The sequence below is a fragment of the Pseudomonas sp. NPDC078416 genome, from assembly GCF_050268485.1.
GTDB lineage: Bacteria > Pseudomonadota > Gammaproteobacteria > Pseudomonadales > Pseudomonadaceae > Aquipseudomonas.
In genome coordinates this window covers 1-49,197 of record NZ_JBNNGV010000033.1, presented here as the reverse complement: position 1 = coordinate 49,197, position 49,197 = coordinate 1, and the positions used below count along the sequence as shown (strand labels likewise).

45 protein-coding genes and 1 riboswitch are annotated in these 49,197 nt (G+C 62.0%); of the genes, 32 read left to right on the top strand and 13 right to left on the bottom strand.

Annotated features, from left to right (window positions below; translation table 11 throughout):
• The first annotated feature begins 521 nt into the window (after positions 1–521).
• Positions 522–746, top strand: a riboswitch (cobalamin riboswitch).
• A 107-nt stretch (positions 747–853) separates the two neighbouring features.
• The 12 genes from cobO (at position 854) to ACQKEN_RS21945 (ending at position 11,525) form a co-directional block, all read left to right on the top strand.
• Positions 854–1,465, top strand: a complete 612-nt coding sequence (gene cobO / locus ACQKEN_RS22000) for a cob(I)yrinic acid a,c-diamide adenosyltransferase (protein ID WP_133776348.1) — start codon at positions 854–856, stop codon at positions 1,463–1,465.
• Positions 1,462–2,763, top strand: a complete 1,302-nt coding sequence (locus ACQKEN_RS21995; protein WP_427688730.1) for a cobyrinate a,c-diamide synthase — start codon at positions 1,462–1,464, stop codon at positions 2,761–2,763. Before cobO ends, ACQKEN_RS21995 begins: the two co-directional genes overlap by 4 nt.
• 10 nt (positions 2,764–2,773) lie before the next feature.
• Positions 2,774–3,424, top strand: coding sequence for a 5,6-dimethylbenzimidazole synthase (gene bluB, locus ACQKEN_RS21990; protein ID WP_427688728.1), 651 nt, complete (start codon positions 2,774–2,776; stop codon positions 3,422–3,424).
• A complete protein-coding gene (gene cbiB, locus ACQKEN_RS21985) occupies positions 3,421–4,329 on the top strand; it encodes an adenosylcobinamide-phosphate synthase CbiB (RefSeq protein WP_427688726.1) in 909 nt (302 codons plus the stop codon). Before bluB ends, cbiB begins: the two co-directional genes overlap by 4 nt.
• Entirely contained in the window at positions 4,322–5,314 is a 993-nt protein-coding gene (gene cobD, locus ACQKEN_RS21980) for a threonine-phosphate decarboxylase CobD (RefSeq protein WP_427688724.1), read from the top strand. Before cbiB ends, cobD begins: the two co-directional genes overlap by 8 nt.
• A complete protein-coding gene (locus ACQKEN_RS21975; RefSeq protein WP_427688722.1) occupies positions 5,311–6,780 on the top strand; it encodes a cobyric acid synthase in 1,470 nt (489 codons plus the stop codon). The genes cobD and ACQKEN_RS21975 overlap by 4 nt, the downstream gene beginning before the upstream one ends.
• Positions 6,780–7,301, top strand: coding sequence for a bifunctional adenosylcobinamide kinase/adenosylcobinamide-phosphate guanylyltransferase (gene cobU / locus ACQKEN_RS21970; RefSeq protein WP_427688720.1), 522 nt, complete (start codon positions 6,780–6,782; stop codon positions 7,299–7,301). Before ACQKEN_RS21975 ends, cobU begins: the two co-directional genes overlap by 1 nt.
• Positions 7,298–8,350, top strand: a complete 1,053-nt coding sequence (gene cobT / locus ACQKEN_RS21965; RefSeq protein WP_427688718.1) for a nicotinate-nucleotide--dimethylbenzimidazole phosphoribosyltransferase — start codon at positions 7,298–7,300, stop codon at positions 8,348–8,350. Before cobU ends, cobT begins: the two co-directional genes overlap by 4 nt.
• Entirely contained in the window at positions 8,347–8,919 is a 573-nt protein-coding gene (gene cobC, locus ACQKEN_RS21960) for an alpha-ribazole phosphatase family protein (RefSeq protein WP_427688716.1), read from the top strand. Before cobT ends, cobC begins: the two co-directional genes overlap by 4 nt.
• The gene (locus tag ACQKEN_RS21955; RefSeq protein ID WP_427688714.1) at positions 8,920–9,657 is read left to right on the top strand and encodes an adenosylcobinamide-GDP ribazoletransferase; all 738 of its coding nucleotides are present in this window, start codon (positions 8,920–8,922) and stop codon (positions 9,655–9,657) included.
• Positions 9,658–9,923: 266 nt separating this feature from the next.
• Positions 9,924–10,871, top strand: a complete 948-nt coding sequence (locus tag ACQKEN_RS21950; RefSeq protein WP_427688712.1) for a GlxA family transcriptional regulator — start codon at positions 9,924–9,926, stop codon at positions 10,869–10,871.
• Between the two features lie 102 nt (positions 10,872–10,973).
• Positions 10,974–11,525 (top strand): glutathione peroxidase, encoded by a 552-nt coding sequence (locus tag ACQKEN_RS21945; protein WP_427688710.1) that lies wholly within the window; start codon positions 10,974–10,976, stop codon positions 11,523–11,525.
• 110 nt (positions 11,526–11,635) lie between these two features.
• Here the strand turns inward: ACQKEN_RS21945 and ACQKEN_RS21940 are convergent, their stop codons facing one another.
• The 3 genes from ACQKEN_RS21940 to ACQKEN_RS21930 form a co-directional block, all read right to left on the bottom strand.
• Positions 11,636–12,928, bottom strand: coding sequence for an OmpP1/FadL family transporter (locus ACQKEN_RS21940; RefSeq protein WP_427688708.1), 1,293 nt, complete (start codon positions 12,926–12,928; stop codon positions 11,636–11,638).
• A 138-nt stretch (positions 12,929–13,066) separates the two neighbouring features.
• Complete coding sequence (locus ACQKEN_RS21935; protein WP_427688706.1) at positions 13,067–13,558, bottom strand: hypothetical protein; 492 nt, start codon at positions 13,556–13,558, stop codon at positions 13,067–13,069.
• A 290-nt stretch (positions 13,559–13,848) separates the two neighbouring features.
• Entirely contained in the window at positions 13,849–14,073 is a 225-nt protein-coding gene (locus ACQKEN_RS21930) for a hypothetical protein (protein WP_133776362.1), read from the bottom strand.
• Between the two features lie 1,080 nt (positions 14,074–15,153).
• Here ACQKEN_RS21930 and rmuC point away from each other — a divergent pair.
• From rmuC to ACQKEN_RS21915, 3 genes are all read left to right on the top strand, one after another.
• The gene (gene rmuC / locus ACQKEN_RS21925; RefSeq protein ID WP_427688738.1) at positions 15,154–16,518 is read left to right on the top strand and encodes a DNA recombination protein RmuC; all 1,365 of its coding nucleotides are present in this window, start codon (positions 15,154–15,156) and stop codon (positions 16,516–16,518) included.
• A 364-nt stretch (positions 16,519–16,882) separates the two neighbouring features.
• Positions 16,883–18,334, top strand: a complete 1,452-nt coding sequence (locus tag ACQKEN_RS21920; RefSeq protein WP_427688704.1) for an NCS1 family nucleobase:cation symporter-1 — start codon at positions 16,883–16,885, stop codon at positions 18,332–18,334.
• A gap of 182 nt (positions 18,335–18,516) precedes the next feature.
• Entirely contained in the window at positions 18,517–18,642 is a 126-nt protein-coding gene (locus ACQKEN_RS21915; protein ID WP_122535674.1) for a PA1414 family protein, read from the top strand.
• A 123-nt stretch (positions 18,643–18,765) separates the two neighbouring features.
• Here the strand turns inward: ACQKEN_RS21915 and ACQKEN_RS21910 are convergent, their stop codons facing one another.
• Positions 18,766–19,056 (bottom strand): hypothetical protein, encoded by a 291-nt coding sequence (locus ACQKEN_RS21910; RefSeq protein ID WP_427688702.1) that lies wholly within the window; start codon positions 19,054–19,056, stop codon positions 18,766–18,768.
• 352 nt (positions 19,057–19,408) lie between these two features.
• Complete coding sequence (gene speB / locus ACQKEN_RS21905; RefSeq protein ID WP_427688700.1) at positions 19,409–20,359, bottom strand: agmatinase; 951 nt, start codon at positions 20,357–20,359, stop codon at positions 19,409–19,411.
• A 166-nt stretch (positions 20,360–20,525) separates the two neighbouring features.
• Between speB and ACQKEN_RS21900 the strand changes: the two genes are divergently transcribed.
• Positions 20,526–21,419 carry a LysR family transcriptional regulator gene (locus ACQKEN_RS21900; protein WP_065992937.1) on the top strand — a complete coding sequence of 298 codons (894 nt, stop codon included), beginning with the start codon at positions 20,526–20,528 and terminating at the stop codon, positions 21,417–21,419.
• Positions 21,420–21,429: 10 nt separating this feature from the next.
• Positions 21,430–22,020: a tRNA-uridine aminocarboxypropyltransferase gene (locus ACQKEN_RS21895; RefSeq protein WP_427688697.1), complete on the top strand. Its 591-nt coding sequence runs from the start codon at positions 21,430–21,432 to the stop codon at positions 22,018–22,020.
• A 12-nt stretch (positions 22,021–22,032) separates the two neighbouring features.
• Here ACQKEN_RS21895 and ACQKEN_RS21890 read toward each other — a convergent pair whose 3' ends face one another.
• The 3 genes from ACQKEN_RS21890 to ACQKEN_RS21880 all read right to left on the bottom strand — a co-directional run bounded on the left by ACQKEN_RS21890 (position 22,033) and on the right by ACQKEN_RS21880 (position 24,545).
• A complete protein-coding gene (locus tag ACQKEN_RS21890) occupies positions 22,033–22,254 on the bottom strand; it encodes a DUF6316 family protein (RefSeq protein ID WP_427688695.1) in 222 nt (73 codons plus the stop codon).
• 289 nt (positions 22,255–22,543) lie between these two features.
• Positions 22,544–23,158, bottom strand: a complete 615-nt coding sequence (locus ACQKEN_RS21885) for an NAD(P)H-dependent oxidoreductase (RefSeq protein ID WP_427688693.1) — start codon at positions 23,156–23,158, stop codon at positions 22,544–22,546.
• A complete protein-coding gene (locus ACQKEN_RS21880) occupies positions 23,151–24,545 on the bottom strand; it encodes a class II fumarate hydratase (RefSeq protein ID WP_427688692.1) in 1,395 nt (464 codons plus the stop codon). The genes ACQKEN_RS21885 and ACQKEN_RS21880 overlap by 8 nt, the downstream gene beginning before the upstream one ends.
• A 261-nt stretch (positions 24,546–24,806) precedes the next feature.
• Between ACQKEN_RS21880 and ACQKEN_RS21875 the strand changes: the two genes are divergently transcribed.
• The 7 genes from ACQKEN_RS21875 to ACQKEN_RS21845 all read left to right on the top strand — a co-directional run bounded on the left by ACQKEN_RS21875 (position 24,807) and on the right by ACQKEN_RS21845 (position 32,945).
• The gene (locus ACQKEN_RS21875; protein WP_065992947.1) at positions 24,807–25,343 is read left to right on the top strand and encodes a DUF2059 domain-containing protein; all 537 of its coding nucleotides are present in this window, start codon (positions 24,807–24,809) and stop codon (positions 25,341–25,343) included.
• A 12-nt stretch (positions 25,344–25,355) separates the two neighbouring features.
• Complete coding sequence (locus ACQKEN_RS21870) at positions 25,356–25,652, top strand: BolA family protein (protein WP_427688690.1); 297 nt, start codon at positions 25,356–25,358, stop codon at positions 25,650–25,652.
• 276 nt (positions 25,653–25,928) lie between these two features.
• Positions 25,929–26,900: a rhodanese-related sulfurtransferase gene (locus tag ACQKEN_RS21865; protein WP_427688688.1), complete on the top strand. Its 972-nt coding sequence runs from the start codon at positions 25,929–25,931 to the stop codon at positions 26,898–26,900.
• 36 nt (positions 26,901–26,936) lie between these two features.
• Positions 26,937–27,539, top strand: a complete 603-nt coding sequence (locus ACQKEN_RS21860; RefSeq protein WP_427688736.1) for a DsbA family protein — start codon at positions 26,937–26,939, stop codon at positions 27,537–27,539.
• A 10-nt stretch (positions 27,540–27,549) separates the two neighbouring features.
• Positions 27,550–29,373, top strand: a complete 1,824-nt coding sequence (locus ACQKEN_RS21855; protein WP_427688734.1) for an ABC transporter ATP-binding protein — start codon at positions 27,550–27,552, stop codon at positions 29,371–29,373.
• A 273-nt stretch (positions 29,374–29,646) separates the two neighbouring features.
• Positions 29,647–32,112, top strand: coding sequence for an EAL domain-containing protein (locus ACQKEN_RS21850; protein WP_427688686.1), 2,466 nt, complete (start codon positions 29,647–29,649; stop codon positions 32,110–32,112).
• A gap of 35 nt (positions 32,113–32,147) precedes the next feature.
• Positions 32,148–32,945, top strand: coding sequence for a TenA family transcriptional regulator (locus ACQKEN_RS21845; RefSeq protein WP_427688684.1), 798 nt, complete (start codon positions 32,148–32,150; stop codon positions 32,943–32,945).
• Positions 32,946–32,949: 4 nt separating this feature from the next.
• On the opposite strand, the gene ACQKEN_RS21840 is transcribed toward ACQKEN_RS21845, so the two are convergent.
• The 5 genes from ACQKEN_RS21840 to ACQKEN_RS21820 form a co-directional block, all read right to left on the bottom strand.
• Positions 32,950–33,876, bottom strand: a complete 927-nt coding sequence (locus ACQKEN_RS21840; protein WP_427688682.1) for a GGDEF domain-containing protein — start codon at positions 33,874–33,876, stop codon at positions 32,950–32,952.
• Between the two features lie 293 nt (positions 33,877–34,169).
• On the bottom strand, positions 34,170–34,916 hold the full coding sequence (locus tag ACQKEN_RS21835) for a YciK family oxidoreductase (RefSeq protein ID WP_427688680.1): 747 nt from the start codon (positions 34,914–34,916) through the stop codon (positions 34,170–34,172).
• Between the two features lie 57 nt (positions 34,917–34,973).
• A complete protein-coding gene (gene mupP / locus ACQKEN_RS21830; RefSeq protein WP_427688678.1) occupies positions 34,974–35,645 on the bottom strand; it encodes an N-acetylmuramic acid 6-phosphate phosphatase MupP in 672 nt (223 codons plus the stop codon).
• Positions 35,646–35,648: 3 nt separating this feature from the next.
• Complete coding sequence (gene ubiG, locus ACQKEN_RS21825; RefSeq protein WP_133776382.1) at positions 35,649–36,347, bottom strand: bifunctional 2-polyprenyl-6-hydroxyphenol methylase/3-demethylubiquinol 3-O-methyltransferase UbiG; 699 nt, start codon at positions 36,345–36,347, stop codon at positions 35,649–35,651.
• Between the two features lie 67 nt (positions 36,348–36,414).
• Complete coding sequence (locus ACQKEN_RS21820; RefSeq protein WP_427688675.1) at positions 36,415–37,746, bottom strand: TRZ/ATZ family hydrolase; 1,332 nt, start codon at positions 37,744–37,746, stop codon at positions 36,415–36,417.
• A 163-nt stretch (positions 37,747–37,909) separates the two neighbouring features.
• On the opposite strand from ACQKEN_RS21820, the gene mtnA reads away from it, so the two are divergent.
• The 8 genes from mtnA to ACQKEN_RS21780 all read left to right on the top strand — a co-directional run.
• On the top strand, positions 37,910–38,986 hold the full coding sequence (mtnA, locus tag ACQKEN_RS21815; protein WP_427688673.1) for an S-methyl-5-thioribose-1-phosphate isomerase: 1,077 nt from the start codon (positions 37,910–37,912) through the stop codon (positions 38,984–38,986).
• A gap of 305 nt (positions 38,987–39,291) precedes the next feature.
• On the top strand, positions 39,292–42,102 hold the full coding sequence (gene gyrA, locus ACQKEN_RS21810) for a DNA gyrase subunit A (protein ID WP_427688671.1): 2,811 nt from the start codon (positions 39,292–39,294) through the stop codon (positions 42,100–42,102).
• A 258-nt stretch (positions 42,103–42,360) separates the two neighbouring features.
• On the top strand, positions 42,361–43,446 hold the full coding sequence (gene serC / locus ACQKEN_RS21805) for a 3-phosphoserine/phosphohydroxythreonine transaminase (RefSeq protein WP_427688669.1): 1,086 nt from the start codon (positions 42,361–42,363) through the stop codon (positions 43,444–43,446).
• Positions 43,446–44,540 carry a prephenate dehydratase gene (pheA, locus tag ACQKEN_RS21800; RefSeq protein ID WP_427688667.1) on the top strand — a complete coding sequence of 365 codons (1,095 nt, stop codon included), beginning with the start codon at positions 43,446–43,448 and terminating at the stop codon, positions 44,538–44,540. The genes serC and pheA overlap by 1 nt, the downstream gene beginning before the upstream one ends.
• A 54-nt stretch (positions 44,541–44,594) precedes the next feature.
• The gene (gene hisC / locus ACQKEN_RS21795; RefSeq protein WP_427688665.1) at positions 44,595–45,707 is read left to right on the top strand and encodes a histidinol-phosphate transaminase; all 1,113 of its coding nucleotides are present in this window, start codon (positions 44,595–44,597) and stop codon (positions 45,705–45,707) included.
• Positions 45,708–45,735: 28 nt separating this feature from the next.
• Complete coding sequence (locus tag ACQKEN_RS21790; RefSeq protein WP_427688733.1) at positions 45,736–47,943, top strand: bifunctional prephenate dehydrogenase/3-phosphoshikimate 1-carboxyvinyltransferase; 2,208 nt, start codon at positions 45,736–45,738, stop codon at positions 47,941–47,943.
• Complete coding sequence (gene cmk, locus ACQKEN_RS21785) at positions 47,940–48,629, top strand: (d)CMP kinase (protein ID WP_427688663.1); 690 nt, start codon at positions 47,940–47,942, stop codon at positions 48,627–48,629. Before ACQKEN_RS21790 ends, cmk begins: the two co-directional genes overlap by 4 nt.
• A 121-nt stretch (positions 48,630–48,750) precedes the next feature.
• Positions 48,751–49,197 (top strand): S1 RNA-binding domain-containing protein (locus ACQKEN_RS21780; protein WP_427688661.1); only part of this gene is annotated, 447 nt, incomplete at its 3' end.

The following is a 49,197-nucleotide window of genomic DNA, read 5'->3' as shown; positions in this document are numbered from 1 at the left end:
GAACCACCGCCTTCGCGGGCAAGCGCGCTCCTACAATGGCGCGTGGCTTACCGACGTCCGTATTGGCCGCAAAACCTGCGGGAGCAAGCTTGCTGGCGAACCCGATTGATCCCTCACCACTAATGTGACTGCCCTGACGCCTTCGCCAGCAAGCGGATATCTACGTATCGTGTTTACGCCACAGATTGTCGGCGTTACCGAGATCATTGTAGGAGCGCGCTTGCCCGCGAAAGATTTTGCCTGTGACGCATCGGTCGCCTGAACCACCGCCTTCGCGGGCAAGCGCGCTCCTACAATGGCGCGTGGCTTACCGACGTCCGTATTGGCCGCAAAACCTGCGGGAGCAAGCTTGCTGACGAATGCATTCCTACAGGCACTGCAATGTCGTGTGCCCCGACGCCTTCGCCAGCAAGCCGGCTCCGGTTTCGCGTTTCAGGCAGTGGCCAGGTGTGATCGGATCTGCGCCGTGCCCGTCCGCCATGTGCGATCCCTTGATTGACGCTCTGGGGTCAACCCTCTAACCTTCGCGCCATGTTTCAGGTGCCCGGGACTTCGTTGGTCCACAGGGTGAAACAGGGAAGCCGGTGCGATTGCTCGTGCGATCAATCCCGGCGCTGCCTCCGCAACGGTAAATGAGTCAAGGCCACGCACGATGCCACTGTGTTCGCTGAACATGGGAAGGCGCCTGGCCTGCCACGGTGTGGCAACTCATGAGTCCGGAGACCGGCCTGATCCATCGAACAGCATCACGGAGGGCGATGCTCTGCTGCAGGCCGGGCCATGTCCGGTGCCTGCTGACAGTCTTTGCCTGTGCCCTCCGTTTGCCACACCTGCCCTCAAGCGGAGAGCTGAGATGAGCGAATCCCCCGAACGTGACGAACGCCACCTGGCGCGCATGCTGCGCAAAAAGGCGGTGATGGACGAGCGCATTTCCAGCGCGCCCAATGAATGCGGACTGCTGCTGGTCTTGACCGGCAACGGCAAGGGCAAAAGCAGCTCGGCGTTCGGCATGCTCGCCCGCGCCATGGGCCATGGCATGCAGTGTGGCGTCGTGCAGTTCATCAAAGGCCGCCACAGCACCGGCGAAGAGCTGTTCTTCCGCCGCTTCCCCGAACAAGTGCGGTACCACGTAATGGGCGAGGGTTTCACCTGGGAAACCCAGGACCGCCAGCGTGACATTGCTGCCGCCGAAGCCGCCTGGGCCGTGACCCGGGAAATGCTCAAGGACCCGTCCATCGGGATGGTGGTGCTCGATGAGCTGAACATCGCCCTCAAGCACGGTTATCTGGACCTGGAGCAGGTGCTGATCGACCTGCAGGCACGCCCGCCCATGCAGCATGTGATCGTCACCGGTCGCGGGGCGAAACAGGAACTGATCGACCTCTCCGACACGGTTTCCGAAATCGGCGTGGTCAAGCATGCCTTTCAGTCCGGCATCAAGGCGCAGAAAGGCATCGAACTGTGAGTGAGCGCCAACCCCGGCACTGCCCGGCAGTATTGATCGCCGCGCCTGCGTCCGGTCAGGGTAAAACCACCGTCACCGCTGCACTCGCCCGTTTGCACCGCAATCAGGGCCGCAAGGTCCGCGTGTTCAAATGCGGGCCGGACTTTCTCGACCCGATGATTCTCGAACGCGCCAGCGGCCATCCGGTGTACCAACTGGACATGTGGATGATCGGCGAGGACGAAAGCCGGCGCCTGTTGTGGGAAGCCGCCGCCGATGCCGACCTGATCCTCATCGAAGGCGTCATGGGCTTGTTCGACGGCACGCCCTCCAGCGCAGATCTGGCTCGGCGTTTCGGTGTGCCGGTGCTCGGTGTGATCGACGGCACGGCCATGGCCCAGACCTTTGGCGCACTGGCGCTGGGGTTGGCGCGGTATCAGCCGGACCTGCCGTTTGCTGGCGTGCTGGCCAATCGCGTCGGCACGGTGCGCCACGCGCAGTTGCTGGAAGGCAGCCTGACCGAAGGCCTGCGCTGGTACGGCGCGCTGTCCCGTGAGACGGGCATTGAGCTGCCGAGTCGGCACCTCGGTCTGGTTCAGGCCAGCGAGCTGAATGATCTGGACATGCGCCTCGACACGGCTGCCACCGCGCTGGCCAGCACCTGCGACGCCACGTTGCCGCCGGCCGTGACCTTCACCGCGCCCGACTTCGTTCCTGCCGAACCGCTGCTGGCCGGCGTGCGCATCGCCATCGCCCATGACGAGGCGTTCGCGTTTTTCTACGGCGCCAGCCTGGACCTGCTACGGGAGATGGGCGCCGAACTGTCGTTCTTCTCGCCGATCCGCGACCGGGAATTGCCGGACGCCGACAGCCTGTATCTGCCAGGCGGTTATCCGGAACTGCATCACACGGCGCTGGCCGAAAACCACAGCATGCGCGCCGCGATTCGCGCGCACCACGCCGCCGGCAAACCCTTGCTAGCGGAATGCGGCGGCATGTTGTATCTGCTCGATGCCCTGACCGACGTCGACGGCCAGCGCGCCGAAGGGGTGGGCTTGCTCAAGGGCGAAGCCGTGATGCAAAAGCGTCTGGCCGCTTTGGCCCTGCAATCGGTCGAGCTGCCGGAAGGCACCCTGCGTGGCCACACCTATCATCACTCCCTGACCAGTACCGAGCTGACGCCCATCGCCCGCGGCCTCAGCCCCAATGGCGGGCGCGGCGCCGAGGCGGTGTACCGCGAAGGGCGCATGACCGCGTCGTACGTGCACTTTTACTTTCCCTCGAATCCCCAGGCGGTGGCGGCGCTGTTTTTGCCATGAGCTCGCTTGCATGACTGACCACACCTTCACCGACCCGGAACGCGCCGCCGTCTACCGTGCCATCGCCGAGCGTCGCGACATGCGCCACTTCTGCGGCGGCACCGTCGCGCCGGAGTTGCTGGCCCGCCTGCTCGAAGCCGCCCACCATGCGCCGAGCGTTGGCCTGATGCAGCCGTGGCGGTTTCTGCGCATCACCGACCCGGCGTTGCGTGCCCGGATTCAGGCGCAGGTGGAGGAGGAACGCATCCGCACCGCCGAAGCGCTGGGCGAGCGCTCCGACGATTTCATGAAGCTGAAAGTCGAGGGCATCAGCGACTGCGCCGAGGTGTTGGTCGCCGCCTTGATGGACGACCGCGAGAAACACATCTTTGGCCGCCGCACCTTGCCGGAAATGGACATGGCGTCGCTGTCGTGCGCCATTCAGAACCTCTGGCTGGCGGCGCGGGCCGAAGGCCTCGGCATGGGCTGGGTGTCGCTGTTCGATCCCCAGGCCCTGGCCGATCTTCTGAAGATGCCAACCGGCTCAAAACCCCTGGCGATTCTGTGCCTGGGCCCGGTCAAGGAGTTCTACCCGGCGCCGATGCTGGTGCTGGAAGGCTGGGCGCAGCCGCGCACGCTGCAAGAGCTGGTCTACGAGAACACATGGGGAGTGATTGCATGAGTGTGGCGTTATTGAGCGTCGCCGGGGTCGCGCTGGACGCGTTGCTCGGCGAGCCAAAACGGAACCACCCGCTGGTGGCGTTCGGCCGTTTTGCCGAGCGCATCGAACAACGCCTGAATGCCGCCGGCCGGGGCTGGCGCAGCCATGGCGTGAGCGCATGGTTCATCGCCGTGATTCCGCTGACCCTGATCGCCACGTTGCTCAGTTGGCTACCGTTGATTGGCTGGCTGGTGGACGTGCTGGCGCTCTACTGCGCGTTGGGCCTGCGCAGTCTGGGCGAGCATGTCGAGCCGGTGGCCCAGGCGCTGCGCAGCGACGATCTGCCTGAGGCACGTCGACGTGTCGGCTATCTGGTCAGCCGCCAGACGTCCGAGCTGGACAGCACCGAAGTGGCCCGCGCTGCCACCGAATCGGTGCTGGAAAACGGCAGCGATGCGGTGTTCGCGGCGATCTTCTGGTTCGTGGTGCTGGGCGCACCGGGCGCCGTGCTCTACCGCCTGAGCAACACCCTCGACGCCATGTGGGGCTATCGTAATGAGCGCTTCGAACGCTTCGGCTGGGCGGCGGCGAAAATCGACGACCTGCTGAACTATATTCCGGCCCGGCTGGTGGCGTTGACCTACGCGCTGCTGGGCAAAACCCGACTGGCCCTGCGCTGCTGGCGCACCCAGGCACCGAAGTGGGACAGTCCCAACGCCGGACCGGTAATGGCGGCTGGCGCCGGTGCTTTGGGCGTCGAACTGGGTGGTCCGGCGATTTATCACGGCGAACTGCACGAGCGCGCGACGCTGGGCGAAGGCGTGCCGGCGGACGCGGACTCTATTGATCGCGGTTGGCAACTGGTGCAGCGCGGCGTATGGCTGTGGTTGCTGATCTTGTGTCTGGGGACAGAATTCTATGCTTGAACACGGCGGCCGATTGCGTGGTGCAGTCCTGAAATACGGCATTGATGAGGCGGACTGGCTCGACCTGTCCAGCGGGATTTCGCCGTGGTCGTGGCCGATCCCCGCGATTCCTGAGGCGGCGTGGGCGCGCCTGCCGGAAACCGATGACGGCCTGGAAGCCGCGGCCCGCCGCTATTACGGCGCCACGGACGTGCTGCCGGTGGCCGGGTCGCAAGCGGCGATCCAGGCGCTGCCGCGTCTGCGTCAGGCGGGCAAGGTCGGCGTGTTGTCGCCGTGTTACGCCGAACACGCAGAAGCCTGGCGCAACACCGGTTTTCTCGTGCGCGAGGTGCTGGAGCACGAGGTGGAGCGTTTCATCGACACCCTTGATGTGCTCGTCGTGGTCAACCCGAACAACCCCACCGGACTGAGCCTGCCGCCCGAACGCCTGCTGGAATGGCACACGCGTCTGGCCCAGCGCGGCGCTTGGCTGGTGGTGGACGAAGCGTTCATGGACAACACGCCCGAGTTGAGCTTGGCGGCTTATACCCAACGCGCGGGCCTGATCGTGCTGCGCTCGTTCGGCAAGTTCTTCGGGCTGGCCGGTGTGCGCCTGGGTTTTGTGCTGGCGGAGCCGCGCTTTCTGAAAGTCATGGCGCGGCAGATCGGGCCCTGGTCGGTCAGCGGGCCGACGCGCATCATCGGTCAGGCCTGTTTCAACGACGTGGCCGGGCATCAACGTCAGCGTCAGCGCACCGAGCAGGCCAGTCAGCGTCTGGTGGACGTGCTCAATCGCTGCGGCTTCGCGCCCAAGGGCGGCTGTGCGCTGTTCCAGTGGCTGATCACGCCCCTGGCGGAAGCGCTTTACGAGTTCTGCGCACAGCGGGGCATCCTCCTGCGGATCTTTACTCACAACAGCAGCCTGCGGTTCGGCCTGCCCCGCGAAGAAGCCGACTGGCAGCGTCTGGAGCAGGCACTGAGTGAATTTGCCCGGGAGCGCGTATGACCCTCGGCAAAACCCTGATGGTGCAGGGCACCACGTCCGACGCCGGCAAAAGCACGCTGGTGACGGCGCTGTGCCGCTGGCTGACCCGCCAGGGCGTGCGCACCGTGCCGTTCAAGCCGCAGAACATGGCGCTGAACAGTGCAGTGACCGCCGACGGCGGCGAGATCGGCCGCGCCCAGGCCGTGCAAGCCCAGGCCTGCGGCCTCGAACCCCACACCGACATGAACCCGGTGCTGCTCAAACCCAACAGTGACACCGGCGCGCAAGTGATCATTCACGGTCGCGCCGTCACTACCATGAACGCCGTGGCCTACCACGACTACAAAGCCATCGCCATGCAAGCCGTACTCGCTTCCCACCGCCGCCTCAGCGAAGGCTGGCCGGTTGTCATGGTCGAAGGCGCCGGGTCGCCGGCCGAGATCAACTTGCGCGCCGGCGACATTGCCAACATGGGCTTTGCCGAAGCGGTGGATTGCCCGGTGCTGCTGGTGGCGGACATCAACCGCGGCGGGGTTTTCGCACACTTGGTCGGCACGCTGGAGTTGCTCTCGCCCAGCGAGCAGGCGCGGGTCAAAGGCTTCATCATCAATCGCTTTCGCGGCGATATCGCCCTGTTGCAGCCCGGCCTCGACTGGCTCGAACAGCGCACCGGCAAACCGGTGGTCGGCGTATTGCCCTATGTGATGGACCTGCATCTGGAGGCCGAAGACGGCCTCGATCAGCGTCAGACCGACAAGGCCGAGCAGGTGCTCAACGTCATCGTGCCGGTCCTGCCGCGGATCAGTAATCACACCGACTTCGATCCGCTGCGCCTGCACCCTCAGGTCAATCTTCAGTTCATCGGTCCTGGTCAGGCGATTCCGTCTGCCGATCTGATCATCCTGCCGGGCTCGAAAAGCGTGCGCAGCGATCTCGCCTACCTGCGCGCCAATGGCTGGGACACGGCCATCAACCGCCACCTGCGTTACGGCGGCAAAGTGCTGGGCATCTGCGGTGGCCTGCAAATGCTGGGCGAAGAATTGCACGACCCGCTGGGCCTCGAAGGTGCGGCCGGTTCAAGCCCCGGTTTGGGGCTCTTGGCCCTGAACACGGTGCTGGAAGAAGAGAAGCAGCTGCGCAATGTGAGCGGTCGTCTGACCCTCGAAGATGCTCACGTCAGCGGTTATGAGATTCATGCGGGCGTGACCACCGGCGCCGCGCTGGAGCGTCCACTGGTCCAGCTTGTGGACGGTCGCTGTGATGGCGCGCGCAGCCCTGACGACCAAGTGCTCGGCACGTACCTGCACGGCCTGTTCGAGAACCCCGCGTCGAGCAGCGCCTTGCTGCGATGGGCCGGGCTGCAGAACGCGCAGTCGGTGGATTACCACGCGCTGCGCGAGCGCGACATCGAACGCCTGGCCGATCTGGTGGAAACCCACCTGGACGGCACACTGCTGCGTGAACTCTGCGGCCTGGAGCAACCCTGATGCTGCAACTGATCCTCGGCGGGGCGCGGTCCGGCAAAAGCCGACTGGCGGAAAAGCTCGCCAGCGAAAGCGGCCTGAACGTCATCTATGTCGCCACCAGTCAGCCGCTGGACGGCGAAATGAATCAGCGCGTCGCCTTGCACCGCGAGCGTCGTCCGGCGGAATGGGGGCTGATCGAAGAGCCCGTCGAGTTGGCCCGCGTGCTCCGGGAGAACGCCGGGGAGGGCCGCTGCCTGCTGGTGGATTGCCTGACCCTGTGGCTGACCAATCTGCTGATGCTGGACGACCCACAACGCCTGGCCCAAGAGCGCGACGCCTTGCTCGCTGGCCTGGCGGAACTGCCGGGCGAAATTATTTTTGTCAGCAACGAAACCGGGCTGGGCGTCGTGCCCCTCGGTGAGCTGACCCGTCGTTATGTCGATGAAGCCGGCTGGCTGCATCAGGCGCTGGCCGAACGCTGCCATCGCGTGGTGTTCACCGTCGCCGGACTGCCCATGATTCTGAAAGGACCCGCACTATGAGTAACGCCTGGTGGCTCGCCCCTGCCCGAGAAGTCGATCACGCCAGCCGCGAAGAAGCGTTGGCCCGTCAGCAGCAGTTGACCAAACCCACCGGCTCGCTGGGCCGGCTGGAAGACGTGGCGGTGCAACTGGCCGGTCTGCAGGGTCGCCTGAAACCCAAGGTGGACGAGGTCTGGATCGCGATTTTTGCCGGTGACCACGGCGTCGTGGCGGAAGGCGTTTCGGCGTACCCGCAGGCTGTCACCGGACAGATGCTGCACAACTTCATCATGGGCGGCGCGGCCATCAGCGTGTTGGCCCGACAACTGTCCGCGCAGCTGGACGTGGTCGATCTGGGCACGGTTGCGCCGCTGGACCTGCCGGGCGTGCGTCACCTCAATCTCGGCCTCGGCACCGCGAATTTTGCCCACGGCCCGGCCATGACCGAGGCGCAGCTGCAGGCTGCACTCGATGGCGGTCGCGACAGCGTGTTGCGCGCCAAGGCCGCAGGATCCGAGTTGTTCATCGGCGGCGAAATGGGCATCGGCAACACCACCGTCGCCAGTGCGCTGGCGTGCGCGTTGCTCGACTGCCCGGCCGCCTCGCTGGTCGGCCCCGGCACCGGTCTGGATGCCGAGGGCGTGAGCCACAAGGCGCAGGTGATCGAGCAAGCACTGAGGTTGCATGCTGACGCTGTCGGTGATGCTCTGGCCAGTCTGCGTGCCCTCGGTGGTTTTGAAGTGGCGGCGCTGGTCGGTGCGTACCTGGCCTGCGCCCAAGAGGGCATTGCTGCGTTGGTCGATGGCTTTATCTGTTCCGTGGCGGCGTTGGTAGCCGTGCGCATCAATCCGTCGTGCCGGGAGTGGCTGTTCTTCGGCCATCGTGGCGCCGAGCCGGGCCATCGTCTGGTGCTGGACACGTTGCAGGCCGAGCCGTTGCTGGAACTGGGATTGCGTCTGGGCGAAGGCAGCGGCGCGGCGCTCGCGGTGCCGTTGTTGCGTCTGGCTTGCGAGCTGCATAACGGCATGGCGACCTTCGCCGAAGCCGCCGTGGCGGACCGCCCGGCATGACCTTGCATATTGACCTGCTGCGTCACGGTGAAACCGAATTCGGCGGCGGCCTGCGCGGCAGCATCGACGACGCGCTGACCGACATCGGCTGGCAGCAGATGCGCGCGGCGGTGGTTGATCGTGGGCCCTGGGACCGGATCGTCAGCTCGCCGCTGCAACGCTGCGCGCGTTTCTCCGACGAACTGGCCGAGCGACTGGGCTTGCCCGTCGAGCTGGAAGCCGGTCTTCAGGAATTGCACTTCGGTGACTGGGAAGGCCAGAGCCCCGCGCAATTGATGGAAACTGACGCCGTCGGGCTGGGGCACTTTTGGGAGGATCCGTACGGGTTTACGCCACCCAACGGCGAGCCGGTCCAGGCATTTGCCACCCGCGTGCTGGGCGCCGTTGAGCGGTTGCAGCGGGCCTATGACGGTCAGCGCCTGCTGCTGATCAGTCACGGCGGGGTGATGCGTCTGTTGTTGGCCCGCGCCCGCGGTCTGCCCCGCGAGCAATTGCTGCAGGTCACCGTGGCCCACGGCGGTCTGTTCGGCCTCGCTGTGCAGGCCGACGGCGAGTTGACGGAGGTTTAAATGCTGCCGTTCTGGATCGCCTTGCAGTTCCTCAGCAGCCTGCCGATTCGTCTGCCCGGCATGCCGACGCCCCAGGAGTCGGGGCGTTCGCTGCTGTTTTACCCGCTGGTGGGATTGCTGTTTGGCGTACTGTTGGTGGCGATGGATCATCTGCTCGATGGCGCGCCGTCGCTGTTGCATGCCGCCCTGCTGCTGGGGGCGTGGGTGATGCTCAGCGGAGGGCTGCACCTGGACGGCTTGGCCGACAGCGCTGACGCCTGGCTCGGTGGATTCGGCGACCGCGAGCGCACCCTGCTCATTATGAAAGACCCACGCAGCGGCCCGATCGCGGTGGTCACGCTGGTGGTGGTGTTGCTGTTGAAGTTCAGCGCCGTGCTGGCGTTGATTGAAGCGCACACCGGCGTCGGCCTGCTGCTGGCCCCGGTGATCGGCCGCGCGGCGATGCTGGCGCTGTTTCTGAACACACCGTATGTGCGCGCTGGCGGGCTGGGCCAGGCGCTTGCCGATCACCTGCCGTGCAAGGCCGGGATGCGGGTGCTGGCGGCGGTGGCGGTGGGCTGCGTGCTCATCGGGGGCGGCGCGGCGGCGTGGGTGCTGGTCATTGCGACAGGCGGTTTCTTCGGGCTGCGCCGGGTGATGATGCAACGGCTGGGCGGCAGCACCGGCGACACCGCCGGCGCGATGCTCGAACTGCTGGAAACCCTGGTGCTGGTGACGTTGGCGCTGATGTGCGATTGATGTGGTCTGTGCCCCCTGTCAAATGACGCGCCGCCAGATCATCATTCACCGCATCACTGTAGGAGCCGGCTTGCTGGCGAACCCGTTATGTCAGCCAATATTGATGGCACTGGCCCAACGCGTTCGCCAGCAAGCCGGCTCCTAGGGCCTGCGGCAAGAATCAATAAATGCGGCGACGCGGAAATCCTGAAGCAACACAACAAAACCACAGCCTCTCCTCAATAGAGGCAGTATCCATCATGTTCCGGATCAACCGGAGAGGTGTCATGCATAGCGTTGCGCTGGTGGTGTACCCGCAATTTCAGTCCCTCAGCCTGTCGGTCGGGTCCGTGCTGACCTGCGCGAACCTGATGCAGGGCGAGGCGGCGTACTCCTTTCATCTGGTGTCCGAAAGCGGCGGGGCGGTCATGTCGTCCGAAGGCTTTTCGGTCAACACCACGCCATTGCAGCCAGACGGTTATGACACGATTATCGTCAGCGGCTACATGGACCTGCAATTGCCGACGCCCAGCCTGCTTGAGTTCGTGCGCGCCGCGTCGGCTCAGTCGCGGCGGGTGGCGTCGCTGTGCACGGGCGGGTTTGTGCTGGCCGAAGCGGGCCTGCTCGACGGCAAGCGCGCGACCATGCACTGGATTCATGCCCCGGAGTTTCGCAAGCGCTACCCCAACGTTCGCGTCGAGGACGACAAACTCTTTACCGTGGACGGTCACATCTGGACCGGCGCGGGCATGAGCGCTGGCCTTGATCTCGCGCTGGCGATGGTCGAGAACGATCTCGGCGCCGATGTCGCCCGGCAGGTCGCGCGCAAGCTGGTGATCTATCAACGTCGCGGCAGCGAGCACTCCCAGTTGTCGACGCTGCTGGAGCTGGACCCCAAGTCCGATCGTGTACAACTGGCGCTGGCCTATGCCCGCGAGAACCTCAAAAGCGATCTCTCCATCGATGCACTCGCAGCCATCGCCCGCTTGAGCCCTCGCCAGTTCAGCCGGGTGTTTCGCGAGGAAACAGGGCAGACCCCGGCGAAAGCCATCGAATGCCTGCGGGTGGAAGTGGCGCGGGCCATGATGGAAACCAGTCGGCATCCCGTCGAGGTGGTTGCCCGGGAAACCGGCTTCGGCGATCGGGAAAGAATGCGCCAGGCGTTTCTGCGCAACTTCGGCGAACCGCCCCAGGCGATCCAGCGGGCCTTCACGGCGACCGAGAAAGCCGGATAACGGTATGCGTCCCTTTACCGTGGCGCCCTAGGCATTCGTCGCGCGGCGGAGTAGCGTAGCGATAGCTCCTTATTTCCTGCCCGCTCATGAATGGACGTCGCCATGGCCCTTCGCTGGATTTACGCGCCTCTGCTATTGCTTGCCCTCAGTGGTGCCGCCGCGGCCGCCGACTGCCCGCCACTGCTGCAGGGGGACCTGCCCAAGCTGCGGGCCAAGCAGGATATCGACCTGTGCAAACAGTTCGCCGGCAAGCCGATGCTCGTGGTCAATACCGCGAGCTTCTGCGGCTTCGCGCCGCAGTTCAAAGGGCTTGAAGCACTCAACCAGCGCTTCAAGGGTGAAGGGCTTGAAGTCCTTGGCGTGCCTTCTGACGATTTTTTGCAGGAGTCCAAGGATGCAGCCGAGACCGCGAAGGTCTGCTACGTGAACTACGGCGTCACCTTCACCATGACCGAACCGCAGCCGGTGCGTGGCGCTGACGCCATCAACCTGTTCAAGGTCCTCGCCGAGCAAAGCAATCCGCCGCGCTGGAACTTCTATAAATACGTGGTCGACCGCAAAGGCAACGTGGTTGCCAGCTTCTCCAGCAACACCGCGCCGGACGATCCCGAGCTGATTTCAGCCATCGAGAAGGCCATCGCCTCCAAACCGTAAAAACGCGCTGACGCAAAGCAGACCGTCCACAACGAAAAAACCCGCAGCCATCACTGGCTGCGGGTTTTTCTGTATGGCGGACAGGTGATCTGCCTGTCCCGCCCACTGCATCAGAAGCGGTACGTCATGCCCACGCCGAAACCGTTGGCGCTGTTGTCGTACTTGGCGTTGTAGCTCTGACCCAGAGCGTTCGCGTCGGCGACCTTGACCTTCTCTTCCTGCAGGTAGGAGTAGGCCACGTCGATGGTGATGTCATCGGTCGGGCTGTAACCGGCGCCCAGGCTGAAGATCGTGCGATCACCCGTCGGGATGCGCGGCGAGCGGTTCTCGTTGTTGGTCGGCGACTGGTCGAACGACAGGCCGGTCCGCAGCACCCACTGCTTGTTCAGCTGATACGAAGTACCCACGGCGTAGGCCCAGGTGTCGTGCCAGTTCTGCTCTTCGCTGATGGTGCCGACCAGGCTTGGCGCGGCAACGCCACCCGCGCGCGTGACGCCCGAATTCTTCACGGTGATGTCTTCCAGACGGCTCCAGCGTGTCCAGGTGGCCCCCGCGTAGAGCTTCCAGGCATCGTTCATCTTCTGCGTGACCGAGAAGTCCACGGTTTCAGGCGTGTCGATGCTCAGCTTGGCGTCGTATCGACCCGCGCCCAGTACTTGGGCAGGCACGCCTGCGCCAGGGGTGACTTCGGTGTGGCCTTCGAGCTTGTAGGTCACTTTGGAGTGATAGGTCAGGCCGACGCTGGTGGTATCGGTGGCTTGCACCAGGATACCGGCGTTGAACCCGTAACCGACGTCATCGCCCTTGACCTGCACGCGGCCGTCGCCGGTGCGGGCACCCAGCAGCGGGCTGACATTGAGTGCCGATTCCAGTGCACCGGAAATACGGTTGATGGTCGGACCGAAACCGATCGACACCTTGTCATTGAATGCGTAGCTGACGGTCGGCTGGAAGGTCACGACCTTGACGATGCTCTTGCTGCCGAAGTTGCGGCCCTGGAAGTTGTCTTCGTAGTCGGTGATCAGGCCGAACGGCGCGTAGACACCAAAGCCGAACGCCCAGTGTTCGTCGACCGGGTTCACGTAGAAACCCATTGGCACGGCGATGAAAGGCACCATGTCGCCTTTGTTGGAACCGGTGCTGCGGCCGCTGGTGTCAGTAATGTCGGTGGAGGCATCGATCGCGGCGACCCCCACGGTCGCCTGCGCGCGCTTGAGGCGCGACATGCCGGCCGGGTTGCCGTACACGATGCTGGCGTCATCGACTGAAGAGGTACGGCCGGCAAAGCCGGTCCCCATGCCGCTGATGCTTTGTTCGTTCAGGGCAAAGCCGGATGCAAAAATCTGAGTAGAGGCAAGAGTGATGGCGAGACTGAGGCTGGATTTGATCATTGTTTTTTTCATTGTTAGAACTCCTGTTGATCACCGCGCGGAAATTACCAATATTTCTGCCCACGCGCTATAGCCTGGATCAGCCGATTTAGAGCGGTTCTTGTAGGACAATCCTGAAAGTTCGCGGCTTTTTTGTTCAATACCAACCGGTCACGAAATGGCCGTCGAGACCTGAAACAGGGGACTGACCCATGTTTGCCAGGCCGAGGTGAAATCCTGCAGCTGACCGCCGGGTTGAAATATCTGGCGCCACATTTGCGCCATGGCCAGAGAATCATCGGCATCCGGTAGCGAAAGATGGCTCGCTTCGACCATCAACCAGGCGATGGCAGTCGAATAACGCAGGTTGACGGTCAGCTCCAGATCGGGCCCTGTAAGAAATGCGTGCTGGCTGGCCAGGCCGCGAACAAGGCTGGCAAGGTCCGGATCGCGGGCCAGGTATTCATCCCAAAGTTGGCGGTGCTGGGTGTCGGCGATGCTGTAAAGCCCGTGGCCGCGCGGGTTGTCCAGCTCGGCGCCCAGGGCGGACTGGCTGGCCGCGACGCCCAGCAGCAGGGATTCGGCCGCTCGGTTGTGTCGCCCGAGGTAGAGGAGCGTCGGGCGGATGACGTAGCGACACAGTTCACTGGCGGCGATTCCCATAACACCCTCGGGAGTTGATGAGTCGGCGGGCCCTGGCGCTTGGCAGCAGGGATGGAGGGGACCCGCCGGCAGCGACCGGAGCCGCTGACTTGAAGTGTAGTGTGATATTTGCCGTGTAAAGGTCTGTTTTACGGTCAGTTCCCATGCAGCTCGAACGGGGTGACGGGCATTCATGACTGCATCTGTGACTTTTTTTGTAAGTAAAACAGATACAAAAAAGCCCCACCGTTATCGGGTGAGGCCTTGTCGATGCAGCGTTATTTACCGACGAACGGTATAAGTCAACGGTATTAGGCAACCAGAGCCTGACGCGTACGGTCGATCACAGCCTGCAGCGGAGCATCGCTGGAGTATTGATCCGGGTACAAACGCTCGCTGTGGCGGGCGATGCCGTGCTCGTTGACGATGGTGAAGCTGAAGCAGCCTTTGCGTGCTGCCATGATCAGGCAGTTCATTGGAGCAAAAGCGTTGGTCAGTGTTTGAATAGCGTTTTGAGTCTGGATATGAGTAGTCATGTTATGGGTGTTTCCTGAATCGACACGCAATAAGAGGCGTGCAAAATAAAAACGTTCCAGTAAACGCGGACCGATGCTCGAATGCGAGTCAGGGGCAGGGCGCAGAACCTGTCTGGAACAAAAGCAGCCAGTTGAGCGCATTTGAAATGTGGCGCGGGGCTGACTGGTAGGTACTTAGGAGGGCAGGCAACACAACGCGAGCTAAGGTTCGATGCTCGAGATGAAGATCCTGATCAATTTGCAGGCTGGTTGAGTAGAGCATGAATGTTTCTGCACACCCCTCCGTTTCGACGGCAGGTCGTGTGAGTTCATGTCTGGAAACCATCGAGGTGATCGATCCCTTTTTTCAATCCGTTCGCTCAGTTGACGAACCGGGATTGGGGGATTTGTTCGATCAGAATTGACTTTCAGCTTGGTACTAACGGCGGCGATGCTAATGGAGTTGCCCGCGCATGGCAAGCGCTGATTTGCAATACTTCAGTCAAGCGACGCAACGCGGGGCAAAAGAGACTACAGCATATCCAGCCAAAAAAGTGGCCTGTGGCCTTATTCCGGGGAATTTTGAGCGGTCGCGCTGGCTGCTGAAACGGGCTTATGAGCAGACGAAATCAACTTGTGCACATTACGAAAGGTACCTGTCATGTCACTGTCACGTCGTCCGCTAACCGCTTGATTTAATGCAACGAATTATTAAGTCAATGAAAACCATCGTTTTTTTACGCTGGTGAAAAAATCGTCAGTTTGAACGCAGGCCCCATTCTACGTGCGTTTGCGAGAGCTTAAGGTGTGTTGTCCACTGAGTTATCCACAGGTTCTGTGGATTGTCCCGAGCGCTGGCTCTATCACGGCGCTCTTGAAGCATTTGCTAGTGTTTTTATCTTTGTGTGGCGCTGCTTTACCCGAATCGGACGACGCGCCCGCTTCTGCGCATAATGCTGCCTGCATGAATGTCGGAGTCTGGATTTTATGGTGTTTGAGTTAACCAGCCTGTTGCTGGGTTTGGCATTGGCTGCGGTGCCTTTGTTGGGGCTGGCGTGGCAGTTGCACCGGCGCCTGGCGCAACGGGAGGCGGACGCCGCGTTGCTCGACGAGCGCTTGAGTAATGCGCAGATGGCGCAGGATGGGCTCAATGCCCAGCTCGACGCCAGCCGTGACGAGATCAGCGATCTCGCCCAGGCCAATGCGGTCAAGCAGGCGGACCTGGCGGCGCTGCGCCGGGAAGTGGAGCTGCTGCGTCAGCAGCATGAGGGTGCGCGGGAAGCCCAGGATGACTGGGGCCGCGAACGGACCGCCAGAGAGGCCGAGCTGCGCCGACTTGATGCCCAGTGCGCGTCACTCGGCGCCGAGCTGCGCGAACAGCAGGAAAGTCATCAGCAGCGCCTCACTGACCTGCAAGGCTCCCGCGATGAGCTGCGTGCACAGTTTGCAGAGCTGGCCGGCAAGATTTTCGACGAGCGCGAGCAGCGTTTTGCCGAGACCAGTCAGCAACAGTTGGGGCAGCTGCTCAATCCCCTCAAGGAGCGCATTCAGTCGTTCGAAAAGCGCGTCGAAGAAAGTTACCAGAACGAAGCCCGAGAGCGCTTTTCCCTGAGCAAGGAACTGGAGCGCTTGCAACAACTCAACCTGCGCCTGAGCGATGAGGCGAACAACCTGACCCGTGCGCTGAAGGGGCAGAAGACCCAGGGCAACTGGGGCGAACTGATTCTGGAAAGGGTGCTGGAGCATGCCGGTCTTGAAAAGGGCCGCGAGTACCAGACCCAGGTCAGCCTGAAAGGCCCCGACGGCGAGCGCTTCCAGCCCGACGTTCTGATCATGCTGCCTGGCGACAAACAGGTCGTAGTCGACGCGAAGGTCAGCCTGACTGCCTACCAGCAGTACGTGTCGGCCGACGATGAGGTGATTTCCCAGGCGGCGCTGAAGCAGCACGTGCTGTCCCTGCGCAATCACGTCAAAGGCCTGTCCGGCAAAGACTACAAACGCCTTGAAGGGCTGCACAGCCTCGATTTCGTTTTGCTGTTCGTGCCGATCGAAGCGGCGTTTTCTGCCGCGTTGCAGGCCGAGCCGAACATGTTCCAGGAGGCGTTCGATCGCAACATCGTGATTGTCAGCCCGACCACGCTGCTGGCAACGCTGCGGGTCATCGACAGTCTGTGGAAGCAGGAGCGGCAGAGCCAGAATGCCCGGGAGATCGCCGAGCGGGCAGGGTGGCTCTACGACAAGTTCGTGCTGTTCATCCAGGACCTGGATGAAGTCGGCAACCGCCTTCAGCAGTTGGACAAAGCCTACGGCGCCGCGCGCAACAAGCTCGTCGAAGGACGCGGCAATCTGGTCAGCCGTAGTGAGCAGTTAAAACTGCTGGGTGCGCGGGCCAGCAAGAGTCTGCCGGCGGATCTGCTGGAGCGGGCGATGACTGACCCGGATGGACTGGCGCAGTTGCCGGAGTAATGCCGGACAGTTTTTCGCGAGAACGCGACAGCACGCGGGCTTATAAGGAGGAACAAAGCCCGCGTTGATCGTATACACGTTTTCCCTCTCCTTCCGCACGTTTTTCTGTCCTATGAAAATGCACCGTCATTGATCACGGTGCACTGCTTGCAGGCGCCGCGCCTGCAAATAGGCCTCCCTTCAGCTTTAAACCCTATCGTGTTTGGCTGGGGTAAAACCGCTGTGTTGGCGCCTTGCCAAAGAGGCAGGTCGGCAATGGCACGCATTCTGCCTCTCGCTTCGTATACAACCCACACGCGCTCCCGTACGCAGTGTGCGCACGCGTGGTATCGGGAGCCGGTTCATCCTTATAGGGAGAAATGCGATGACCGCGCCATTGCCGAAGGGCTACAGCCCCCGCCTGTACAACGAGGATCTGGGTCCCGTGCCGCAGAAGTGGACCTGGTACAACATTTTTGCGTTCTGGATGAGTGACGTGCACAGCGTGGGCGGCTACGTCTTCGCGGCCAGCCTTTTTGCCCTCGGGCTGGCGAGTTGGCAGGTGCTGATCGCGCTGTTGGCGGGCATCTGCATCATTCAAGTGATCGCCAACCTGCTGGCGAAGCCGAGTCAGCAGGCGGCGGTGCCGTATCCGGTGATCTGTCGTCTGGCCTTCGGTGTGTTCGGTGCGAATATTCCTGCGGTGATTCGCGGCCTGATCGCCGTGGCGTGGTACGGGGTGCAGACGTACCTGGCCTCAAGCGCGCTGATCATCGTGGTGCTGCGCTTCTTCCCGCACATGTCGGTCTACGCAGAGCCGCACTTTGCAGGTTTGTCTTACCTCGGGTGGTTCGGCTTCCTGGCGCTCTGGGTGGTTCAGGCAGCGGTGTTCTGGACCGGGATGGACTCGATCCGGCGCTTCATCGACTGGGCGGGCCCTGTGGTGTACGCCGTGATGTTCATCCTGGCAGGCTGGATTGTCTGGAAGGCGGGCTGGGCCAATATCAGCTTCACCCTCTCCGAGAAATCCCTGACCGGCTGGGAAGCGTTCTCCCAAGTGATCATGGCCACGGCCCTGGTGGTGTCCTACTTCTCGGGCCCTACGCTCAACTTTGGCGACTTCAGCCGCTACTGCCGGAGCATGTCCGAGGTCCGGCGCGGCAACTTCTGGGGCCTGCCGATCAACTTTCTGGCGTTCTCCCTGGTCACCGTCGTGATTGTGTCGGGGACATTGCCGGTGTTCGGCGAGATGCTCCATGACCCGATCGCCACTGTGGCGCGCATCGACAACGATGTCGCGGTGCTGCTCGGCGCCTTTGCCTTCGTGACGGCAACGATCGGCATCAATATCGTCGCCAACTTCGTGTCACCGGCGTTCGACTTTGCCAACGTCGCCCCCAGCAAAATCAGCTGGCGCGCCGGCGGGATGATTGCGGCGGTGGCGTCGATCTTCATCACGCCCTGGAATCTGTTCAACAACCCCGCCGTCATCCATTACACGCTGGACGTGCTGGCGGCGTTCATCGGGCCATTGTTCGGCATCTTGCTGGTGGACTATTACGTGATCAAAAAGCAGCAGATTGACGTCGACGCGCTGTTCAACGATGGACCGACCGGGCGCTACTGGTACACCGGCGGAGTGAACTATACGGCGGTCAAGGCGCTGATCCTGGCCACCGTGGCGGGCATTGCCATTACCTTCATCCCGGCATTGCAGCCGATGGCCAACTTTGCATGGTTTACAGGATGTTTCCTCGGTGGCGGGTTGTTCTATCTGCTCGCCAGACGTCGCCAGGCCCATGAGTGCGCGGCGTTGACGCCTGTGGTGGCCAGTTAAAGGGAATGCCGTTTGTCGCGTGAAGTCTTCGAATGTGCCATTTGCAGTGTCACAACGTCACGTAAGGCAAAAAATTCCTGCCGCGACACTCGGTAGCAGGCGTAAAGTGAGCCACAGCACTATGATCTGCTCTAAGCAGTTCGGACATTGGCTGCCGAGTATTTCCCTGAAGGGGGCGTTATATGAACAGCAAATTGCAAGAATGGCTTCACGATGTAGGCGTCGCGCTCGGGTTGATCGAAAAGCCAAAGCTGCAACCGATTCCCGTGCGCAGCAATGATGATGAGCGTCGTCGTCCACGGCGCTGATTGTCTGGCAAGACGCGTTGAAAAGCGGCGCTATCGCCCGATAGCCCGCTCCGTTTTCCCCGACCGTTCGGTCAACCTTCCCGCTCGCCGTAGCTTCTTCTCTGAATCAATCCCATTTGCGGCTCAATGGTGAGTGCTGCGTTTCCTCTCGACGAGAATCAGGTCAACGAGACCCTGCAGCGTCAGTTGACCATAAGGTGAATGCGCTGACATCCCGGCAATATCGGCTTTGATCTGGTTAGGAAGGACGATGCCAAAGTCGCTTTGCAGAATCGAAAAAAACTCTCCGAAGTCGGCTTCATCCAGTTCAAGCGCATTCAGCATCACGTCGTCTTCTTCCTGAATCAGGGTTTTGTCGACCAGAATCTTCCCGATCGTGTCGATCACATGCTGTCTGACATCGCTACGCTTCATGACAAGCCTCTGCTTTGATTTAAGTGGTAATCACCCCAACATCAAAATACAGAGGGTTGTGGCAGGAATGCCCAATGAGCAACCACCCTGAAAAACCTGCGTTGCGACGCACAGCGCCGACGGTCTCGGATTAAGGCTAGCCCAAGTTTGCGGGGGAGGAATGACGGGTGTGTGGAGATTTTTTGTAACGGCGCGCAATGGAAGAATGGCGCGCCCGATGCAGCGCACACATTGTGGGACCGGCTTCAGCCGGGAAAGCGTCAGTCGTCACGCCGCGAAATCGAGGGTGCTCAAACGGGGCTCTTCCCGGCTGAAGCGGGTCCGACTAAAAGCAAAGCGTCCATTCCCGCTGTCAGCGGTGCGCGACGCCTGGCAGCACGCAGAGCATTTCGTAGAGCAGGTTGGCGCCCAGCAACGAGGTGTTGCCGGTGGTGTCATAGGGCGGCGAGACCTCGACCAGGTCGCAGCCAATCAACTCCAGCCCCTGGCACCCGCGAATGATCTCGATCGCCTGAATCGTCGTCAGCCCGCCGATCTCCGGTGTGCCCGTGCCCGGCGCCCAGGCCGGGTCGATGCCGTCGATGTCGAAACTCAGGTACACCGGACCGCCACCCACCTTCTCGCGCACTTCGGCCATCAGGGGCGCCAGCGACTTGTGCCAGCACTCCTCGGCCTGGACTACCCTGAAGCCCTGCTTGCGGCTCCAGTTGAAATCTTCGGCGGTATAACCCTGGGCACGCAAACCGATCTGAACCACTCGATCACAATCCAGCAGGCCTTCCTCCACCGCCCGGCGGAACGTGGTGCCGTGGGCGATCTTCTCGCCGAACATGTGATCGTTGACGTCCGCATGGGCGTCGATGTGAACCAGCCCGACCTTGCCATGCTTCTTCTTCATGGCGCGCAGGATCGGCAGCGTGATGGTGTGATCGCCGCCGAGGGTCAGCGGGATGATGTCGTGTTCGAGGAAGCCGTCGTAGGCTTCTTCGATGATGCGCACGGCATCCAGCAGGTTAAACGTGTTGATCGCCACGTCGCCGATATCCGCTACAGACAGCGAATCAAAAGGGGCGGCCCCGGTGGCCATGTTGTAGGGGCGGATCATCACTGATTCGGCGCGGATTTCCCGCGGGCCGAAACGGGTGCCTGCGCGCAGGGACGTGCCGATGTCCAGCGGGACGCCGACGAAGGCCGCATCCAGACCGGCTGCCGTTTGCAGGTGCGGCAAGCGCATCATGGTGGCGATGCCGGCGAAGCGCGGCATTTCGTTGCCGCCCAGTGGTTGATGGAAAATCTTGTCCACAGGAATGCCTCATCGGTAGTAATCAAAAGGGGCGGAAGCGGGCTTCCGGCGTGGCCCAGATTCTGTTGATCGAGCCCGCCGCGAACAATCGGCCACGCGAAATACTTAGTTCAGATATTCCTGAAGTATCGGGTAAGCTGCGCGGAAAACCCCTCCTGGAAACCCCATGCCCAGCGCGCTCCCCGACCTCAAATTGCTGCGCATCTTCGCCTGCGTCGTGCGCCATCAGGGCTTTGCCAGTGCTCAGCAAGAACTCAATCTGTCGACCTCGGCGATCAGCACCTACATGAGCCAGCTTGAAGCCGCGTTGGGCATCGTGCTCTGTCATCGCGGACGCGGCGGGTTCAGCTTGACCAGCAAGGGCGAGCTGTTTCATCAGGAAACCCTGCGCTTGCTCGGCGAACTGGAAGGCTTCGAACTCTACGCCGCTGCGCTCAAGGGTGAGCTGCGCGGCACGCTCAATCTTGGGGTGCTGGACTCGACGGTCAGTGACCGCGCGTTGCCATTTGCGGAGGTCATCGGCGCCTACAGTGCGGAGCACCCGGCCGTGCATTTGCACCTCGCCGTGATGAGTCCCTACGAACTGCAGCTGGGCGTGCTGGACAACCGTCTGGACCTGGCGATTGGATCATTCTCCACCCGCATGAACGGCCTGCTCTATCAGCCGCTGTACCGCGAGCAGCACTGGCTGTACTGCAGCAATCGCCACGCGCTGTACGCCGAACGGCGCATTCCCGAACCGGTCATCACCCAACAACGCATGGTCGGACGCGGCTATTGGAGCCAGGCCGAACTCGCCCGCCACGGCTTCAAGCACAGCGCTGCGACCGTCGAGAGTATGGAGGCGCAGCTGATTCTGGTGCTGTCCGGCGCCTACATTGGTTACCTGCCCGAGCACTACGCGCAGTCTTGGGTGGATTCCGGGCACCTGCGGGTCTTGCTACCGGCAACCTTCGGCTATCAGGCGCCGTTCTCGATGATCCTGCGTCGCGGACGCAGCCGTGAGCCATTGATTCAGACCTTTCGCGATCTGCTGAAAGCGCAGCTCAATCCACTCTAGGAAACCGACGATGCCCCGTGCCCGCTGCGAACGCTGTATGCGTCCGGTCAATCATTGCCTGTGTGCGCTGATTCCCTCTCTGGACAGCCGAACGCGGGTGTTGATCCTGCAGCATCCCAGCGAAGTCAATCACGCGCTCAACACGGCGCGCCTCGCAGCCCTTGGCTTGAAGAATGCGGAGCTGCACGCAGGAGAGGCGTTCGGGGATCTGCCGCAGTGGCTGAGCCGGCCCGGTTACCGAGCGTGTTTGCTGTTCCCGGGGGAGGAGGCCATCGCGCTGAAAGCCAGCAATGCCGACGATATGCCTTTGCTGCTCGTCGTACCCGATGGCACCTGGCGCAAGGCGCGCAAGCTGCTGCACCTCAATCCCTCGCTGGCGGCGCTGCCCAGGGTCGTGCTGACGAACGCGCCGCCTTCACGCTATCGGTTGCGCAAGGCGCCGGGTCCTGACGCGTTGTCGACGCTTGAGGCGATCGTCCATGCGCTGCAAACGCTGGAGCCGGAGACGTCATTCGAGGGCTTGTTGCGTCCGTTCGATGCGCTGATCGACGGACAGATCGCGGCAATGGGCGAGGAAACCTTTCGCCGCAATCATTCGTAAGGCCGAGTTCAATCAGCCGTTGAGCGAGGAGGGCATCCCTGGCGGGTACGCGCTGGCTGCCTGCATGCGACGGATATAGGCCTCGGTTTCCCGCGCGGCGTCTTCCTTGCTCATGAACGGACCTTCGAGGGTGTTTTCCCGCGTGCTGAAGAAATACTGGCCATTGACGCGGGAAACGCGGTCGCTGCGAAATCGAACGGTGGGGACTGGATCTTGTTCACGCTTGCTTAACATGGCCTTCTCCGGGCTCTGGGTCAGTACGCTGGGCATATGAACGGCAGTGAGCAGCGGCGGCGGTGAAGAATATCTTCCGCAGTAAAAGCAGAAATGTCCTGCTGTCCGACTGACACATCAAGCCGAGTGGCATGGCTTGCCAAAAAGGCAAAACCCCGCTGCCGCTAAGTTACAGCGTTTGAAGGCAGTGTTTCACAAGCGTTCCATTAATTTACGCCGCCCCACGGCGTTGCCGCGCCAGATTCCTGGCGGCGGCACCACTGAGTCATTGATCACAGACGTTTGTGGCTTAGCGCTTGCCCAGCGCCTCGGCCTGGCGGATCCACTGCTGACGCTGCTCCTCGGTGGAGGTGCGCACCGGCGAAAACTCCGTGAGCCGTGTGGTCTTGATCCCGCAGAACTCCAGGATCGTTTTGACCATCTGCCGATGGGCCGGGGCTTTGAAAACCCAGCGGAAGTAGCGCGAAGGCGTGTCCATCGTCACCAGCAATTCCGCTGTCCGGCCCTTCAGCAGCTCGTTGGAAGGGTGATGCCTGCCATGGGCCTTGAAGGCAAAACCGGGCATGAACACCCGGTCGAAAAACCCACCGAGCAGGCTCGGTAGGCCGCCCCACCAGACCGGATACACGAACACCAGGTGCTGCGCCCAGTGCACCTCGCGCTGGGCTTCAAGCAGATCGTGTTCCAGCGTCTGGGCGGATTCATAGCCACCGCGCAGCACCGGGTCGAAATCCATCTCGTCAAGTTTGAGCACCCGCACCACATGACCTTTGCTGCGCGCGCCCTGGGCATACGCCTCGCCCAGCGCGTGGCCGAGACTGATGCTTTTCGGCGTGCCGATGATCATCAGGATGCGTTTGCCATAGCCTTCCAGTGGCGTGGCGCCGCTGATGGGTTCAGCCATTGCTGCCGGCCTCGAGCATTTTTTCCGGGCGCACCCAGGCGTCGAACTCGGCGTCGGTGAGGAAACCCAGTTGCAGGGCCGCTTCGCGCAGGGTCAGGCCTTCGCTGTAGGCTTTTTTAGCGATCTGCGCCGATTTGTCGTAGCCGATGTGCGGGTTCAGCGCGGTCACCAGCATCAGGCCGCGTTCCAGATGCTCGGCCATCTTGGCGGCATCCGGTTCCATGCCGGCAATGCAGTGCTCGTTGAAGTTGCGGCAGCCATCGCCCAGCAAGCGGATCGATTGCAGCAGGTTGTGGATGATCACTGGCTTGAACACGTTCAGTTGCAGGTGGCCCTGACTGGCGGCAAAGGTAATCGTGGTGTCGTTGCCCATGACCTGACACGCCAGCATCGACAGCGCCTCGCATTGGGTCGGGTTGACCTTGCCCGGCATGATCGAGCTGCCCGGCTCGTTGGCTGGCAGCCTGACTTCTGCCAGGCCGGCGCGGGGGCCGGAACCCAGCAGGCGCAGGTCGTTGGCGATCTTCATCAGGGTCACGGCGAGGGTTTTCAGCGCGCCGGACAGCGCGGTCAGCGGCTCATGCCCGGCCAGCGCGGCAAACTTGTTCGGCGCGGTGACGAAGGGCAGGCCGGACAGCGCAGCCAGTTCGGCGGCGACCGCTTCGGCGAATCCGTGGGGCGAGTTCAGACCGGTGCCGACGGCGGTGCCGCCCTGGGCCAGCTCGCACACTGCAGGCAATGCGGCGCGGATGCTTTTTTCGGCGTAATCGAGCTGAGCGACGTAGGCCGAGAGCTCTTGGCCGAAGGTGATCGGCGTGGCGTCCATCATGTGCGTGCGGCCGGTTTTCACCAGCTTCATGTGCCGTGAGGACTGCTCCGACAGACCGCTGGACAGTTCGGCAATCGCCGGCAGCAGTTGCTCTTTCACCGCTTGTACCGCTGCAATATGCATCGCGGTAGGGAAGCAGTCGTTGGAGCTTTGCGAGCGGTTGACGTGATCGTTGGGGTGAACCGGCGACTTGCCGCCGCGGCCTCCACCGGCCAGTTCGTTGGCGCGGCCGGCGATGACTTCATTGACGTTCATGTTGCTTTGGGTGCCGCTGCCGGTCTGCCAGACCACCAGGGGAAACTGGTCGTCGAGCTGTCCCTGCAGCACTTCGTCGGCGGACTGCTCGATCAGGTTGGCAATGTCGGCGGGCAGATCGCCGTTGCGATTATTGACCCGCGCGGCGGCTTTCTTGATCAGTGCCAGCGCGTGCAGCACCGGCAGGGGCATGCGCTCCTGGCCGATGGCGAAATTGATCAGAGAGCGTTGCGTCTGCGCCCCCCAGTAAGCGTCTTCAGGGACTTCGATCGGACCTATGCTGTCGGTTTCGGTACGGCTCACTGGACTCTCTCCTTAAGGTCGATGTGCGCAGTTTAGTAACCGGGAAGCCGGAGGGGTTCCCGGTGGCTGCTGCGCGGTCGGAACAGGTGCGGACAGTGTGCGACAAAACGCCAGGGCCGGTCGCCCTAAACCTTCGTATGGACGAGTGCGTCACGTTCGCGGGATAACCGCTCGTAGCGTCAGGGGTTGAGGGAAATGCGCAAAGGGGCGCAGAATGGCCGGCCTTGGGGTTCTGCCTCGCCTGCTAGATAAGGAAACTCGATGACCCGTCTTCGTGCCATTTGTGCTGCGGTTGCTCTGGTATGTGCCAGCGGCCAGGTTCTTGCCGACACCGCCAGCCATGAAGCCAGTGCTGTAGCGTTCCTCAAACTGGCTCACGCCGATCAACTGGGTGCGCCGGTTTACATGCAAGTCCAGCAGATGTTCGCTCAGCGTTTCGCTGAAACCAAAGCACCTGCGTCCAAGCAAGCCACCCTCGAAACCTATCAGGGCAAGGCCAACGCTGCGCTGGATCAGGTGATCAGCTGGCCAAAGCTGCAGCCTGACATGGTCAAGCTGTACACCTCCAACTTCACTGAAAGCGAGCTGAAAGACCTGGTTGCCTTCTACCAGTCTCCACTGGGCCAGAAAGTCCAGGCCAAGATGCCGCAGATCAGCCAGCAGTCGTTCCAGCTGACCCAGAGCAAACTGGAAAGCGCGGTGCCTGTGGTCAACAAGCTGCTTGCCGACATGACCAAGGAACTGACCCCGGCCGGCGCCAAGCCTGCTGCACCGGCCGCTCCTGCTAAGAAGCCATAAGCGAAGCCTGACATGAGCATGCAACAGCGAATCGAATCCGCGTTGACGGTCTTTCAGCCCGAGTACCTTCAGGTGCTCAATGAAAGCCACATGCACAGTCGCGGCACGGACACTCACTACAAAGCGGTGGTGGTCAGCGAACAGTTCGCCGGCCTCAACGCGGTCAAGCGTCACCAGAAGGTCTACGGCCTGCTCGGTGGCCTGATGGGTGAGTTCCACGCGCTGGCGCTGCACACCTACACCCCGGAAGAATGGGCGAAGCTCGGCGCACCGCCGTCTTCCCCGACCTGTGCAGGTGGGCACGACTGACGCACGACCATTGTAGGAGCGCGCTTGCCTGCGAATGCGATGTGTCTGGTACATCTCGATGTCTGACACGCTGTGATCGCGGGCAAGCGCGCTCCTACAGGTTGGTTGTCGCTGCTAACTGCTTGATGACCCCTCCTCATCCCCACTGATCAACCACCCTGCCTGCCCGACGTCGATTCTTGATAGAATCCGCGCCGCGTTGCCCGGTCGGCGCGCGTTCATCTGAATCACTCACCCGGTAGGCCCTTTGCGAGGGTCACCACCTGGAGACGCCACATGACCCAAACCGCACCCATCGTCGTCGCGGCGCTGTACAAATTCGTCACCCTTTCCGATTACGTCGCACTGCGCGAGCCACTGCTGCAGGCGATGGTCGACAACGGCATCAAAGGCACATTGCTGATCGCTGAAGAAGGCATCAACGGCACGGTCTCCGGCAGCCGCGAGGGCATCGACGGCTTGATGGCCTGGCTGAAGAACGATCCGCGCATGGTCGACATCGATCACAAGGAATCCTACTGCGACGAGCAGCCGTTCTACCGCACCAAGGTCAAACTCAAGAAAGAGATCGTGACCCTGGGCGTGCCAGGCGTTGACCCGAACAAGGCCGTTGGCACCTACGTCGACCCCAAGGACTGGAACGCCCTGATCGCCGACCCCGAAGTGCTGCTGATCGATACGCGCAACGATTACGAAGTGTCGATCGGCACCTTCGAAGGCGCGATTGACCCCAAGACCACTTCATTCCGTGAATTTCCGGACTACATCAAGGCCCACTTCAATCCGGCGAAGCACAAGAAAGTCGCGATGTTCTGCACCGGCGGCATTCGCTGTGAGAAGGCGTCCAGCTACATGCTCGGCGAAGGGTTCGAAGAGGTCTATCACCTCAAGGGCGGCATTCTCAAATACCTGGAAGAAGTGCCCCAGGAAGAAACCCGCTGGCAGGGTGACTGCTTTGTGTTCGACAATCGTGTCACCGTCCGCCACGACCTGACCGAAGGCGACTACGATCAATGCCATGCCTGCCGCACGCCGATCAGTGCCGAAGACCGGGCCAGCGAGCATTATTCGCCGGGGGTCAGTTGCCCGCACTGCTGGGATTCGCTGAGCGAGAAAACCCGCCGCAGCGCCATCGACCGGCAAAAGCAGATCGAGCTGGCGAAGGCACGCAATCAGCCGCACCCGATCGGGCGCAATTACCGCGCGCTTGACGGCCAGGCGACTGAAACCCCAAGCAACGAGGCCTGAGCCATGTCCACCCGCCTGCTGTATGTGATGGACCCGATGTGTTCCTGGTGCTGGGGGTTTTCTCCGGTGGCCGAAGCATTGGTCGAGCAGGCGGCAGCGGCGGGGGTGCCGTTGCATCTGGTGGTGGGCGGATTGCGCACCGGCAGTGGCGCGGCGCTGGAACCGGCGACCAAACGCTACATTCTCGAACACTGGCAAGCGGTGCACGAGGCCACGGGCCAGGTATTCCGTTTCGATGGCGCCTTGCCCGACGGTTTCGTCTACGACACCGCGCCCGCCTGCCGGGCCATCGTTGCGGCGCGCAGCCTGGCGCCGGACGTTGCCTGGCGGCTGGTCAAAGAAATTCAGCAAGCGTTTTATCTTCACGGCCGGGACGTGACCCACGGCTCGGTGCTGGCGGAGCTCGCCGAAAAAGCCGGCTTGCCACGCATCGAGTTCGCCGAAGCCTTCGACAGTGTCGAACAGCACACCGCGACTGCGTCGGATTTCTCCTGGGTTCAGGACCTGGGCATAGCGGGTTTCCCGACGTTGCTTGCCGAGCGCAACGGCCAACTGGCGCTGCTGACCAACGGCTATCAACCCCTCGACGTCCTCGGTCCGTTGCTCGGTCGCTGGCTGGAGCGCAACGCCAGTGCCTGACGTCCCCGACCTGGAACACCGCAATCCCGCCGCATCGGCTCATGAGCGTCCGGCCGGCGATCGCCTGAACTGGGCACAGATCCGCCGCCTCGCCCTGCAACACAAAAAGGCGCTGTGGATCGCCAATGGCGTCGCGGTCCTGGCGGTGCTCTGCTCGGTGCCGATCCCGCTGCTGCTGCCCTTGCTGGTCGATGAAGTGCTGCTGGGCAAGGGCAATTCGGCGCTGATTTTCATGAATCAGTTCCTGCCCGACAGCCTGCACAAACCCGTTGGCTACATTGGGCTGATGCTGGTGGCGACACTGTGCCTGCGACTGGGCGCGCTGGTGTTCAACGTGATTCAGGCGCGGCTGTTCGCCGGGCTGGCCAAGGACATCGTCTATCGCATCCGCACGCGCCTGATCGAGCGACTCAAGCGCATCTCGCTGAGCGAATACGAGAGCCTGGGCAGCGGCACGGTTACCGCGCATCTGGTGACTGATCTGGACACCGTGGACAAATTCGTCGGCGAGACGCTGAGCAAGTTCCTCGTGGCGATGCTTACCCTCACGGGCACCGCTGCCATCCTGATGTGGATGCATTGGCAACTGGCGCTGCTGATCCTGCTCTTTAACCCGCTGGTGGTGTTCGCCACGGTGAAGCTCGGCAAGCGCGTCAAACACCTCAAGAAGCTGGAAAACGACAGCACTTCGCGCTTCACCCAGGCGCTCACTGAAACCCTCGACGCCATTCAGGAGATCCGTGCCAGTAACCGTCAGGGCTATTTCCTCGGGTTGCTCGGCCTGCGTGCCCGGGAAGTGCGGGATTACGCGGTGTCGTCCCAGTGGAAGAGCGATGCCTCGGGCCGGGCCAGCGGGCTGCTGTTTCAGTTCGGCATCGACATTTTTCGTGCTGCCGCGATGCTCACGGTGTTGTTCTCCGACCTGTCCATCGGCCACATGCTGGCGGTGTTCAGTTACCTGTGGTTCATGATCGGTCCGGTCGAACAACTGCTGAATCTGCAGTACGCCTATTACGCAGCCGGCGGTGCACTGACCCGCATCAACGAATTGCTGGCCCGCGCGGACGAGCCTCAATACCCGGGGCAGACCAATCCGTTCACTGGGCGGCAGACGGTGAGCATCGACGTGCGCGGTTTGAGCTTCGGCTACAACGACGAACTGGTCCTCGATCAACTGGACCTGTCGATCAATCCCGGCGAAAAAGTCGCGATCGTGGGGGCCAGCGGCGGTGGCAAGAGCACGCTCGTTCAGTTGCTGCTCGGCCTGTACACCGCCAAATCCGGGGTCATTCGTTTCGGTGGTTCAAGCTTGCAGGAGATTGGCCTGGACACCGTTCGCGAGAACGTCGCCGTGGTGCTCCAGCATCCGGCGCTGTTCAACGACACCGTTCGCGCCAACCTCCTTATGGGCCGCGAGCAGGACGACAACGCCTGCTGGCAGGCGCTGGAAATTGCCCAAATGGATGCGACGATCCGCGCCCTGCCACTGGGGCTGGACAGCGTGGTCGGGCGTTCGGGGGTTCGCCTGTCCGGCGGCCAGCGCCAGAGGCTGGCAATCGCGCGCATGGTGCTGGCCGACCCCAAGGTGGTCATTCTCGATGAGGCTACCTCTGCGCTGGACGCCGCCACCGAGTACAACCTGCACCAGGCCCTGAACCGTTTTCTCAGTGGCCGCACGACGCTGATCATCGCCCACCGACTGTCGGCGGTGAAACAGGCGGACCGTGTGCTGGTGTTCGATGGCGGGCGTATCGCCGAAGACGGTGATCATCAGCAATTGATTGCGGACGGCGGACTGTACGCTAGGCTCTACGGACACCTGCAACAGGTGTGACACACAGAGCCTGAGAGCATTCGGGGCGCCGCGCCCAAATGGCGTATCGCCAGTGGAACACGTCAATTCTTGGGCTATGCTTTGCCTCGCCGCTGACCAGAAGTGTGAAAAGCGTCATATTTACGTCTTCGCACCCGATTGGCTGGTTACGTCTTGTAAAAGATGTGAGAGATTGTCTGCTGCGTCGTGGAAATTAGCGAAGTCCCTCAGGCTCCAGGAAGGTTGCCTGGCGTGGGGGGGCCGAGTACCTGCAGTGCTGATGAAAGGGACACCATGAAGCAAAAGCGGATTCTCGAGAAGCCTCGTCTTCTGGGCATCGTCTGGCCATTTATCGCTGTCGTGCTGCTACAGGCACTGCTCGGCTGCGTCAGCCTGTACATGATGTCTGCGGTGCGCAGCTACATTGGCGGTGAGAGCCTGTGGTCGAAGGGCCAGAAAGACGCCATCCACTACCTGAATCTGTACGCCAACAGTCGTGACGACATCAATTACCTTAAATACCAGAAAGCGATTGCCATTCCTCAGGGTGGGCATGACTTGCGCCTGGCGATGGATCAGCCGGTGCCCGACATCGCGCGCGCCACTGCAGGGATTCTGCAGGGTGGTAACCATCCCGACGATGCCCAGAGCATCATCTGGCTCTACCTGAACTTCCAGCACTTCAGCTACCTGGAAAAGGCCATCGACCTGTGGAAGGTGGGTGACAATTACCTGGTGCAGCTCGACGAAGTCGCGCGGGAAATGCACGCGAGGATTCAGGAAGGCAACGTTACCAACAGCGAGGTCCTGGGCTGGCGCCAACGCATCAGCGCCATCAACGAAAGCGTGACGCCGGCAGCCATGGCCTTCAGCGACGCACTGGGGGAGGGCTCGCGGCTCATCCTGCGGATTCTGCTGGTGGTCAATCTCGCCACGGCGCTGTGCCTGATCATCCTTGCACTGCTGCGCACCCACAAATTGCTGGAACAGCGCCACGCCTTTGCGATTGCGCTGCAGATGGAAAAAGAGCGCGCGCAGATCACCCTGGAGTCCATCGGTGACGGCGTCATCACTACTGATGTCGACGGCTCCATCGTCTACATGAACCCCGCTGCGGAGCTCATGACCCACTGGAAGAACGAGCAGGCGGCCGGTCTGCCGCTGGCCGCGCTGTTCAGCCTGCTGGACGAAAACGATCAGAAAGACACCTCGACCCTGATCGAGCGCATGCTCAGTGGCAACCTGGGCGGCGGCAGTGAGAGTTCAAGACTGATTCAGCGTCTGGACGGCAGCACCGTTTCGGTCGCGCTGGTCGGCTCGCCGATCCGCACCGAGGGCAAGGTCAGTGGCGCGGTGCTGGTGCTGCATGACATGACCCAGGAGCGTCAGTACATCGCCAACCTGTCCTGGCAGGCGACCCATGATGCGCTGACCGGCCTGACCAACCGCCGCGAGTTCGAGTACCGCCTGGAGCTGGCCCTCAACGGCCTGGCCGAGCAGCCGGCGCGGCATGCGTTGATGTTCCTGGACCTCGATCAGTTCAAGCTGGTCAACGACACCAGCGGTCATGCCGCGGGTGATGAACTGCTGCGGCACATCTGCACGCTGCTGCAGCAGGGCGTGCGCGAAGGCGACACGCTGGCGCGTCTGGGCGGCGACGAGTTCGGTATTCTCCTCGAACACTGCGCGCCGGAGGCCGCCGAGCGGGTGGCCGAGAGCCTGCGGCAAACCGTGGAAAGCCTGCATTTTGTCTGGAAGGGCCGGCCGTTTGTCACCACTGTCAGCATCGGTCTGGTGCACATCGACGATGTCCCGACCACCCTCGAGACTTCGCTGCGCGCCGCCGACATGGCCTGCTACATGGCCAAGGAAAAAGGCCGCAACCGGGTTCAGGTCTACCATGACGACGACTCCGATCTGTCCACCCGCTTCGGCGAAATGGCCTGGATTCAACGCCTGCACATGGCCCTCGAAGACAATCGCTTCTGTCTGTATTCCCAGGAAATTGCAGCACTGGGCCGTAACCCCGAGCAGGGTCACGGCCATATCGAGATTTTGCTGCGGCTGCGTGACGAGTCCGGGCGCATGATCCTGCCCGACAGTTTCATCCCTGCCGCCGAGCGCTACGGCATGATGACCACCCTGGACCGCTGGGTTGTGCAGCACGTTTTCATGATCATCGCCGACTGTCTCAAGTCCGGACACGGCAAAGGGCCCATGGCGGTGTGTGCGATCAACCTGTCCGGGACCAGTATTGGAGACGACGCCTTTCTTGAGTATTTGCGACAGCAGTTCCAGATCTACGCAATCCCCCCTGAACTTATCTGTTTTGAAATCACCGAAACCAGTGCGATCGCCAATCTGGGCAGCGCCATTCGGTTCATCAATGAACTTAAAAGTCTGGGATGCCGTTTCTCTCTGGATGACTTCTGTGCAGGCATGTCGTCATTCGCGTACTTGAAGCACTTGCCTGTGGATTTCCTGAAGATTGATGGCAGTTTCGTAAAAGACATGCTCGACGATCCGGTCAACCGGGCGATGGTGGAAGTGATCAACCATATCGGGCACGTAATGGGCAAACAGACGATCGCCGAGTTCGTCGAGAGCCCCCAGATAGAGCAGGCGTTATTGGAAATCGGTGTGGACTACGCTCAGGGTTACGTTATCGAGCGACCGCAATTATTCACCTGTGAATGTCTGCACGCACGGCCCGCGAGGCAGACCCCGCTGTTGTTCAGCGCTCCCGGGACTTTTCGCTGAACACACCCTACGCAACTCACATAAGGAGCTACACAGTGATCGATATGTTCATTAGAACCGGTCCGCTGATGGATGCCAGCAGTTACCCCGCTTGGGCACAGCAATTGATTGATGATTGCAGTGACGCCAAGGCCAAGGTGGTAGGGCATGAACTTTATCAACGCATGCGTGACGGGCGGCTCAGTTCTAAGACCATGCGCCAGTACCTGATTGGTGGCTGGCCGGTCGTCGAACAGTTCGCGGTCTACATGGCGCATAACCTGACGAAAACCCGATTCGCCCGACATCCGGGTGAAGACATGGCGCGACGATGGTTGATGCGCAATATTCGGGTCGAACTCAACCACGCCGATTACTGGGTCAACTGGAGCGCCGCCCACGGGGTGACGCTGGAAGACTTGCAGGCGCAGTTGGTGCCCTCGGAACTCCACGCGTTGAATCACTGGTGCTGGCACAGTTGTTCGTCGGATTCGCTGGTGGTGGCCATCGCGGCGACCAACTACGCCATCGAAGGCGCCACCGGCGAATGGTCGGCCGTTGTCTGCTCCCAGGACACCTACGCGAACATGTTCCCGCCGGACACACGAAAGCGCGCGATGAAGTGGCTGAAGATGCATGCGCAGTACGACGACTCCCACCCCTGGGAAGCGCTGGAAATCATCTGCACTCTGGCCGGCAACAACCCCAGCGAGCAATTGCAGAGCGACGTGCGAATGGCGGTCTGCAAGAGCTACGAGTACATGTTCCTGTTCCTTGAGCGGTGCATGACGCTGGAACGATCGCAGGAAGGCAACGGCTCGGTCCGTGAACACCGGATCCCCGCCCGCGCCTGATCGGTCAGCCCGCCATTTCCAGGCGGTTGCGGCCCTTGCGCTTGGCGGCGTACAGGGCCGTGTCAGCACGGCGCAACATGCTGTCGGACGATTCGCCCGGCAGCAGCGTCGAGCAACCAAGGCTGACCGTCAGGTCCACAGCCCGTCCCTTTACCGGATAAGTGAGTTGCAGTGCGGCGCTGCGCAGGCGTTCGCCCACCAGGGCGGCTGACTCACGGCTGGTGTTGGTCAGCACGATGAGAAACTCCTCACCGCCAAACCTGAACACCTGATCGATGTTGCGCAGGCGATCCTTGACCACGTTGGTCACGGCCCGCAGCACTTCATCGCCCGTGGCGTGGCCGTGGGTGTCGTTGATGCCTTTGAAGTGGTCGATGTCGAGCATCAGCACCGACAGCGGTTGCTGCTGGCGGCGTGCGATCTCGAATTCGCGAATCAGCGATTGTTCCATGGCAATCCGGTTGCCGGCGCCGGTCAGCGGGTCACGCAGCGCACTCAGGCTGGCGTGGCGGTACAGCAGGGCGTTACGCAGGGGATACAGCAGGCTGGACAGCAACGACTCGAGTTGCTCCAGCTCATGCTCGGCAAAACGGTGGTCGCGCTGGAACGACAGCTCCCCCAGGTGCTCGCCTTCGTGGGTCATGCTGTACGTGACGTTGTGACGGGCGCGCTCACCCAGCTCCAGGCGCAGATCGGTAGGCAGGTGCTTGAAGCTCAGGGCATTCAGCGGAATGAGTTGCTGAACGCTCTGGAAGAGCATCGACAGGATCTTGTCCGCTTCGAGGCTGGTCTGCAGCTGCAGATTGAGCTGACGCCTGAGCTGCTCGTAATCGAGGGCAGGCCGGACGACGCTGGGCTGCGGCGCGAAACCATGGCGTTGCAGCCGGGCGCTGTCGAAATCGATGGCATTGGTGGTGTTTGGAAGACTCATGGTTCCGCTCCTTCGCCTCTACGGGCTTGAAATGGAGAGAGCGAAACTCGTGCCAATTCGACTGCCTGAGTGAAAAGTGTTGTCAATCAATAAGTTGCGGCGGATTGTGACAGGTTTGATACCTTTCCGCGCCTTGGATTTGACTAACGTATCGATTCTGAAGGCAGACGGCTACACGAGATGGCGGAAAACTGCCGAGTGGAGGGTTTCCGACCCAGTCTGATATTCAGTTGAGGGAGCGTCTTTGGGAGCGCTCCTTGTGGGTGGCGGAAGATTTGCCCTGGATCAGCGGATCAGCGGGTCTGCGCATCCAGTGCCTGTCCGTTGGTGCCTTTGCTGTCCGGCCCCATCAGGTACAGGTAGACCGGCATGATCTCTTCCGGTGTCGGATTATTGGTCGGATCTTCGGCCGGGTACGCCTGGGCACGCATGTCGGTGCGGGTTGCGCCCGGATTGATACTGTTGGCGCGCAGCGATCCAAGTCCGTCGATTTCATCGGCCAGCGTCTGCATCAGCCCTTCGGTGGCGAACTTGGACACGCCATAGGCGCCCCAATACGCGCGGCCTTTGCGCCCGACGCTGCTGGAGGTGAAGGCGATGGACGCGTCACCCGAGAGCTTGAGCAGCGGCAGCAACGCGGTGGTCAGCATGAAGGTGGCGTTGACGTTCACGTGCATCACCTGCATGAACTGCTCACCGGTGAGCTGCTCGATCGGCGTGCGCGGCCCGATGATCGAGGCGTTGTGCAGTACGCCGTCAAGCCGGCCGAACTCCCCTTCGATCATCGCGGCGAGTTCGTCGTATTGACGGGGCAGGGCGGTCTCCAGATCGAACGGGATGACCACCGGCTGCGGGTGACCGGCGGCTTCGATCTCGTCATACAGCGCGCTCAGATTCGCTTCGGTCCGGCCCAGCAGCAAGACTGTCGCGCCATGGGCGGCGTAGGTTCTCGCGGCAGCGGCGCCGATGCCACGGCCTGCGCCGGTGACCAGAATCACCCGGTCCTTGAGCAGGTCGGGGCGGGCGGAGTAATTGAACATGGGGGCTCCTTTGTATAGGTAAAGCGCTGGGTTATGCCGAGCTGCGCGGATGAGCGCTCAGCAGCTGCACAACGCATCATCCAGCACCCGGCGCAGCTCCAGGGGGTGATTCACCACTACGTCCGCGCCCCAGTGATCGGGATTGTCCTGGGGATGGATGTAGCCGTAGCGTACGGCGGCGGTCTTGGTGCCGGCGTCGCGACCGGATTCGATGTCACGCAGGTCATCGCCCACGAACAACACGCTGGCCGGGTCCAGATCGAGCATCTTGCAGGCCAGCAGCAGCGGCTCAGGATCAGGTTTGCTCCTGGTCACATGGTCCGGGCAGATCAGCACCGCGGAACGCTCCGACAAGCCCAGTTGCTCCATGATGGGTTGAGCGAAACGCACCGGTTTGTTCGTGACCACGCCCCAGATCAGGTTGGCTTTCTCGATGTCGGCGAGCAACTCGGCCATGCCGTCGAACAGCGTGCTGTGCACCGCGCAATCGGTCTGGTAGCGCTCCAGAAATTCCAGGCGCAGCGCCTCGAATTCCGGCGCCTCGGGGGACATGGCGAACGCGGCCGAAACCATCGCCCTGGCGCCGCCGGAGATCTCGTCGCGAATCAGCTTGTCGTCCACACGCGGGAAGCCGCGTTCGGCCAGCATCGCCTGGCAGATCGCAATGAAGTCCGGCGCGGTGTCGAGCAGCGTGCCGTCCATGTCGAAGAGAACTGCCCTCAGGCGCATGGCTCAGACTCCCCGCAGTGTCTGGATCATGTAATTGACGTCGACGTCGGACGCCAGCTTGTAATGCTTGGTCAGCGGGTTGTAGGTCAGGCCGGTGATGTCCTTGACCTGCAGGCCGGCATCGCGGCTCCATGCGCCCAGCTCGGAAGGGCGGATGAATTTCTTGAAGTCATGGGTGCCGCGCGGCAACAGGTTCATGATGTATTCGGCGCCGATGATGGCGAACAGGTACGCCTTCGGGTTGCGGTTGATGGTGGAGAAAAACACCTGACCGCCCGGCTTGACCATCTGGTAGCAAGCGCGGATCACCGACGACGGGTCCGGCACATGCTCCAGCATTTCCAGGCAGGTGACGACGTCGAACTGCTCGGGCATTTCTTCGGCCAGCGCTTCGGCGGTGATCTGCCGGTATTCCACATTCACGCCGGATTCCAGCTGGTGCAGTCGCGCCACGGCCAGCGGTGCCTCGCCCATGTCTATGCCTGTCACCGTGGCGCCGCGCAAGGCCATGGCCTCGCTGAGAATGCCGCCACCGCAGCCGACGTCGAGCACCTTCTTGCCAGCCAGATTCACGCGCTCGTCAATCCAGTTCACCCGCAGTGGGTTGATGTCGTGAAGCGGCTTGAATTCGCTGTTGCGATCCCACCAGCGATGGGCGAGGGCCTCGAATTTGGCGATTTCGGCGTGGTCGACGTTGCTCATGTGTGATCCTCTAAAACTTGAATTCGGTGTCCGGCCACGGTATCTGACCGTGGCGAAGCGGATTGGGTCAGGCTTTGTCTGCCGCGATGCGGTTGCCCCAGGCTTTGGCGGTTCGGGTCAGCGCTTCTTCGTCCATGCGGGTCAGGCGTTTGTCCTGCAGCAATGGCTTGCCGGCGACCCAGACGTGGGTCACGCAATCGCGACCCGTTGCATAGATAAGCTGTGACACCGGATCGTAGACCGGCTGTTGTGCAAGGCCCGACAGGTCGAACGCGACCATGTCGGCGGCCTTGCCGATTTGCAGCGAGCCGGTGTGATCGTCGATGCCCAGGGCGCGGGCGCCGTTCAGCGTGGCCATGCGCAGCGCACGGTGGGCGTCCAGCGCGGTGGCCGAGCCGGCAACGGCTTTCGCCAGCAGCGCGGCAGTGCGGGTTTCGCCGAGCAGGTCCAGGTCGTTGTTACTGGCCGCGCCGTCGGTGCCGATGGCGACGTTGACCCCGGCCTGCCACAGGCGCTCGACCGGGCAGAAGCCGCTGGCCAGTTTCAGGTTCGATTCGGGGCAGTGAATGACGCTGGAGTTGCTTTCGACCAGCATCGCCAGATCGTCATCGCTGATCTGGGTCATGTGCACCGCCTGAAAGCGCGGGCCCAGCAGGCCCAGGCGCTGCAGGCGCGCAAGGGGGCGCTCCTGGCGTTGCTGAACGGCCTCATGCACTTCAAAGGCGGTTTCGTGAACGTGCATCTGGATCATCGCGTCCAGCTCATCGGCGATGACCCGGATCTTCTCCAGGTTCTCGTCGCTGACGGTATAAGGCGCGTGGGGCCCCATGGCGATCTTGATGCGGTCGTGGTGGGCCAGATCGTTGAACAGCTCGATGCCGATGTGCAGGGATTCGTCACTGTTGCGCGCGCCGGGTATCGGGAAGTCCAGCACCGGCACGGTGATCTGTGCGCGAATGCCACTGTTGTGCACCCGCTCGCACGCCACCTTCGGAAAGAAATACATGTCTGAGAAGCAGGTGATGCCGCCTTTAAGTTGCTCGGCGATGGCCAGATCGGTGCCGTCGCGGACGAAATCTTCATCGACCCATTTCGCCTCGGCCGGCCAGATATGATCCTGCAGCCAGGTCATCAACGGCAGATCGTCGGCCAGCCCGCGGAACAGTGTCATCGCCGCATGGCCGTGTGCGTTGATCAGCCCGGGGCTGAGCAGCATGCCCGGCAATTCGCGCACATCGAGGGCCGGCTGGCGCAGGGCTTCGGCTCGGGGGCCGATGTAAACGATCAGGCCATCGCGAATGCCGATCCCGTGCTGCTTCAACACAACGCCGGCGGGTTCGACCGGTACCAGCCAGTCCGGCAGCAACAACAGGTCGAGCGGGGCAGCGGAATGGGGCATGGGGCGGGCATCCAATGGCTTATTACGGGGACGGCGAAGTATACCCGAGCGTCTTCGCAGGCGGCTCGCTATAATCGGCGGCTTTTTAAGGTGCTGGCGATTTGCTTCTTTGCACCGTCGCTGTGGCGGCAGCTTTTCAAAAATTCATCAAGTGGGGTGTGCAATGCGCGATCGATTACTGGCTGCGGAGAAGGTAAAGGCCATCGATTGGCGGGAGGGCACGTTGTATCTGCTGGATCAGCGGGTCTTGCCCTTCGAAGAAACCTGGCATCCCTACACCACAGCTGAAGGCGTGGCCGAGGCCATTCGCACGATGGTCGTTCGCGGCGCGCCGGCCATCGGCATCAGTGCGGCCTACGGCATCGTACTGGCGGTCATTGATCGTCTGGCCGAAGGCGGCGACTGGCAAATGGCCCTGGAAGAAGACTTCGACCTGCTGGCCAATTCCCGGCCAACGGCGGTCAACCTGTTCTGGGCGCTGAACCGCATGCGCGAGCGCCTGTACCGCCTCAAGGATCACGAAGATCCCCTGAAGGCCATGGAAGCCGAAGCCGTGGCGATTCACTTGAGCGACCGCGAAGCCAACCTGACCATGGCGCAACTGGGTGCCGAGCTGATCCGCAAGCACCAGGGCAATCTGCAGACCGTACTGACCCATTGCAACACCGGCGCGCTGGCCACCGGCGGCTTCGGTACCGCGCTTGGTGTCATTCGCGCGGCACACCTGGAAGGCATGATCGAGCGCGTCTACGCCGACGAAACCCGGCCCTGGCTGCAGGGCTCCCGCCTGACCGCGTGGGAACTGGTCAACGAAGGCATTCCGGTCACGCTCAACGCCGACTCCGCGGCCGCGCACCTGATGAAAACCAAAGGCATCACCTGGGTCATCGTCGGCGCCGACCGCATCACCGCCAACGGCGACGTCGCCAACAAGATCGGCACTTACCAGCTGGCGGTGGCAGCGATGCACCACGGCGTGCGCTTCATGGTGGTGGCGCCGAGTTCGACCATCGACATGAACCTGGCCAGTGGCGACGACATCCCCATCGAAGAACGCGATGGCCGCGAATTGCTGGAAGTCGGCGGCAAGCGGGTGGGTGCCGACGTCGACGCCTTCAACCCGGTTTTCGACGTGACGCCCGCCGATCTCATCGACGCCATCGTCACCGAGAAGGGCATCGTCGAGCGCCCCGACACGGCAAAAATGGCCCTGTTGATGTGCCGCAAACGCCTGCATTGATCACCCCGCAGCCGGTAATGCCGTTCGTCGCCAAACGCGCTATCGGGCTCTGTGAGCGCTTCTCAGGCGTCTGCTGACGAAATGGCTTGTTCGCGGCGCCTGCAAACACTTCGTGCCTGACGGCGATTGTGGTACCATCCGGCGGTTTCCAAAGGGGCGCATGGCGACCCTTATGACTGCGCACATTCATGGCATAACTCGCTGATTTGTCGTAAGTCGTTGCCTGACAATCGTCGGCAGCGGCAAGCCTTGTTCATCCCGGATGGCTGAGCGAGGTTTCACCAGAAAAAGGAATCAGGCTTCTCATGGGCGAACTGGCCAAAGAAATCCTCCCGGTCAATATCGAAGACGAGCTGAAGCAGTCCTACCTCGACTACGCGATGAGCGTCATCGTCGGACGAGCTCTGCCCGATGCGCGCGACGGCTTGAAGCCCGTGCACCGGCGGGTACTGTTCGCGATGAGCGAACTGGGTAACGACTGGAACAAGCCGTACAAGAAATCCGCCCGTGTGGTCGGTGACGTTATCGGTAAGTACCACCCGCATGGCGATACCGCGGTCTACGACACCATCGTTCGTATGGCCCAACCCTTTTCCCTGCGTTACCTGCTGGTAGACGGCCAGGGCAACTTCGGTTCGGTGGACGGCGACAACGCCGCCGCCATGCGATACACCGAAGTGCGCATGACCAAGCTGGCCCACGAGCTGCTGGCCGACCTGCACAAGGAAACCGTGGACTGGGTGCCGAACTACGACGGCACCGAACAGATTCCTGCGGTCATGCCGACCCGTATTCCCAACCTGCTCGTCAACGGCTCAAGCGGTATTGCCGTGGGCATGGCGACCAACATCCCGCCGCACAACCTCGGTGAAGTCATCGATGGCTGTCTGGCGCTCATCGACAACGGCGACCTCACCGTCGACGAGTTGATGCAGTACATCCCCGGCCCCGACTTCCCGACCGCCGCGATCATCAACGGTCGCGCCGGCATCGTCGAAGCCTACAAGACCGGCCGTGGCCGCATCTACATGCGCGCCCGCTCCATGGTCGAAGACATCGACAAGGTCGGTGGTCGCCAGCAGATCGTCATCACCGAACTGCCGTACCAGTTGAACAAGGCGCGTCTGATCGAGAAGATCGCCGAGCTGGTCAAAGAGAAGAAGCTTGAAGGCATCACCGAACTGCGCGACGAGTCCGACAAGGACGGCATGCGCGTGGTCATCGAGCTGCGTCGCGGCGAAGTGCCTGAGGTCATCCTCAACAATCTCTACGCCCAGACCCAGCTGCAAAGCGTCTTCGGCATCAACATCGTTGCGCTGATCGACGGCCGCCCCCGCATCCTGAACCTCAAGGACCTGCTGGAAGCCTTCATTCGTCACCGTCGCGAAGTCGTTACCCGTCGCACCGTGTTCGAGCTGCGCAAGGCCCGCGAGCGGGGTCACATCCTCGAAGGTCAGGCCGTTGCCCTGTCGAACATCGACCCGGTCATCGCCCTCATCAAAGCCTCGCCGACCCCGGCTGAAGCCAAGGAAGGCCTGATCAGCACGCCGTGGGAATCCAGCGCCGTGGTCGAGATGGTCGAGCGCGCAGGCGCCGAATCGTCCCGCCCGGAAAACCTCGATCCTCAGTACGGTATGCGTGACGGCAAGTATTTCCTGTCGCCGGAACAGGCTCAGGCGATCCTTGAGCTGCGTCTGCACCGCCTGACCGGTCTGGAACACGAGAAGCTGCTGACCGAGTACCAGGAAATCCTGACTCAGATCGGCGAGCTGCTGCGCATCCTCAACAGCGCCACGCGCCTGATGGAAGTCATCCGCGAAGAGCTGGAGCTGATCCGCGCCGAATACGGCGATGTGCGTCGCACCGAGATCCTCGATGCACGCCTGGACCTGACCCTCGGCGACATGATCCCCGAAGAAGAGCGCGTGGTGACCATCTCCCACGGTGGCTACGCCAAGACTCAACCGCTGGCCGTCTATCAGGCCCAGCGTCGCGGCGGCAAAGGCAAGTCGGCCACCGGCGTCAAGGATGAGGATTACATCGCTCACCTGCTGGTTGCCAACAGCCACACCACGCTGCTGATGTTCTCCAGCAAGGGCAAGGTGTACTGGCTCAAGACCTACGAGATCCCGGAAGCGTCCCGCGCTGCCCGTGGTCGTCCGCTGGTCAACCTGTTGCCGCTGAGCGAAGGCGAATACATCACCACCATGCTGCCGGTCGATCTCGAAGCCATGCGCAAGCGTGCTGACGAAGAAGAAGCCGAAGGCGTGGACGCCGACGCCGAAGACCTCGAAAACAGCAACGAGACCGAAGAAGAGCGCAAGGCACGCATCAAGGCCGCCGACAAGAAGAAAGCGCCGTTCATCTTCATGTCGACCGCCAACGGTACCGTCAAGAAGACCCCGCTGGTGGCGTTCAGTCGCCAACGCAGCGTCGGCCTGATTGCGCTGGAGCTGGACGAAGGCGACATCCTGATTTCGGCGGCCGTCACCGATGGCGAGCAGGAAATCATGCTGTTCTCCGACGGCGGCAAGGTCACTCGCTTCAAGGAATCCGAAGTGCGCGCCATGGGCCGTACGGCTCGCGGTGTTCGCGGCATGCGTCTGCCGGAAGGGCAGAAGCTGATTTCCATGCTGATCCCGGAGCAGGGCAGCCAGATCCTCACCGCTTCCGAGCGTGGCTACGGCAAGCGCACCGCGATCACCGAGTTCCCTGAGTACAAGCGTGGCGGTCAGGGCGTTATCGCCATGGTCAGCAACGAGCGTAACGGCCGTCTGGTCGGCGCGGTTCAGGTGCAGGAAGGCGAGGAAATCATGCTGATTTCCGACCAGGGCACGCTGGTGCGTACCCGCGTTGGCGAGGTCTCGAGTCTGGGCCGTAACACTCAGGGCGTGACCCTGATCAAGCTGGCCAAGGACGAGAAACTGGTCGGTCTGGAGCGCGTTCAGGAGCCATCGGAAGTCGAGGGCGAAGAGCTGGAAGGCGAAGCGTTCGAAGGCGAAACTCTTGAAGGTGAAGCAGGGGATGGCGACCTGACTGGCGCCGTCGACACCGACGAGTCCGCTGACGATGTGCAAGCGGATTCCGCGGCTGACGAAGAAGAGCCGCAGGAGTAACGCTGAAAGGGGGCTGGTGAGCTGGCCCCTTCCTTGGCATGACGGGATAGATCTTGTCAGGCAGGCCGCTTTCGCGACCGTCGTAAACTCCGATTGCTCCTACAATCGATCTCGGTGACCGAGTGCATAACCGCTGTAGGAGCAATCGGAGGTAACGACGGTCGCGATGCGGTCCCCCTGACACAATGCAGTCCCTGTTCCGCACTTCCCCGCATTTCACCCGTTCCAAATTAATTCAGTGACACGACGAGAGTGGATATGAGCAAGCGAGCCTTTAACTTCTGCGCAGGTCCTGCCGCGCTCCCTGAAGCTGTTCTGCTGCGTGCCCAGGCCGAACTTCTGGACTGGCATGGCAAAGGCCTGTCCGTCATGGAAATGAGCCATCGCAGCGACGAGTTCGTTTCCATCGCCATCAAGGCGGAGCAGGATCTTCGCGACCTGCTGTCCATCCCCTCTAACTACAAAGTGCTGTTTCTTCAAGGCGGCGGCAGCCAGCAATTTGCTCAGGTTCCGTTGAACCTGCTGCCGGAAAACGGCACGGCCGACTACATCGACACCGGCATCTGGTCGCAGAAAGCCATTGAAGAAGCATCGCGCTACGGCAACATCAATGTCGCCGCCAGCGCCAAACCTTCCGACTACTTTGCCATTCCCGGTCAGAACGAGTGGAAGCTGTCGAAAGACGCGTCTTACGTCCACTACGTGCCCAACGAGACCATTGGCGGCCTGCAATTCAACTGGATTCCGGAAACCGGTGACGTGCCGCTGGTCGCCGACATGTCTTCGGACATCCTCTCGCGCCCTCTCGACGTCTCGCGTTTCGGCATGATCTTCGCGGGCGCCCAGAAGAACATCGGCCCGAGCGGCATTGTCGTGGCGATTATCCGCGAGGACCTGCTGGGTCGGGCGCGTTCCCTTTGCCCGACGATGCTTAACTACAAGGTCGCGGCCGACAACGGCTCCATGTACAACACGCCGCCAACGCTGGCCTGGTACCTGTCCGGTCTGGTTTTCGAATGGCTGAAAGAGCAGGGCGGCGTCGAAGCCATGGCCACCCGCAATGAACTCAAGCAGCGCACGCTGTACGACTTCATCGACGCCAGCGGCCTGTACAGCAACCCGATCAACCCGTCCGACCGCTCGTGGATGAACGTGCCGTTCCGTCTGGCCGATGATCGCCTGGACAAGCCGTTCCTCGCGGGTGCCGAAGCGCGCAACCTGCTCAACCTGAAGGGCCACCGCTCTGTCGGCGGCATGCGCGCGTCCATCTACAATGCCATCGACCTCAGCGCGGTCAATGCCCTGACGGCGTACATGGCAGAGTTCGAGAAGGAACACGGCTAATGTCTGAACAAGAGCTCAAGGCACTGCGGGTCCGCATCGACAGCCTGGACGAAAAAGTCCTGGAACTGATCAGCGAGCGCGCCCGCTGCGCCCAGGAAGTGGCGCGGGTGAAGATGGCCGACCTGCCGGCAGGCGAGGTTCCGGTGTTTTATCGCCCCGAGCGTGAAGCGGCAGTACTCAGGCGTGTCATGGACCGTAACCGTGGCCCGTTGAGCAACGAAGAGATGGCGCGGCTGTTCCGCGAAATCATGTCCTCGTGCCTGGCGCTGGAGCAACCGCTCAAAGTCGCTTATCTCGGTCCTGAGGGCACGTTTACCCAAGCTGCCGCGCTGAAGCATTTCGGCCATGCGGTGATCAGCAAGCCCATGGCGGCGATCGACGAAGTGTTCCGTGAAGTGGCCGCCGGTGCGGTGAACTTCGGCGTTGTCCCGGTGGAAAACTCCACCGAAGGTGCGGTCAACCACACCCTGGACAGCTTCCTTGAGCATGACATGGTCATCTGCGGTGAAGTCGAGCTGCGCATTCACCATCATCTGCTGGTGGGCGAGAACACCAAGACCGACAGCATCAGCCGTATCTATTCCCACGCCCAGTCCCTGGCGCAATGCCGCAAGTGGCTGGACGCGCACTACCCGAATGTCGAGCGCGTCGCCGTCGCCAGCAACGCCGAAGCGGCCAAGCGGGTCAAGGGCGAGTGGAACTCGGCGGCGATCGCCGGTGATATGGCGGCGGGCCTCTATGGCCTGACGCGGATTGCCGAGAAGATCGAAGACCGTCCGGACAACTCCACGCGCTTCCTTATGATCGGCAATCAGGAAGTGCCGCCGACCGGCGACGACAAGACGTCGATCATCGTGTCGATGAGCAACAAGCCGGGCGCGCTGCATGAGCTGCTGGTGCCTTTCCACGAAAACGGCATCGACCTCACACGCATCGAGACGCGTCCCTCGCGAAGCGGTAAATGGACCTACGTGTTCTTCATCGATTTCGTCGGCCACCACCGCGACCCGCTGATCAAGGCGGTTCTCGAGCAGATCAGCCAGGAAGCCGTGGCGCTCAAGGTGTTGGGTTCCTATCCGAAGGCAGTGCTTTGATCCTGCGTCCGGACTTGTAGCCCTACGGGTTTCACTGAAGAGGTAAAGCGGTACATGAGCGGCGACTTCCTCACGCTGGCACAGCCCAGCGTGCAAAAACTATCGCCTTACGTCCCCGGCAAACCGGTGGACGAACTGGCGCGTGAACTGGATATCGATCCTGCGCGCATCATCAAGCTGGCGAGCAACGAAAACCCGATGGGCGCGAGCCCCAAGGCGTTGCAGGCGATCAAGGACGCACTGGCGGAATTGACTCGCTACCCCGACGGCAACGGTTTCGCGCTCAAGCAGCGGTTGTCACAAGTCTGTGGCGTGCAGCCCGGACAAGTGACGCTGGGCAACGGCTCCAACGACATTCTGGAGATCGTCGCCCGCGCCTATCTGGCGCCGGGGCTCAATGCGGTGTTCAGCGAACACGCGTTTGCGATCTATCCGATCGTTACCCAGGCCGTGGGCGCCACCGCTCATGTCGCCAGGGCGAAGGAGTGGGGTCACGACCTGCAGGCCATGCTCGCCGCCATCGACAGCAATACCCGGGTCGTCTTCATCGCCAACCCGAACAATCCCACCGGGACCTGGTTCGGGCCGAGCGCCCTGGCGGATTTTCTCGCCCAGGTACCCGAGGACGTGCTGGTCGTGCTGGACGAGGCTTACATTGAATACGCCGAGGGCGCCGACCTGCCTGACGGGCTTGAGTTTCTGAGCGCCTATCCGAACCTGCTGGTGTCGCGGACCTTCTCCAAGGCCTATGGCCTGGCGTCGTTGCGCGTCGGTTATGGGTTGTCATCGCCGGTCGTGGCCGACGTACTGAACCGCGTGCGTCAGCCGTTCAACGTTAACAGCCTCGCGCTGGCTGCTGCCTGTGCTGCGCTGGACGACGTTGACTACGTCGCGCAGAGCCGTCGGCTCAATGAGGCCGGCATGCAGCAGCTCGAAGAAGGGCTGGGGCGGATGGGCCTGAGCTGGATTCCCTCCAAAGCCAACTTCATCGCCGTTGACCTGGGCCGCGAAGCCGCTTCGGTCTATGACGGCTTGTTGCGCGAAGGCGTGATCGTTCGCCCGATCGGCGGTTACGGCATGCCCGATCACCTGCGGGTGAGCATTGGTTTGCCGGCCGAGAACAGCCGTTTTCTCGAGGCGTTGAGCAAGGTTCTGGCGCGTGGTTGATGTCACGTCGCTGCAACCCGCTGCGCCTATGATCGGCCGCCTGGTGGTGGTCGGCCTCGGATTGATCGGAGGCTCGTTCGCCAAAGGCTTGAAGGAAAGTGGCCTGTGCCGCGAAGTTGTGGGCGTCGATCTCGACCCGCAATCGCGCACACTGGCCGTGGAACTGGGCGTGGTCGATCGCTGTGAAGACAATCTCGCTGCCGCCTGCGTGGGGGCTGACGTCATTCAGTTGGCCGTGCCGATCCTGGCCATGGAAAAGCTCCTCGGCGTCCTGGCGAAACTGGACCTGGGCGATGCCGTGCTGACCGACGTCGGCAGCGCCAAAGGCAATGTGGTCCGCGCTGCGCGTGAAGCGTTCGGCGTGATTCCGGCGCGCTTCGTGCCCGGCCACCCGATTGCCGGCTCCGAGCAGAGCGGGGTGGAAGCCTCCAACGCCGAGCTGTTCAAGCGGCACAAAGTCATCCTCACGCCGCTGGCCGAAACCGATCCCTCGGCGCTGGCGCTGGTCGACCGTCTCTGGGCGGCTTTGGGCGCGGACGTCGAGCACATGCAGGTCGAGCGCCACGATGAAGTGCTGGCGGCGACCAGTCATCTGCCGCACCTCCTGGCGTTCGGTCTGGTGGATTCCCTGGCCAAGCGCAACGAAAACCTCGACATCTTCCGTTATGCGGCGGGCGGCTTCCGCGACTTCACGCGCATCGCCGGCAGTGATCCGGTGATGTGGCATGACATCTTCCTGGCGAACCGCGAGGCCGTGCTGCGTACTCTCGACACCTTCCGTAGCGACCTCGATGCGCTGCGCGACGCCGTGGATGCAGGCGATGGCCACCAATTGCTCGGTGTGTTCACCCGGGCCCGGGTCGCCCGGGAGCATTTCGGCAAGATCCTCGCCCGTCGTGCGTACGTTGAAAAAGCAGCGTGCGCCGACCTGACGTTTATTGCGCAGCCCGGCGGTGTTGTCCGTGGGCAGGTTCGCGTGCCGGGTGACAAGTCGATTTCTCACCGGGCGATCATGCTCGGGTCACTGGCCCAAGGCACCAGCGTCGTCGAAGGTTTTCTCGAAAGTGAGGACGCGCTGGCGACATTGCAGGCGTTCCGCGACATGGGTGTCGTCATCGAAGGGCCGCACCACGGTCGCCTGACGATTCACGGCGTCGGGCTCGACGGGCTTCAACCGGCGCCGGGGCCGCTTTACCTGGGGAGCTCGGGCACGTCGATGCGTCTGCTCTGTGGCCTGTTGGCCGCGCAGCGATTCGACAGCGTGCTGAGCGGCGATGCCTCGCTGTCGCGGCGCTCGATGACCAGCGTCGTCGAGCCCTTGGGCCTGATGGGCGCCGTGATCGAAACCGCAGAAGACGGTCGGCCGCCGCTGACCCTTCGCGGCGGGCAGAGTCTTCAGGCCATCCGCTACGACATGACGTTGCCCAGTGCTCAGGTGAAATCCGCGCTGTTGCTCGCCGGTCTCTACGCAAATGGCACAACGATGGTGCATGAGTCAGCGCCGACCCGGGACCACACCGAGCGCATGCTGCAAGGCTTCGGTCATTCGGTTGTTGTTCATGACGGGGCAGTGGCGCTGCAGTCAGGGGCTGAGCTCAAGGCTGCACGCATCGAAGTGCCCGCCGATATCTCCTCGGCAGCGTTTTTCCTGGTGGCTGCGTCCATCGCCGAGGGCTCCGATCTGATTCTCGAAGGCGTGGGTATCAACCCGACGCGATCGGGCGTCATCGATATTCTCCGTCTGATGGGCGCGGACATCACGCTGCGCAACCCGCGAGATGCGGGCGGTGAACCGGTGGCTGACCTGCACGTGCGCCATGCGCGGCTCAGGGGTATCGATATCCCCCAGGCGCTGGTGCCGCTGGCGACCGACGAGTTTCCGGCCCTCTTCATTGCCGCCGCGTGCGCCGAAGGGCGGACGGTGCTTCAGGGCGCTGGGGCGTTGCGCGCCAGGGAATCCGACCGCCTTCTCGCCATGGCCGATGGTCTGGCGACGCTCGGCATAAACGTTGAATCCACCGCAGATGGCATCATTATTGATGGTGGAACCATCGGCGGTGGTGAAATCAATGCGCAGGGTGATCACCGCATTGCCATGGCATTCAGTATCGCGTCGCTTCGTGCGGCCAGCCCCATCCACATCCGGGACTGCGCCAATGTGGCGACTTCATTTCCCAGTTTCCTGACGCTGTGTGCTCAGGTGGGTATTCGTGTAACGCAAGAGGGGCAATCGTGAAAGTTCAAGCTCCGGTCATTACGATCGACGGACCCAGCGGTTCCGGGAAGGGCACGGTGGCTGGCAAGCTGGCCAAACGTCTGGGCTGGTCCCTGCTGGATTCCGGCGCGCTGTATCGGTTGCTGGCCTTCGCGGCCGTCAACCATGGCGTCGACCTGACCAATGAAGAAGCATTGAAGCTGCTCGCTGCGCATCTGGACGTGCAGTTCATGGCAGCGACCGACGACCACGGTCAGCGAATCATCCTGGAAGGGGAGGACGTGACGTCGGCCATCCGCAACGAGCATGTCGGCAGTGGCGCGTCGCAAGTGGCGTCGTTGCCGGCCGTTCGCGAATCATTGCTGCAGCGCCAGCGGGCATTTCAGGAGTTTCCGGGTCTGATCGCCGACGGCCGCGACATGGGCACGGTGGTCTTTCCCGGCGCGCCATTGAAGATTTTTCTGACGGCCAGCGTCGACGAGCGTGCCCGTCGGCGATATTTGCAGTTGAAGGCCAAGGGTGACGATGTTAGTCTGCCGAGTCTGCTAGATGAGATCCGTGTCCGCGACGAGCGCGACACCCAGCGAGCGGTAGCCCCGCTCAAGCCGGCGCATGACGCCATTCAGCTGGATTCCACCGAATTGTCCATCGAGCAGGTGCTTGAACGCATCCTGAGTGAAGTCGCACTCCGCGATCTCGCCGGATGACCAGAAAGCCATGTGGGAGACCAGTCATAGTCCCGCAGGCTTTCTTTCATATGAACGAAACCCACGTTGTCTGGAGCGTGGCAGATGGGCGTATTCTTCGCCCTTATCAACAGGAATTAAAATGAGCGAAAGCTTTGCTGAACTTTTCGAAGAAAGCCTAAAGACTCTTAACCTTCAGGCCGGTTCGATCATCACCGCGATCATCGTCGATATCGATTACCAGGCTGGTTGGGTCACCGTTCACGCTGGTCTGAAGTCCGAAGGCCTCATCCCGCTGGAGCAGTTCCACAACGATGCTGGCGAGCTGACCATCAAGATCGGCGATGAAGTCCACGTTGCGCTGGACGCGGTCGAAGACGGCTTTGGCGAAACCAAGCTGTCCCGCGAAAAAGCCAAGCGTGCTGAGTGCTGGATCGTTCTGGAAGCGGCTTTCGCAGCTGAGGAAGTGGTCAAGGGCGTTATCAACGGTAAGGTTAAAGGCGGCTTCACAGTCGACGTTAACGGCATCCGTGCTGGATCTCGCCCTGATGGAACACCGCGACGCGGTCCGACATGGTCAGCGCTTCGC

Excerpts from the sequence above, each read along its gene's own strand:
- cobO (WP_133776348.1), top strand. The coding sequence starts at position 854 with ATGAGCGAATCCCCCGAACGTGACGAACGCCACCTGGCGCGCATGCTG.
- bluB (WP_427688728.1), top strand. The coding sequence starts at position 2,774 with ATGACTGACCACACCTTCACCGACCCGGAACGCGCCGCCGTCTACCGT.
- cbiB (WP_427688726.1), top strand. The coding sequence starts at position 3,421 with ATGAGTGTGGCGTTATTGAGCGTCGCCGGGGTCGCGCTGGACGCGTTG.
- cobD (WP_427688724.1), top strand. The coding sequence starts at position 4,322 with ATGCTTGAACACGGCGGCCGATTGCGTGGTGCAGTCCTGAAATACGGC.
- ACQKEN_RS21975 (WP_427688722.1), top strand. The coding sequence starts at position 5,311 with ATGACCCTCGGCAAAACCCTGATGGTGCAGGGCACCACGTCCGACGCC.
- cobU (WP_427688720.1), top strand. The coding sequence starts at position 6,780 with ATGCTGCAACTGATCCTCGGCGGGGCGCGGTCCGGCAAAAGCCGACTG.
- cobT (WP_427688718.1), top strand. The coding sequence starts at position 7,298 with ATGAGTAACGCCTGGTGGCTCGCCCCTGCCCGAGAAGTCGATCACGCC.
- cobC (WP_427688716.1), top strand. The coding sequence starts at position 8,347 with ATGACCTTGCATATTGACCTGCTGCGTCACGGTGAAACCGAATTCGGC.
- ACQKEN_RS21955 (WP_427688714.1), top strand. The coding sequence starts at position 8,920 with ATGCTGCCGTTCTGGATCGCCTTGCAGTTCCTCAGCAGCCTGCCGATT.
- ACQKEN_RS21950 (WP_427688712.1), top strand. The coding sequence starts at position 9,924 with ATGCATAGCGTTGCGCTGGTGGTGTACCCGCAATTTCAGTCCCTCAGC.
- ACQKEN_RS21945 (WP_427688710.1), top strand. The coding sequence starts at position 10,974 with ATGGCCCTTCGCTGGATTTACGCGCCTCTGCTATTGCTTGCCCTCAGT.
- ACQKEN_RS21940 (WP_427688708.1), bottom strand. The coding sequence starts at position 12,928 with ATGAAAAAAACAATGATCAAATCCAGCCTCAGTCTCGCCATCACTCTT.
- ACQKEN_RS21935 (WP_427688706.1), bottom strand. The coding sequence starts at position 13,558 with ATGGGAATCGCCGCCAGTGAACTGTGTCGCTACGTCATCCGCCCGACG.
- ACQKEN_RS21930 (WP_133776362.1), bottom strand. The coding sequence starts at position 14,073 with ATGACTACTCATATCCAGACTCAAAACGCTATTCAAACACTGACCAAC.
- ACQKEN_RS21920 (WP_427688704.1), top strand. The coding sequence starts at position 16,883 with ATGACCGCGCCATTGCCGAAGGGCTACAGCCCCCGCCTGTACAACGAG.
- ACQKEN_RS21915 (WP_122535674.1), top strand. The coding sequence starts at position 18,517 with ATGAACAGCAAATTGCAAGAATGGCTTCACGATGTAGGCGTCGCGCTC.
- ACQKEN_RS21910 (WP_427688702.1), bottom strand. The coding sequence starts at position 19,056 with ATGAAGCGTAGCGATGTCAGACAGCATGTGATCGACACGATCGGGAAG.
- ACQKEN_RS21900 (WP_065992937.1), top strand. The coding sequence starts at position 20,526 with ATGCCCAGCGCGCTCCCCGACCTCAAATTGCTGCGCATCTTCGCCTGC.
- ACQKEN_RS21895 (WP_427688697.1), top strand. The coding sequence starts at position 21,430 with ATGCCCCGTGCCCGCTGCGAACGCTGTATGCGTCCGGTCAATCATTGC.
- ACQKEN_RS21890 (WP_427688695.1), bottom strand. The coding sequence starts at position 22,254 with ATGTTAAGCAAGCGTGAACAAGATCCAGTCCCCACCGTTCGATTTCGC.
- ACQKEN_RS21885 (WP_427688693.1), bottom strand. The coding sequence starts at position 23,158 with ATGGCTGAACCCATCAGCGGCGCCACGCCACTGGAAGGCTATGGCAAA.
- ACQKEN_RS21875 (WP_065992947.1), top strand. The coding sequence starts at position 24,807 with ATGACCCGTCTTCGTGCCATTTGTGCTGCGGTTGCTCTGGTATGTGCC.
- ACQKEN_RS21870 (WP_427688690.1), top strand. The coding sequence starts at position 25,356 with ATGAGCATGCAACAGCGAATCGAATCCGCGTTGACGGTCTTTCAGCCC.
- ACQKEN_RS21865 (WP_427688688.1), top strand. The coding sequence starts at position 25,929 with ATGACCCAAACCGCACCCATCGTCGTCGCGGCGCTGTACAAATTCGTC.
- ACQKEN_RS21860 (WP_427688736.1), top strand. The coding sequence starts at position 26,937 with ATGTGTTCCTGGTGCTGGGGGTTTTCTCCGGTGGCCGAAGCATTGGTC.
- ACQKEN_RS21850 (WP_427688686.1), top strand. The coding sequence starts at position 29,647 with ATGAAGCAAAAGCGGATTCTCGAGAAGCCTCGTCTTCTGGGCATCGTC.
- ACQKEN_RS21840 (WP_427688682.1), bottom strand. The coding sequence starts at position 33,876 with ATGAGTCTTCCAAACACCACCAATGCCATCGATTTCGACAGCGCCCGG.
- ACQKEN_RS21835 (WP_427688680.1), bottom strand. The coding sequence starts at position 34,916 with ATGTTCAATTACTCCGCCCGCCCCGACCTGCTCAAGGACCGGGTGATT.
- mupP (WP_427688678.1), bottom strand. The coding sequence starts at position 35,645 with ATGCGCCTGAGGGCAGTTCTCTTCGACATGGACGGCACGCTGCTCGAC.
- ubiG (WP_133776382.1), bottom strand. The coding sequence starts at position 36,347 with ATGAGCAACGTCGACCACGCCGAAATCGCCAAATTCGAGGCCCTCGCC.
- ACQKEN_RS21820 (WP_427688675.1), bottom strand. The coding sequence starts at position 37,746 with ATGCCCCATTCCGCTGCCCCGCTCGACCTGTTGTTGCTGCCGGACTGG.
- mtnA (WP_427688673.1), top strand. The coding sequence starts at position 37,910 with ATGCGCGATCGATTACTGGCTGCGGAGAAGGTAAAGGCCATCGATTGG.
- gyrA (WP_427688671.1), top strand. The coding sequence starts at position 39,292 with ATGGGCGAACTGGCCAAAGAAATCCTCCCGGTCAATATCGAAGACGAG.
- serC (WP_427688669.1), top strand. The coding sequence starts at position 42,361 with ATGAGCAAGCGAGCCTTTAACTTCTGCGCAGGTCCTGCCGCGCTCCCT.
- pheA (WP_427688667.1), top strand. The coding sequence starts at position 43,446 with ATGTCTGAACAAGAGCTCAAGGCACTGCGGGTCCGCATCGACAGCCTG.
- hisC (WP_427688665.1), top strand. The coding sequence starts at position 44,595 with ATGAGCGGCGACTTCCTCACGCTGGCACAGCCCAGCGTGCAAAAACTA.
- ACQKEN_RS21790 (WP_427688733.1), top strand. The coding sequence starts at position 45,736 with ATGATCGGCCGCCTGGTGGTGGTCGGCCTCGGATTGATCGGAGGCTCG.